At 70.7% G+C, this 56,357-nt stretch carries 49 protein-coding genes and 1 pseudogene; 28 read left to right on the top strand and 22 right to left on the bottom strand.

The window, feature by feature from the left end:
* Window positions 1-100 precede the first annotated feature (100 nt).
* From ACZ561_RS30715 to ACZ561_RS30700, 4 genes and pseudogenes are all read left to right on the top strand, one after another.
* The gene (locus tag ACZ561_RS30715) at window positions 101-1,234 is read left to right on the top strand and encodes a threonine synthase (RefSeq protein ID WP_471001137.1); all 1,134 of its coding nucleotides are present in this window, start codon (window positions 101-103) and stop codon (window positions 1,232-1,234) included.
* A gap of 262 nt (window positions 1,235-1,496) precedes the next feature.
* Window positions 1,497-2,075: pseudogene (locus tag ACZ561_RS30710) on the top strand (NADPH-dependent FMN reductase); the annotation flags it as partial.
* A 74-nt stretch (window positions 2,076-2,149) separates the two neighbouring features.
* On the top strand, window positions 2,150-3,736 hold the full coding sequence (locus ACZ561_RS30705) for an MFS transporter (RefSeq protein ID WP_471001134.1): 1,587 nt from the start codon (window positions 2,150-2,152) through the stop codon (window positions 3,734-3,736).
* A 224-nt stretch (window positions 3,737-3,960) separates the two neighbouring features.
* Complete coding sequence (locus ACZ561_RS30700) at window positions 3,961-7,260, top strand: BTAD domain-containing putative transcriptional regulator (protein WP_471001131.1); 3,300 nt, start codon at window positions 3,961-3,963, stop codon at window positions 7,258-7,260.
* 188 nt (window positions 7,261-7,448) lie between these two features.
* Here the strand turns inward: ACZ561_RS30700 and ACZ561_RS30695 are convergent, their stop codons facing one another.
* From ACZ561_RS30695 to ACZ561_RS30685, 3 genes are all read right to left on the bottom strand, one after another.
* Window positions 7,449-7,703 (bottom strand): Txe/YoeB family addiction module toxin, encoded by a 255-nt coding sequence (locus ACZ561_RS30695; protein WP_168530032.1) that lies wholly within the window; start codon window positions 7,701-7,703, stop codon window positions 7,449-7,451.
* Complete coding sequence (locus ACZ561_RS30690; protein ID WP_385181578.1) at window positions 7,700-7,981, bottom strand: type II toxin-antitoxin system Phd/YefM family antitoxin; 282 nt, start codon at window positions 7,979-7,981, stop codon at window positions 7,700-7,702. Before ACZ561_RS30690 ends, ACZ561_RS30695 begins: the two co-directional genes overlap by 4 nt.
* A gap of 339 nt (window positions 7,982-8,320) precedes the next feature.
* Entirely contained in the window at window positions 8,321-8,614 is a 294-nt protein-coding gene (locus ACZ561_RS30685) for a hypothetical protein (RefSeq protein WP_471001127.1), read from the bottom strand.
* Window positions 8,615-9,420: 806 nt separating this feature from the next.
* Here ACZ561_RS30685 and ACZ561_RS30680 point away from each other — a divergent pair.
* Both ACZ561_RS30680 and ACZ561_RS30675 read left to right on the top strand, forming a co-directional pair.
* Complete coding sequence (locus ACZ561_RS30680) at window positions 9,421-9,690, top strand: type II toxin-antitoxin system Phd/YefM family antitoxin (RefSeq protein WP_019434848.1); 270 nt, start codon at window positions 9,421-9,423, stop codon at window positions 9,688-9,690.
* Window positions 9,683-9,946: a type II toxin-antitoxin system RelE family toxin gene (locus ACZ561_RS30675; RefSeq protein WP_471001124.1), complete on the top strand. Its 264-nt coding sequence runs from the start codon at window positions 9,683-9,685 to the stop codon at window positions 9,944-9,946. The genes ACZ561_RS30680 and ACZ561_RS30675 overlap by 8 nt, the downstream gene beginning before the upstream one ends.
* Window positions 9,947-10,079: 133 nt before the next feature.
* Here the strand turns inward: ACZ561_RS30675 and ychF are convergent, their stop codons facing one another.
* On the bottom strand, window positions 10,080-11,168 hold the full coding sequence (gene ychF, locus ACZ561_RS30670; RefSeq protein ID WP_471001121.1) for a redox-regulated ATPase YchF: 1,089 nt from the start codon (window positions 11,166-11,168) through the stop codon (window positions 10,080-10,082).
* 172 nt (window positions 11,169-11,340) lie between these two features.
* Here ychF and ACZ561_RS30665 point away from each other — a divergent pair, with 172 nt between their 5' ends.
* Window positions 11,341-11,946, top strand: coding sequence for a DUF6542 domain-containing protein (locus ACZ561_RS30665; RefSeq protein WP_471001118.1), 606 nt, complete (start codon window positions 11,341-11,343; stop codon window positions 11,944-11,946).
* A 297-nt stretch (window positions 11,947-12,243) separates the two neighbouring features.
* On the opposite strand, the gene ppgK is transcribed toward ACZ561_RS30665, so the two are convergent.
* Window positions 12,244-12,987: a polyphosphate--glucose phosphotransferase gene (gene ppgK, locus ACZ561_RS30660; RefSeq protein WP_471001115.1), complete on the bottom strand. Its 744-nt coding sequence runs from the start codon at window positions 12,985-12,987 to the stop codon at window positions 12,244-12,246.
* Window positions 12,988-13,050: 63 nt separating this feature from the next.
* Entirely contained in the window at window positions 13,051-14,079 is a 1,029-nt protein-coding gene (locus tag ACZ561_RS30655) for a 4-hydroxy-3-methylbut-2-enyl diphosphate reductase (RefSeq protein ID WP_471001112.1), read from the bottom strand.
* Window positions 14,080-14,160: 81 nt separating this feature from the next.
* On the opposite strand from ACZ561_RS30655, the gene ACZ561_RS30650 reads away from it, so the two are divergent.
* The 4 genes from ACZ561_RS30650 (at window position 14,161) to ACZ561_RS30635 (ending at window position 17,844) form a co-directional block, all read left to right on the top strand.
* Window positions 14,161-15,504, top strand: a complete 1,344-nt coding sequence (locus ACZ561_RS30650) for an APC family permease (RefSeq protein ID WP_471001109.1) — start codon at window positions 14,161-14,163, stop codon at window positions 15,502-15,504.
* A gap of 111 nt (window positions 15,505-15,615) precedes the next feature.
* The gene (gene xseA / locus ACZ561_RS30645; protein WP_471001106.1) at window positions 15,616-16,836 is read left to right on the top strand and encodes an exodeoxyribonuclease VII large subunit; all 1,221 of its coding nucleotides are present in this window, start codon (window positions 15,616-15,618) and stop codon (window positions 16,834-16,836) included.
* Window positions 16,837-16,846: 10 nt separating this feature from the next.
* Window positions 16,847-17,080 carry an exodeoxyribonuclease VII small subunit gene (locus tag ACZ561_RS30640; protein WP_376439613.1) on the top strand — a complete coding sequence of 78 codons (234 nt, stop codon included), beginning with the start codon at window positions 16,847-16,849 and terminating at the stop codon, window positions 17,078-17,080.
* Between the two features lie 173 nt (window positions 17,081-17,253).
* On the top strand, window positions 17,254-17,844 hold the full coding sequence (locus tag ACZ561_RS30635; RefSeq protein WP_471001103.1) for a malonic semialdehyde reductase: 591 nt from the start codon (window positions 17,254-17,256) through the stop codon (window positions 17,842-17,844).
* A 132-nt stretch (window positions 17,845-17,976) separates the two neighbouring features.
* Here the strand turns inward: ACZ561_RS30635 and ACZ561_RS30630 are convergent, their stop codons facing one another.
* Window positions 17,977-18,510 (bottom strand): DUF4245 domain-containing protein, encoded by a 534-nt coding sequence (locus tag ACZ561_RS30630; RefSeq protein ID WP_376439619.1) that lies wholly within the window; start codon window positions 18,508-18,510, stop codon window positions 17,977-17,979.
* 117 nt (window positions 18,511-18,627) lie between these two features.
* On the opposite strand from ACZ561_RS30630, the gene glpX reads away from it, so the two are divergent.
* Window positions 18,628-19,659, top strand: coding sequence for a class II fructose-bisphosphatase (glpX, locus tag ACZ561_RS30625; RefSeq protein ID WP_376439622.1), 1,032 nt, complete (start codon window positions 18,628-18,630; stop codon window positions 19,657-19,659).
* Window positions 19,660-19,752: 93 nt separating this feature from the next.
* Here glpX and ACZ561_RS30620 read toward each other — a convergent pair whose 3' ends face one another.
* Window positions 19,753-20,124, bottom strand: a complete 372-nt coding sequence (locus ACZ561_RS30620) for a WhiB family transcriptional regulator (protein ID WP_376439625.1) — start codon at window positions 20,122-20,124, stop codon at window positions 19,753-19,755.
* Between the two features lie 173 nt (window positions 20,125-20,297).
* On the bottom strand, window positions 20,298-20,996 hold the full coding sequence (locus ACZ561_RS30615; protein WP_471001100.1) for a DUF1707 SHOCT-like domain-containing protein: 699 nt from the start codon (window positions 20,994-20,996) through the stop codon (window positions 20,298-20,300).
* Between the two features lie 91 nt (window positions 20,997-21,087).
* Between ACZ561_RS30615 and ACZ561_RS30610 the strand changes: the two genes are divergently transcribed.
* The 4 genes from ACZ561_RS30610 (at window position 21,088) to ACZ561_RS30595 (ending at window position 25,134) form a co-directional block, all read left to right on the top strand.
* Complete coding sequence (locus ACZ561_RS30610; RefSeq protein WP_471001097.1) at window positions 21,088-21,453, top strand: DUF1304 domain-containing protein; 366 nt, start codon at window positions 21,088-21,090, stop codon at window positions 21,451-21,453.
* The gene (locus ACZ561_RS30605; protein ID WP_471001093.1) at window positions 21,450-22,016 is read left to right on the top strand and encodes a TetR/AcrR family transcriptional regulator; all 567 of its coding nucleotides are present in this window, start codon (window positions 21,450-21,452) and stop codon (window positions 22,014-22,016) included. Before ACZ561_RS30610 ends, ACZ561_RS30605 begins: the two co-directional genes overlap by 4 nt.
* Window positions 22,017-22,159: 143 nt before the next feature.
* Window positions 22,160-23,827: a fumarate hydratase gene (locus tag ACZ561_RS30600; RefSeq protein WP_471001091.1), complete on the top strand. Its 1,668-nt coding sequence runs from the start codon at window positions 22,160-22,162 to the stop codon at window positions 23,825-23,827.
* Between the two features lie 680 nt (window positions 23,828-24,507).
* The gene (locus ACZ561_RS30595) at window positions 24,508-25,134 is read left to right on the top strand and encodes a lipoprotein (protein ID WP_471001088.1); all 627 of its coding nucleotides are present in this window, start codon (window positions 24,508-24,510) and stop codon (window positions 25,132-25,134) included.
* A 212-nt stretch (window positions 25,135-25,346) separates the two neighbouring features.
* Here the strand turns inward: ACZ561_RS30595 and ACZ561_RS30590 are convergent, their stop codons facing one another.
* On the bottom strand, window positions 25,347-26,879 hold the full coding sequence (locus ACZ561_RS30590; protein ID WP_471001085.1) for a ricin-type beta-trefoil lectin domain protein: 1,533 nt from the start codon (window positions 26,877-26,879) through the stop codon (window positions 25,347-25,349).
* Window positions 26,880-26,984: 105 nt separating this feature from the next.
* Between ACZ561_RS30590 and ACZ561_RS30585 the strand changes: the two genes are divergently transcribed.
* The 3 genes from ACZ561_RS30585 (at window position 26,985) to ACZ561_RS30575 (ending at window position 31,818) form a co-directional block, all read left to right on the top strand.
* Window positions 26,985-28,505 (top strand): class II fumarate hydratase, encoded by a 1,521-nt coding sequence (locus ACZ561_RS30585; protein WP_471001082.1) that lies wholly within the window; start codon window positions 26,985-26,987, stop codon window positions 28,503-28,505.
* Window positions 28,506-28,549: 44 nt separating this feature from the next.
* The gene (gene fomD, locus ACZ561_RS30580; RefSeq protein ID WP_471001079.1) at window positions 28,550-29,215 is read left to right on the top strand and encodes a cytidylyl-2-hydroxypropylphosphonate hydrolase; all 666 of its coding nucleotides are present in this window, start codon (window positions 28,550-28,552) and stop codon (window positions 29,213-29,215) included.
* 290 nt (window positions 29,216-29,505) lie between these two features.
* Window positions 29,506-31,818: a SpoIIE family protein phosphatase gene (locus tag ACZ561_RS30575; RefSeq protein ID WP_471001076.1), complete on the top strand. Its 2,313-nt coding sequence runs from the start codon at window positions 29,506-29,508 to the stop codon at window positions 31,816-31,818.
* 214 nt (window positions 31,819-32,032) lie between these two features.
* Here ACZ561_RS30575 and ACZ561_RS30570 read toward each other — a convergent pair whose 3' ends face one another.
* A complete protein-coding gene (locus ACZ561_RS30570) occupies window positions 32,033-34,207 on the bottom strand; it encodes a transglycosylase domain-containing protein (RefSeq protein WP_471001074.1) in 2,175 nt (724 codons plus the stop codon).
* Between the two features lie 275 nt (window positions 34,208-34,482).
* Here ACZ561_RS30570 and ACZ561_RS30565 point away from each other — a divergent pair, with 275 nt between their 5' ends.
* From ACZ561_RS30565 to ACZ561_RS30555, 3 genes are read left to right on the top strand one after another with little or no spacing between them, the layout of a single operon-like run.
* Window positions 34,483-35,007 (top strand): PadR family transcriptional regulator, encoded by a 525-nt coding sequence (locus tag ACZ561_RS30565; protein ID WP_329116555.1) that lies wholly within the window; start codon window positions 34,483-34,485, stop codon window positions 35,005-35,007.
* Window positions 35,004-35,687 (top strand): ABC transporter ATP-binding protein, encoded by a 684-nt coding sequence (locus ACZ561_RS30560; RefSeq protein WP_471001071.1) that lies wholly within the window; start codon window positions 35,004-35,006, stop codon window positions 35,685-35,687. The genes ACZ561_RS30565 and ACZ561_RS30560 overlap by 4 nt, the downstream gene beginning before the upstream one ends.
* Window positions 35,684-38,032, top strand: coding sequence for an FtsX-like permease family protein (locus ACZ561_RS30555; protein ID WP_471001067.1), 2,349 nt, complete (start codon window positions 35,684-35,686; stop codon window positions 38,030-38,032). Before ACZ561_RS30560 ends, ACZ561_RS30555 begins: the two co-directional genes overlap by 4 nt.
* 53 nt (window positions 38,033-38,085) lie before the next feature.
* Here ACZ561_RS30555 and ACZ561_RS30550 read toward each other — a convergent pair whose 3' ends face one another.
* The gene (locus ACZ561_RS30550) at window positions 38,086-39,027 is read right to left on the bottom strand and encodes a hydrogen peroxide-inducible genes activator (RefSeq protein ID WP_471001501.1); all 942 of its coding nucleotides are present in this window, start codon (window positions 39,025-39,027) and stop codon (window positions 38,086-38,088) included.
* Between the two features lie 165 nt (window positions 39,028-39,192).
* Between ACZ561_RS30550 and ACZ561_RS30545 the strand changes: the two genes are divergently transcribed.
* Window positions 39,193-39,747, top strand: coding sequence for a peroxiredoxin (locus ACZ561_RS30545; protein WP_471001064.1), 555 nt, complete (start codon window positions 39,193-39,195; stop codon window positions 39,745-39,747).
* Between the two features lie 6 nt (window positions 39,748-39,753).
* Complete coding sequence (locus ACZ561_RS30540; RefSeq protein ID WP_471001061.1) at window positions 39,754-40,287, top strand: alkyl hydroperoxide reductase; 534 nt, start codon at window positions 39,754-39,756, stop codon at window positions 40,285-40,287.
* Between the two features lie 61 nt (window positions 40,288-40,348).
* Here ACZ561_RS30540 and ACZ561_RS30535 read toward each other — a convergent pair whose 3' ends face one another.
* From ACZ561_RS30535 to ACZ561_RS30515, 5 genes are all read right to left on the bottom strand, one after another.
* The gene (locus ACZ561_RS30535) at window positions 40,349-41,062 is read right to left on the bottom strand and encodes a hypothetical protein (RefSeq protein WP_471001058.1); all 714 of its coding nucleotides are present in this window, start codon (window positions 41,060-41,062) and stop codon (window positions 40,349-40,351) included.
* On the bottom strand, window positions 41,059-42,594 hold the full coding sequence (locus ACZ561_RS30530) for an AI-2E family transporter (protein WP_471001055.1): 1,536 nt from the start codon (window positions 42,592-42,594) through the stop codon (window positions 41,059-41,061). Before ACZ561_RS30530 ends, ACZ561_RS30535 begins: the two co-directional genes overlap by 4 nt.
* A 115-nt stretch (window positions 42,595-42,709) precedes the next feature.
* Window positions 42,710-43,399: an aggregation-promoting factor C-terminal-like domain-containing protein gene (locus ACZ561_RS30525; RefSeq protein WP_471001052.1), complete on the bottom strand. Its 690-nt coding sequence runs from the start codon at window positions 43,397-43,399 to the stop codon at window positions 42,710-42,712.
* 376 nt (window positions 43,400-43,775) lie between these two features.
* On the bottom strand, window positions 43,776-45,098 hold the full coding sequence (locus ACZ561_RS30520; RefSeq protein ID WP_376439674.1) for a PhoH family protein: 1,323 nt from the start codon (window positions 45,096-45,098) through the stop codon (window positions 43,776-43,778).
* Between the two features lie 351 nt (window positions 45,099-45,449).
* Window positions 45,450-46,211 carry an isoprenyl transferase gene (locus ACZ561_RS30515; RefSeq protein ID WP_376439677.1) on the bottom strand — a complete coding sequence of 254 codons (762 nt, stop codon included), beginning with the start codon at window positions 46,209-46,211 and terminating at the stop codon, window positions 45,450-45,452.
* Window positions 46,212-46,321: 110 nt separating this feature from the next.
* Between ACZ561_RS30515 and mgrA the strand changes: the two genes are divergently transcribed.
* Complete coding sequence (gene mgrA / locus ACZ561_RS30510) at window positions 46,322-47,359, top strand: L-glyceraldehyde 3-phosphate reductase (RefSeq protein WP_471001047.1); 1,038 nt, start codon at window positions 46,322-46,324, stop codon at window positions 47,357-47,359.
* A gap of 400 nt (window positions 47,360-47,759) precedes the next feature.
* Here mgrA and ACZ561_RS30505 read toward each other — a convergent pair whose 3' ends face one another.
* The gene (locus ACZ561_RS30505) at window positions 47,760-48,113 is read right to left on the bottom strand and encodes a winged helix-turn-helix transcriptional regulator (protein WP_471001044.1); all 354 of its coding nucleotides are present in this window, start codon (window positions 48,111-48,113) and stop codon (window positions 47,760-47,762) included.
* Between the two features lie 77 nt (window positions 48,114-48,190).
* Here ACZ561_RS30505 and ACZ561_RS30500 point away from each other — a divergent pair, with 77 nt between their 5' ends.
* Entirely contained in the window at window positions 48,191-49,339 is a 1,149-nt protein-coding gene (locus tag ACZ561_RS30500; RefSeq protein WP_471001041.1) for a winged helix DNA-binding domain-containing protein, read from the top strand.
* A gap of 282 nt (window positions 49,340-49,621) precedes the next feature.
* Here the strand turns inward: ACZ561_RS30500 and ACZ561_RS30495 are convergent, their stop codons facing one another.
* Together ACZ561_RS30495 and ACZ561_RS30490 are read right to left on the bottom strand one after the other, a co-directional pair.
* Window positions 49,622-51,166 (bottom strand): DUF2079 domain-containing protein, encoded by a 1,545-nt coding sequence (locus ACZ561_RS30495; protein ID WP_471001039.1) that lies wholly within the window; start codon window positions 51,164-51,166, stop codon window positions 49,622-49,624.
* Between the two features lie 11 nt (window positions 51,167-51,177).
* Window positions 51,178-52,149 (bottom strand): prepilin peptidase, encoded by a 972-nt coding sequence (locus ACZ561_RS30490; RefSeq protein ID WP_471001036.1) that lies wholly within the window; start codon window positions 52,147-52,149, stop codon window positions 51,178-51,180.
* A 40-nt stretch (window positions 52,150-52,189) separates the two neighbouring features.
* Here ACZ561_RS30490 and ACZ561_RS30485 point away from each other — a divergent pair, with 40 nt between their 5' ends.
* The gene (locus ACZ561_RS30485; RefSeq protein ID WP_471001034.1) at window positions 52,190-52,573 is read left to right on the top strand and encodes a DUF192 domain-containing protein; all 384 of its coding nucleotides are present in this window, start codon (window positions 52,190-52,192) and stop codon (window positions 52,571-52,573) included.
* Here ACZ561_RS30485 and ACZ561_RS30480 read toward each other — a convergent pair.
* Window positions 52,545-53,651, bottom strand: coding sequence for a hypothetical protein (locus ACZ561_RS30480; protein ID WP_471001031.1), 1,107 nt, complete (start codon window positions 53,649-53,651; stop codon window positions 52,545-52,547). The genes ACZ561_RS30485 and ACZ561_RS30480 overlap by 29 nt on opposite strands.
* Before the next feature lie 130 nt (window positions 53,652-53,781).
* On the bottom strand, window positions 53,782-54,147 hold the full coding sequence (locus tag ACZ561_RS30475) for a hypothetical protein (protein ID WP_376439699.1): 366 nt from the start codon (window positions 54,145-54,147) through the stop codon (window positions 53,782-53,784).
* A 113-nt stretch (window positions 54,148-54,260) separates the two neighbouring features.
* Here ACZ561_RS30475 and ACZ561_RS30470 point away from each other — a divergent pair, with 113 nt between their 5' ends.
* The gene (locus ACZ561_RS30470; protein ID WP_471001028.1) at window positions 54,261-55,196 is read left to right on the top strand and encodes a hypothetical protein; all 936 of its coding nucleotides are present in this window, start codon (window positions 54,261-54,263) and stop codon (window positions 55,194-55,196) included.
* Window positions 55,197-56,357: the final 1,161 nt, after the last annotated feature.

The raw sequence follows: 56,357 nt of genomic DNA, 5'->3' as shown, positions 1-56,357 counted from the left end.
GCCGTTTCGAATGTCCGGCTGCCGAGCGAAAGATTGACGGATCCATAGGAATCCCACAAGGCCTGCGAGCGCCCCGACACACCCGCGACACACCGCTGCCATGCTGATGACCATGACCTCCTATCTCTGCCCCCGATGCCGCGTCCAGGCCCCCGCTGATGCCCTCACCTGGTGTTGTCCGGAGTGTCGAGGCCCCTGGGACCTGGAGTTCGCCAGTGCACCGGTTTCACTCAAGTCCCTGGCGTCACGCGTGAATTCATTGTGGCGTTACGAAGAGGCGCTGCCGTTGGCGACCGAGATCCCCCATGTGACCCTCGGCGAGGGCCGCACGCCCCTGGTCCCGCTCACGGATTCGGTTTCGGCCAAACTCGACTTCCTCATGCCGACGTTGTCCTTCAAGGACCGGGGCGCGGTCATGCTCGCCGAGCTCGCCCGGCGCCTCGCGCAGGGTGGCGGCCTGCGCCGTGTCCTCGCCGACAGCAGCGGCAACGCGGGCACGGCGATCGCCGCGTACTGCGCGCGGGCGGGCCTCGACTGCGTGGTCTACGTACCGGACGGCACGTCCCCCAAGAAGCTCGAGCAGATCCGGGCGCACGGCGCGCGGCTGACCGTCGTCCCCGGCGACCGCGAGGCCACGGCGCGGGCGGCGCGCGAGGCCGCCGACGAGCCCGGCACGTTCTACGCCTCGCACGTCTACAACCCGCACTTCCTGCACGGCACCAAGACGTACGTGTACGAGCTCTGGGAGGAGCTCGGCGGCGTACTCCCGGACACGATCGTGGTCCCGGTCGGCAACGGCACCCTCCTCCTGGGCGCCGCGCTGGCCGTCGAGGAGTTGTACCGTCACGGGCTCGTCGACACCCGACCGACCCTGGTCGCCGTACAGGCCGAGGCGGTGTCCCCGCTGGCCGCGGCGTTCCACGCGGGGGCGGACGAGCTGACGGAGCCGGCGCCCGTGCGCCCCACGCTCGCCGAAGGAATCGCGATCCCGAACCCGCCCCGCGCCCGGCAGATCCTGCGGGCCGTTCGCGAGACGGGCGGGACGTTCCTCACCGTGACGGAGGACCAGATCCACGCGGCCCAGCTGGACCTGGCGCGCCGCGGCCTCTTCGTGGAGTCGACGGGCGTCGCCTGCTGGGCGGCCGTACGCGCGACGGCCCCGCGCCCGGGTCTGACCGTCGTACCGCTGTGCGGGGCGGGCGCGAAGACGGGCCTCGGTCCGTCCAGGACGTGATGTGATCCGGTACGGCGAGCTGCCCGCTCCGCGGGCACACGGACCGCAGTCGCTCGACCGGCACTGAACCACCACAGGCCCACGCCGGGTCTGCCGCGGGGTGCGGGTGCCCGGGATCGATTCACGATCCCGGGTCACCCGCACCCCGTTTTCGCGTTGCGCCGCCGATACCGAGAGGGGACCGAGAGCGGACCGAGAGAGCACCACGAGCGGCACCGCGCACCGTATGAGGTGCACGAACCGAGCCCGAGGGGGAACCGTGATGCTGGAACGCAGACTGAACGTGGCCGTGATCATCGGCAGTACCCGTTCCGGCCGCTTCGGCCCCGTCCCCGCCAAGTGGATCGCCACCGAGGCGGCCAAGCGCGACGACTTCGACGTCGACGTGATCGACCTGGCCCAGGTGTGGCTGCCCGACGTGCTGCCGGAGAGCCCCGATGGTCCGCTGCCACAGGCGGTGACCGACCTCGCCCCCTGGCTGGCCAGGGCGGACGCGTTCGTGATCGTGACACCGGAGTACAACCACAGCTTCCCCGCCTCGCTGAAGAACGCCATCGACTGGTACGTCGACGAGTGGACGGCGAAGCCGGTCGCCTTCGTCTCCTACGGCGGCATCGCCGGCGGGCTGCGCGCGGTGGCCGATCTGCGCGGGATCTTCCCCGGACTGCACGCCGTCACCGTCCGGGACTCCGTCTGCTTCCCCAACCACCGGGAGAACTTCGACGACGAGGGCCGACCCGAGGACCCCGAGGGCTGTGGGTCCGCGGCGGAGGCCATGTTCGACCAACTCGCGTGGTGGGGCCACGCCCTGCGCGACGCCCGCGCCCGGCAGCCGTATCCCGTCCAGGGCAGTCCCCCGACCGCGCACGCACCCCACCACGTCGGATCACGCACCAGGCTCAAGGAAGGAATTCCATGTCAACGAACGCCCCCGAGGCACCTGCCCGGAAGGCCGGGACCCGGGAATGGGTGGGACTCGCCGTGCTGGCCCTGCCCACCCTGCTGATCTCTCTCGATCAGAGTGTGCTGTACCTGGCACTGCCCCACCTCGCCGAGGCGCTGAAGCCGACTGGCACACAGACGCTGTGGATGATGGACATCTACGGCTTCCTGATCGCCGGCTTCCTCATCACCATGGGCACGCTGGGCGACCGGATGGGCCGCCGCAAACTGCTGATGATCGGCGCGACGGCCGTCGGCGTCACCTCGATTGCGGCCGCCTACTCCACCAGCGCGGAGGCCCTGATCGTCACCCGCGCCCTGCTCGGTGTCGCCGCCGCAACGCTGATGCCGTCCACCCTCGCCCTCATCAGCAACATGTTCGAGGACCCGTACCAGCGCGGTCGCGCCATCGCGGTGTGGGCCGGCTGCTTCATGGGAGGCACCGCTCTCGGCCCGGTCATCGGCGGCGCGATGCTGGAGTCCTTCTGGTGGGGCTCGGTGTTCCTGCTGGGGGTGCCCGTCATGGTGGTGCTGCTGATCGTCGCGCCCATCGTGCTGCCGGAGTACAAGAACCCCCGCGCCGGCAGGATCGACCTGTTCAGCGTCCTGCTGTCGCTGGTGTCGATCCTGTCGATCATCTACGGGCTGAAGGAACTCGCGCGCTACGGATTCGAGTTGGTGCCGGTCGTCGCGATCGTCGTCGGCGTGGCCGTCGGCGCCGTGTTCGTGTCGCGGCAGGGCAAGCTGGCCGATCCCCTGCTGGACCTGAAGCTCTTCAAGGTCGGTGCGTTCACCGCTGCGCTGTTGATCCTGATGGTCTCGATGCTCGGCACCGGCGGCGGCTATCTCTTCATCACCGGGTTCGTCCAGATGGTGGAGGGCTATTCGCCGATGGAGGCGGGACTGTGGATGGTGCCCGCGGCCGTCGCGTCGATCGTCGCCGCGCAGCTGGCGCCGATCTTCGCCGAACGGCACCCGCTCAGCACCGTCATCGGGGTGAGCCTGCTCATCGGCATGACCGGCTACCTGTTGCTCGTCTTCGTCGGCCCGGTCGGGGGGATGCCGTTGCTGCTGGCCGGCTTCGTGATCACTTTCATCGGCGTCGGCACCTTCGGGGCACTCGGCACCAACCTGGTCGTCGGGTCCGTTCCGCCGGAGCGGGGCGGCTCCGCGGCGGCGCTCTCCTCCATCAGCGGTGACCTCGGCACCGCGCTCGGCATCGCCACGCTCGGCAGCCTGGGCACCGCCGTCTACCGAAGCTCGCTCGACGTGCCCGACGGCACCCCGGCGGCCGCCGCCGACTCCGCCGCGGGAAGCATGGAGGGCGCCGTCACTGCCGCCCGGAGCCTCTCCGCCGAGGCCTCCGACGGACTGCTGACCGCCGCCAGGGACGCGTACACCAGCGGGCTGAACTCGATCGGTGTCGCCTGCGCCGTCGTCACCGCGATCAGCGCGACCATCGCGTTCACCTTCCTGCGCAAGAGCCACGGGGCCACGCCGTCCGGCGATGCCCCGAAGCAGCGGGAGGCCGAGGCCGAGGGCTCGTTCTCGACCACCTGACACCCTCCGACCGACACGCTCCGACCGACACCCTCCGACAGGAATGAGCGGCTGGTACGCCGGCTCGGGCCCCGCAGCCCGCGCCGGCGCTCTTCCGGACATCGCAGTTCCTTTCGCGTGCGTGACTCCCTTGACGACGACGCCGTGCACGCACGTGTGATCGGGCCGACCGCCGGGCCGATACCGCCCTGCCATCGCCCGCCGCACTGGGTTAGCGTGATCACATGCGTTTCGGGATTCTCGGTTCGTTGGGGGTGTGGACGGAGGACGGACGACCGGTCCGGGTGCCCGAGCTCAAAGTCCGCGCTCTGCTGGCCGGCCTTCTGGCGCACCAGGGACGACCGGTCTCCGCGGACAGGCTGATCGACGACCTGTGGGGCACGAGGCTGCCCAACAACCCGGTGGGCGTACTGCAGAACAAGGTGTGGCAGCTGCGGCGGGCACTCGAGGACGCCGAGCCGGGTGGTCGGGACCTCGTGGTGTCCCTCTCGCCGGGATACCAACTGCGGCCCGGAGCCCACGCGGTGGACGCTGACCGGTTCCTCGATCTGATGACGCGGTCGCGGGCGACCGACGACTCCCGCGTGCGCGCCGCTCTGCTGGCGGACGCGCTGGCAGTGTGGCGTGGGCCCGCGTTCGCCGACTTCGCCGACGAGGAGTTCACCCGCGCCGCGCGGGACCGGCTGGAGGAGCAGCGGCTGACCGCGCTGGAGGAGCAGGCCGAGACACGGCTGAACCTCGGCGAGCACGCGCTGGTGGCCGACGAACTCGGGGACCTGGTCGCCCTTCACCCCCTCCGGGAACGGCTGCGGGCCGCTCATATGCGCGCGCTCTACCGTGCGGGCCGACAGAGTGCGGCGCTCAGCAGCTACGCCGATCTGCGCGGACGCCTGGCCGAAACCCTGGGTCTGGATCCCAGCCCCGAACTGGCAGCCCTGCACCAGGCGATCCTCACCCAGGACGCGGCGCTCACCGCCGTCCCCTGTCCCGACACCGCCGCGGCCCGCCCACCGACGAACGTGCCCACCTCTCTCACCGGCCTGATCGGCAGGGCGGAGGCGATCGGTGAACTCCGGGAGCTGCTGGGCGCGAACAGACTGGTGACGCTCATCGGCTCGGGCGGGGTCGGCAAGACGCAGCTGGCCCTGGCGACCGCCGCGCAGGTCGGCGCCGAGTTCCCGGGGGGCGTACGACTGGTCGAGTTCGGTGCGCTCGACCCGTCCCCGTCGGACGACACCCGGGGACAGGGCGCCGTGGCTTCGTCGGTCGAGGTGCACGAGGTGCTCGGCGCGGTACTCCGGGTCCGGGACGACACGGCTTCGGGACCAGGATCCGGGGGCGCGCCGCCCTCGCTCACCGACCGGGTCGCCCAGGCGCTGGGCGAGCGGCCGGCCCTGTTGGTGTTCGACAACTGCGAGCATGTGGTCGGCCCGGTCGCCGAGTTGACCGAGCGGCTGCTCAAAGCCGTCCCCGCCCTGAGGATCCTGGCCACCAGTCAGGTCCCGTTGGGCATCACCGGTGAACACCTCCAGGAAGTGCCCCCGCTGCGTCGCCCCGGACCCACGACGGAGCTCAGCCCCGCGTCCGTACACCGCTACAGCGCGGTGGAGCTGTTCGTGACGCGGGCGACCGCGGCGGCACCGAACTTCGTACTCGACGCGACCAACGTCGAGGCGGTCGTCTCGATCTGCCGGCGGCTCGACGGTATTCCGCTCGCCCTGGAGATGGCCGCCACCCGGGTACGGGTGCTGGGGGTACGTGAGTTGGCCGCACGCCTCGACGACCGGTTCCACCTGCTCGCGGCGGGTGCGCGCAGCGCCCCGGCACGGCAGCGCACCCTGAGAGCGGTGATCGACTGGAGCTGGGAGCTGCTCGGCGAGCAGGAGCGGGTGGTGCTCCGGCGGCTGGCCGTGCACGCCGACGGCTGCACTCTCGCCGCCGCCGAGGAGATCTGCGCCGCGGACGGCCTGAACCGTACGGACGTACTCGACGTGGTCGCCCGGCTGGTGGACTGGTCCCTGGTGGTCATGACGGACGGCACGGACGGGCCCCGGTACCACCTGCTCGAATCGGTCACCGCCTACTGCGTCGAACGCCTCCACGAGGCGGGCGAGTTCGACGAACTCCGGCGCAGGCACCGCGACTACTACACCGGTCTGGCCGAGCAGGCCGACCCTCACCTACGGGGTCATGGCCAGCGGCAGTGGCTGCACCGCCTGGACGCCGAAGCCGCGAATCTGCGGACCGCGTTCGATTGCGCGGTGCAGCTCGGTGACGCCGACTGCGCGTTGCGCCTCGCGAATGCGCTCAGCTGGTACTGGTACCTGCGCGGCCGGAGCAACGAGGCCAAGCGGTCCCTGACCGTGGCGCTGTCGCTCGACGGCGCGCCGCCCGCCGCGGCGGCCGAGGCCACGGCCCTGCTGGGCGGCTTCAAGCTGGTACTCGGCGGCATCGCCGACCCGGTGGCGGAGTACCGCACCGCGTTGCAGCCGTACGAAGAGCTGGACGACCCGGGCGGGCGTGCCCGGGCCCAGTGGTTCCTCGGATCCAGCCTCTACGGAATCGGCGACCTGGGGCCGAGCGAGGACCTGGTCCACCGGGCACTGACGACGTTCCGGGCACTCGGCGATCGCTGGGGCATGGCCGCGGCGCTGGGCAGCCGGACCTTCCACGCGCATCAGAGGGGCGATCTCAGCGCGTTGCGGCGGGACGGTGAGCAGAGCCTGGAGCTGTTCCGTGAGCTGGGCGACCAATGGGGGCAGCTCCAGGCCTCGGTGCCGCTCGGGACGCTGGCCGAAACCGTCGGCGACTACGAGCGGGCCGGGCGACTGTACCGGGAAGGACTGCGGATGGCGGAGGACCTGGGGCTGTGGCCCCAGGCCTCCTTCCAGCTCTCGGGACTCGGCCGGGTCGCGCTGCTGACGGGGGACCTTCCACGGGCCGAGGAGTTCCACGAGCGCGCCGCACGGCTCGCCGCCGAGCAGTCGGACCGCTTCGGGGAGCAGTACGCCGAGATCGGCCTCGCGCTGGGGGCGCGCCGGGCGGGCGACCTCGACGCGGCCGAACGGCATCTGGTCCGCGTGCTCGACCTGCACCGTCAGATGGGTTACGAGCCGGCCAGGCCCTCGGTGATCCTGGTCGAGCTGGGGTTCGTCGCGGAGTGCCGGGACGACGCGCCGGCCGCTCTGGCGCTGCAGCTGGAGGCGTACGCGGCGGCCGGCGAGACCGGCAATCCACGGGCGGTCGCGCTGGCTCTGGAGGGCATGGCAGGGGCGCGGTCACTGGCCGGCCACTCGGAGCACGCCGCCCGGTTGCTGGGGGCGGCCACCGCGGCCAGGCAGTCGGTCCATGCACCACTGCGGGGTGGCGAACGCTTCGACGTGGACCGCATCGCCACCCGGCTCAGGGACGCACTGGGCGAGGCCCACTACGACGCGGAGTTCGCGCGGGGCGGCGCACTGACGCCGGAGGAACTCCTGCAGACACTGGAACACGGAAGGCGCCGGACTCGACGGAGCCCTTGAGTAAATGACGCAGCCGCTGCCCATGCGTCGTCGACACGCTCGACAATCATGCAGTCGCTCATTACTCAAACGTTGAAGCGGAATGCCGAGCGCAGAGCTGCGACCTGCGGATACGTCATTCCGGAGGGGTCTCAGCACCATCCCAGCACGGGAGCGACACCCCAGCACCGCCCGCACTGCATGGGCGGTCAGTAGTGGTATCGAGCCGCGAGAATGACGATCTCCTTGTCGGTCACCAGGTAGACGAGGCGGTGCTCGTCGTCGATCCGCCGCGACCACGCCCCGGGCAAGTGGTACTTCAAAGGTTCGGGCTTGCCAATCCCCGAGAAGGGGTCACGCCTGACGTCCTCGATGAGCTTGTTGATCCGGGCGAGCATCTTGCGGTCGTTCTTGAGCCAGGACGTGTAGTCCTCCCAGCCCTGATCCTCAAAGACGAGCCTCACGCGGCACCCGCACCCGCGTCCGCCGAGTCCGGATCGATCAGCTCGCGCTCCGACACGTTGATGTTCGCCAGGGCGTTTTCATACGCCTTGAGCAGCCGGCGGGCGTTCGCCGGGGAGCGCAGCAGGTATGAGCCCTCGCGGAGCGCCGCATAGTCCTCGGCCGAGACGAGCACGGCGTTGCCGTGCTTCGAGACGATCTCGATGGCCTCGTGGTTCTCGTTGACCTTCTTGATCAGCGGAAAGAGTTCCTTGCGGGCTTCGCTCGCGGTTATGGACATGACCTAACCTCTCCCCTCAAGTGGTACCTAATAACGTACCACTCTCAGAGCCACCCGGGAGGGAGAAATGCCTGACGGGCTGCCAGCCATCCCAGCACCATCCCGGCACGGGAAAAGCCAAGGGCCCACCTCCGAGGAGGTGGGCCCTTCTGACCTGCAGGTTTGCCCAGTGAGCGACGTGGTGCCAATTCACACGCTCAGACGGTGAAGCGGAATGAACTGCGGTCTGATCCTGACCTGCGACGGAGCCCCCTAAAGGGCTCTGAACTGGGGTTTCCTGGTTGGCATGCGTTGGCTCTCGACGACCGTTCACGGGTGTCCTGCGGACTGGCTGCGGACTCACTCGACGGAGTCGAGGTGCCTCCGAAGCTCCGTAGCGATCCCCTCTTCGCCGCCCTCGACCGGCAGGGGCCACGGGTCCTGCTCGCCATTGGCCATGGCGAGACTGCTCGCGAACCGGACGAGGTTCGGTGCAGGGGCGAAGGAGTCACGGAGCCATCGGGCGAAGGCGGCGGCTTCACCAACGGTCACGTCGGTCAGGGCGATGTAGGCATAGTCGGGGTCGGTCATCGCCGCGGTGCCGTCGATCCATACGTCGGGGGCCAGCTCGATCTCGAAATCAAGAACGGTCATGCTGTGGATGCCGGAAGTCCGGTGTTCCACGGTGGGCTCGGGGAAGCCCTGCCTCAGAGCCCGCTCCAGGGACTCAAGGGTGGCATCCCACGCTCCGCCGTCGTCTTGGGGCGGGTAGAAGGCGAAGTTGGTTCGTATGTTCCGTTCAGCAGACACAGTCTTCCTCTGTCTCAGGGCACGTATCGCGTCGAGCCAGGCGAGGAGCCGAACCCCAGCTTGCCCAAGGTCGCGGATGCAGCCGACACGTACACCTTGGCAAACGCTCGCCCTGCGCCGTCGCCTCCTGCCATCCCGTGTTGTCGGGCCAGCTCGTGCCCCAAGGCGATGGCGGTGCCCTTGGCCCCACGCATGGACTTCGATCAGGCCCATCGAGCCCCGGATCATCCCCTCCGCGATGAACTTCAGCCGAGGTGCGAGTCCGCTCACTGCCGCCTCCCCATTGCAGACGTGAACGAACACGCTATCCCAGGAGGCCAGTTCACATCAGATGGGTATCCAGCGGCTGCGCCCCAACCACCAACATCGGGCCGCGAGCCCGGAGTTCTACGGACAGCTGCGGACCGCTGCGGACAGCAAGGCGCCCTGACCCGCATACTCGCAGGTCAGGGCGCCTCTGCGTGTTCGATCAGACGTTGAAGCGGAACGTTCAACGCAGAGCTCCGACCTGCGAAAACACGGTTCTGAAAGTGGTTATCCAGCACCCATCCAGCACGGTGCGAGTTCATCCGGCACATCCAGCACCACACGACCCGACCCGACCCGACCGAAGGTTGTGTACACATGACACACTCGGTACGCTTGAGCGCATGACGCAGCCGCTGCCCATAGAGTCCATCCGCGACGTGCGCGCCCACCTGGCGGAAGTCGTGGAGCGTGCGGACCGCGACGACGTACCCACGGTCATCACGCGCCGGGGCAAGGAAGTCGCCGCCGTCGTCTCCATCGAAGTGCTGCGCAAGTACCAGGAGTGGGAAGAGCGCGAGATCAACCGGATCATCGACGAGCGCATGGCCAACCCGGCACCCGGCATCCCGATCGAGGACATCATGAGGGAGACGCTGGCGCGCGGTGAGTGAGTACCGGACCGTCTTCCGACCGGAGGCGCAGGCCGAGCTTCGGAAGATCCCTCGCGACATGGCGCTGCGCATCCTGGCCAAGCTGACCGAGCTGGAGAGCGATCCCCTCGGGTTCAACACCACCGCGCTCGTGTCGCAGCCGGAACGCCGCCGGCTGCGAGTCGGCGACTACCGGGTCGTCTACACGATCGACAACGGAGAGCTCGTGGTGTGGGTCGTACACGTCGGGCATCGCGCCACCGTTTACGACACCTGACGCCGGCTGATCCAGCGTCAGAACGTCCAGCACCCATCCAGCACGGTGACGGCGAAGGGGCCGACCCCTGGAGGAGCCGACCTCTTCTGACCTGCACGCTTGACGGATCTCCTAACGTGCGATAACGGACTGATTACACATTGAAGCGGAACTCCACCACGTCGCCGTCCTGCATCACGTACTCCTTGCCCTCCATGCGGGCCTTGCCTGCCGCGCGGGCGTCGGCGACCGAGCCCGTTTCCACGAGGTCGGCGAAGGAGATGACCTCGGCCTTGATGAAGCCCTTCTGGAAGTCGGTGTGGATCACACCGGCCGCCTCCGGGGCCGTCGCGCCCTTCTTGATCGTCCAGGCGCGCGATTCCTTCGGGCCGGCCGTGAGGTACGTCTGGAGGCCGAGGGTGTCGAAGCCGACGCGGGCCAGGATCGCCAGGCCCGGCTCCTCCGCGCCCACGGACTGGAGGAGCTCCATCGCGTCCTCCTCGTCCAGCTCGGCGAGGTCCTGCTCCAGCTTGGCGTTGAGGAAGATCGCCTCCGCCGGGGCGACCAGCGCGCGCTGCTCGTCCTTGAAGGAGTCGTCGGTCAGCTCGTCCTCGTCGACGTTGAAGACGTACAGGAACGGCTTCGTGGTGAGGAGGTGCAGGTCGTGCAGGAGCTCGGCCTTGTCCGAGCCCTGGAGGATGCCCTGCGAGAAGAGCGTGTCGCCCCGCTCCAGGATCTCCTTCGCCGCCTCGACCGCCGCGACCTTCGGGGCCACGTCCTTCTTGATACGGGCTTCCTTCGCCAGCCGCGGCAGGACCTTCTCGATGGTCTGCAGGTCGGCGAGGATCAGCTCGGTGTTGATCGTCTCGATGTCGTCCTTCGGCGAGACCTTGCCGTCGACGTGCACGACGTTCTCGTCCTTGAAGGCACGGATGACCTGGCAGATCGCGTCCGACTCGCGGATGTTCGCCAGGAACTTGTTGCCCAGACCCTCACCCTCGCTCGCGCCGCGGACGATGCCCGCGATGTCCACGAAGTCGACCGTCGCCGGCAGGATCCGCTGCGAGGTGAAGATCTCCGCCAGCTTCGTCAGACGAGCGTCGGGTACACCGACGACGCCGACGTTCGGCTCGATCGTGGCGAACGGGTAGTTGGCCGCCAGGACGTCGTTCTTGGTCAGGGCGTTGAACAGGGTCGACTTGCCGACATTCGGCAGACCGACGATTCCGATCGTGAGCGACACGGTGGCGACTTCCTGGAGTACGGATGGGGGTGCGGTGGTGGGCCGATCCCCCAGTTTACGGGGGGTCCGAACCGGCCTGCGACGCCGACCTTCGGCCGATCTCGACGGCAACGTCACCCAAAGGGCGTGTCCTGTACCGTCGCTGCGCCCCTTCCCGACCTACGTTGGTGTAGTGGAGCAGCAACGGACAAGTCAGCCTCAAGGCCGCCGACGGCCCCAAACGCCTCTCACGCCGCCCGGCGCGCTGGTGGAGGGCGCCTCCGTCTACCGCGTCGCCGCCCGCCCGGGCCGCCCCGGCAGCGGCCGGGTCGAGCGGGCCGTGCCCGTACGCCGGCCCGCGCCGCCCGTCGTCGTCGCGCTGCGGCGGCTGCCCAACCCTCGGCTGACCGGCCTCGGCGCCGGACTCTTCGCCTCCGCCACCATGCTGGTGCTCGGCCTCCTCGACCAGCTGCTCCTCGACGGCTCCCCACTCGCCTACGGCCTGCTGTTCCTGCCCGTCAGCGCCCTCACCGCGCTCTGGGTCCGCACCGCCGACCTCGTCACCGCACCGATCAGCGTGCCCATCGCCTTCGCGGTCGGTGTCGTGCCGATCGCCGGCGGCACCGGGGGCTTCGGCGGGCAGGCGATGGCCGTCGTCACGGCCCTCGCCGTGCAGGCCGGGTGGCTGTACGGCGGCACCCTCGTCGCCGGTCTGATCACCTGCATCCGGAAGGTACGGCACATGGCCCGCCGCCAGCGCCTCGCGGCCCGCGCGCCCCAGAGGGTCCGCCGCCCGTAGGCCGCGGAGCCCGCAGGGGCCCGGCGATGCCCCACCGCCGCCCGTGGAGTCCCGCACGGCCCGACCACCCACCGCCGCCCGTGGAGTCCCGCACGGCCCGACCACGCGCCGCCACCCGCGGAGTCCCCGCACAGCCCCGACCGCGCACCGCCGCCCGTATACCGGGGAGACCCGCAGGCAGCCGCCGACCCGCCGTCCGTGGAGCCCCCGCCCGCCCCGACCGCGCACCGCCGCCCGTACGCCGACGTGCCCCGCCGGGGCCCGCCGCCGGCCCGCCGCCCTCAGGCGCCGAAGCCTCTACCCCGCCCGCGCCGCCATCGCCGCGCCCACGATCCCCGCGTTGTTCTCCAGCTCCGCCGGCACGATCTCCGCCTTGATGCCCTCGATCAGCGGAAGGAACTTGTCCGCCTTCCGGCTCACGCCCCCGCCGATGATGAACAGCTCCGGCGAGAACAGCATCTCCACATGGGCCAGGTACTTCTTCACCCGCCGCGTCGCCCAGTGCTCCCAGCTGAGGTCCTCGTCCTCCTTGGCCTTCGTCGACGCCCGCTTCTCCGCGTCGTGGCCCTTCAGCTCCAGATGGCCCAGCTCCGTGTTCGGCACGAGCCGGCCGTCCACGAAGAGCGCCGAGCCGATGCCCGTACCGAACGTCAGCAGGATCACCGTGCCTTTGCGGCCCCGGCCCGCGCCGAAGGTCATCTCGGCCACTCCGGCCGCGTCCGCGTCGTTCAGGATCGTCACCGGAAGCCCGCCCAGGCGTTCGCCGAGCAATCTGCCCGCGTCGACGTCGATCCAGGACTTGTCGACGTTCGCGGCGGTACGGATCGTGGAGCCCGTCACGACACCCGGGAAGGTCACCCCGACCGGGCCGGACCAGCCGAAGTTCTCGACGACCTCGACGACACATCCCGCCACACCTTCGGGTGTGGCGGGATGCGGGGTCAGTACCTTGTGGCGGGGTTCGGCGAGCTCTCCTCGCTCCAGGTCCACCGGAGCGCCCTTGATGCCCGAGCCGCCGATGTCCACTCCGAAGACGTTCATGGACCCCACGGTAAGGGCTGTGGCCGGGAGTTACTCCTTGAACGCCACCCTCGGAGGAGTGTCCTACTCCTGTACGAGCTTCGCCGCCTCGGCGCGCAGGTCCTTGTTCCGGAGCTCCTTCGGGAGCGAGAAGGTCAGCGACTCGTCGGCCGTCTTGACGATCTCCACGTCCGCGTAGCCACGCTCGGTGAGCCAGGCCAGGACCTCCTGGACGAGGACGTCCGGGACGGAGGCGCCCGACGACAGGCCGACCGAGGTGACGCCCTCCAGCCAGGCCTCGTCGATCTCGCTCGCGAAGTCGACCAGGTACGCGGCCGGCACGCCGGCCTGCTTGGCGACCTCGACCATGCGGATCGAGTTCGAGGAGTTCTTCGAGCCGACGACGATCACCAGCTCGGCCTGGCCGGCGAGCTCCTTGATGGCCAGCTGCCGGTTCTGCGTGGCGTAGCAGATGTCGTCGGACGGCGGGGAGATCAGCTGCGGGAACTTCTCCTTCAGCGCGTCCACCGTCTCCATCGTCTCGTCGACCGAGAGCGTGGTCTGGGAGAGCCAGACGACCCGCGACGGGTCGCGGACCTCGACCTTGGCCACGTCGCCGGGGCCGTCGACGAGCTGGATGTGGTCGGGGGCCTCGCCGGAGGTGCCGATGACCTCCTCGTGGCCCTCGTGACCGATCAGGAGGATGTCGAAGTCCTCCTTGGCGAACCGGACAGCCTCCTTGTGCACCTTCGTGACCAGCGGGCAGGTCGCGTCGATGGTCTTCAGACGACCCTCGCGGGCCTCCTCGTGCACGGTCGGGGCCACGCCGTGCGCGGAGAACATCACGATGTTGCCCGGCGGCACCTCGGTCGCCTGGTCGACGAAGATCGCGCCCTTCCGCTCCAGGGTCTGGACGACGTACTTGTTGTGGACGATCTCGTGGCGTACGTAGATCGGCGCCCCGTACTGCTCCAGGGCCTTCTCCACGGCGATCACGGCACGGTCCACGCCCGCGCAGTAGCCGCGGGGAGCGGCGAGCAGGACACGCTTCGGGCGGTTCGTCGTGGTCGCGGTCTCGGGCGTCGACGCGGGCGTAGCAGTCATGCGTCCCATCGTAAGGCCGCCTGATACCACGGTCGGCTACGGCCGCGTCGGTACGGCAACTGATCCGGACCGTGGCCGAGACTTGGGCGCATGGCCGAGGAAGCACAGGTGGCGGGGCACACCGGACTGCGGCGGACCCTCGGGTTCCGCGACCTTGTCGTCTACGGGCTGCTCTTCATCGCACCCATGGCTCCTGTCGGCGTCTTCGGCACTCTCGACGCCAAATCACACGGCGCGGTGGCGCTCGTGTACGTCGTCGCCACGGTCGCGATGGCGTTCACCGCTTTCAGCTACGCGCAGATGGTGCGGGTCGCCCCGTTCGCGGGCTCCGTCTTCACGTACGCGCGCAAGGGCCTGGGTGAGGGGCCGGGGTTCATCGCCGGGTGGATGGCGATGCTCGACTACCTGCTGATCCCGGCCGTGGCCTACCTCTTCGCGGGCATCGCGATGGAGGCGCTGGTCCCGGAGGTGGACCGGTGGGTGTGGACCGCGATCGCGGTGGTGGTCACGACGCTGCTCAACCTCTGGGGGGTACGGGCGGCCGCCCGGGTCGGCTTCGCGGTGCTCGCCATGGAGATCGTGGTGCTGCTGATCTTCGTGGTGTCGTCGGTGGTCGTTCTCGTCCAGGACGGGGCGCGGCGCGACTGGTGGTCGCCCCTGGGCGGGGACGGGACGTTCTCGACGGCGGCCGTGGTGGGCGCGGTGTCGGTCGCCGTGCTCTCGTACCTGGGCTTCGACGCGATCGCCTCGTTCGCGGAGGAGGTCACCGGAGGGTCGGAGAAGGTGGCGCGGGCGGTGCTGTTCTGCCTGGCGCTGGCGGGCGTGCTCTTCGTGGCCCAGACGTACCTGGTAGCGCTCCTCGAACCGCTGTCGTCGGCGGAGCTCGCGGCCGATCCGGGGAAGCAGGGGTCCGCCTTCTACGACGCGGTGGACGTGTCCGTGGGTACCTGGCTGCACGACCTGGTGGCGGCGTCGAAGGCGATCGGCGCGGCGTTCGCGGCGCTCGCCGGGCAGGCGGCGGCCGGCCGACTGCTCTTCGCGATGGCCCGGGAGCGACGGCTTCCGCATCTGCTGGCCCGTACCGACTCGGGCGTACCGCGGGTGGCGCTGCTCCTCGCCGCGGCGGTGACGATGGTGGCGGCGGTGTGGGCGGCCCAACGGGACGACGGGCTCGACCACCTGGTCTCCGTCGTCGACGTCGGAGCCCTGACGGCCTTCGTACTGCTGCACGCGAGCGTGGTGGGGTGGTTCGCGGTGCGCCGGATGGAGGGGCCGCCGCACTGGCTGTGGCACGTGGTGATGCCGGTGGTGGGCGCGGCGATCCTGATCGCCGTGATCGTGGAGGCGTCGGTGTCGGCACAGCTGGTGGGCGTGATCTGGCTGGGGGTGGGGATGGTGGTGCTCGCCCTGCAGGGGACGACGCGGGTGCCGTGACCCCCTGGGTCGTGCCCCCCTCCCCCAGACTCCGTCCGGGGGTGCCCCCACCGCCCTTGCGGAACGTATGCCCACAACGGAGTGTCCGCGTCCGCCGCTAGTCTCGGCCGCATGGGTCTCAATACGTCCGCCGAAGCGCCGCTGCCCGTCGGGGAGGTCTCCCGGCTGATCGGGGGGTGGATCGACCGGCTAGGTGCCGTGTGGGTCGAGGGTCAGATCACGCAGTTGTCCCGGCGGCCCGGGGCCGGGGTCGTCTTCCTGACGCTGCGGGATCCCTCGTACGACATCTCCATCGGCGTGACCTGCTACCGCCAGGTCTTCGACGCCGTCGCCGACGTCGTCTCCGAGGGTGCCCGCGTCGTCGTGCACGCGAAGCCCGAGTGGTACGCGCCGCGCGGGCAGCTGTCCCTGCGGGCCGTGGAGATCAAGCCGGTCGGCATCGGGGAGCTGCTGGCCCGACTGGAGCAGCTGAAGCGGAGCCTGGGCGCCGAGGGGCTCTTCGCACTCGACCGCAAGAAGCCTCTGCCGTTCCTCCCCCAGCTCGTCGGCCTCGTCGTCGGCCGCGCCTCCGCCGCCGAGCGGGACGTCCTGGAGAACGCGCGGCGCCGCTGGCCCGCCGTCCGCTTCGAGGTCCGTAACGTCGCCGTGCAGGGCGTGAAGGCCGTGCCCCAGGTCGTCCAGGCCGTGAAGGAGCTGGACGCGCACGACGGGGTCGACGTGATCATCGTGGCGCGGGGCGGCGGCAGCGTGGAGGACCTGCTGCCGTTCTCGGACGAGCAGCTGATCCGGGCGGTCGCCGACTGCCGTACACCGGTGGTCTCCGCGATCGGCCACGAGCCGGACTCGCCGCTGCTCGACCTCGTCGCCGACCTGCGCGCCTCCACGCCGACCGACGCCGCCAAGAAGGTGGTACCGGACGTCGGCGAGGAGCTGGACCGGGTGCAGGGTCTGCGGGACCGGGCGCTGCGGAGCGTACAGGGGCTGCTCGACCGGGAGGAGCGTGGGCTCGCGCACGCGCTGGCGCGGCCCGTCATGGAGCATCCGCAGCGGATGGTGGAGCTGCGCGAGGACGAGCTCGACGCGCTGCTCGCCCGCAGCCGGCGGACGCTCGGGCATCTGCTCGACCGGGCCGACTCGGAGCTGTCGCACACCCGGGCGCGGGTCAGGGCCCTGTCGCCCGCCGCGACGATGGAGCGTGGGTACGCCGTGCTTCAGCGGGCGGACGGATCGGTCGTGCGCTCCCCGGAGGAGGTCGCGGTGGACGAGGAGCTGCGGGCCAGGGTCGCTGCGGGCGAGTTCGCGGTGCGGCGCGTTGTCGGACCGGACGCATAGGGTGGTTTCCATGGCAGCCACCACGGAAGAGGCGCTCGGTTACGAGCAGGCACGCGACGAGCTGATCGAGGTCGTTCGGCGTCTGGAGACGGGCGGAACGACCCTGGAGGAGTCGCTCGCGCTCTGGGAGCGTGGAGAGGAATTGGCCAAGGTCTGTCGGCGTTGGCTGGAAGGCGCTCGGGCACGGCTCGACGCCGCGATGTCCTCTTCCGAGGGCGACGAGGCCGAGGACGCCGCCGAGTAGCGGCTTTCGAGGCAGCGGCTTCGGAAGCCCGCAGCCTCGGAGATCCGGCGGCTACGGACACCACGACGCTGTGAAGCGGATCACTATCCGCATAGATTAGTTGAAAGTTAACCAATCGGCGTCGTACGGTGACGACATCGCCAGACCCCGCAGCAGTTCGGAAGGTACGCAGCATGTCCCTCGCTCTTGACCCCGCCGCCCAGGACCTCCTCTTCCGTGAGGCCCGCACCGCCAACACCTTCACCGACGAGCCGGTGACCGACGAGCAGGTCCAGGCGATCTACGACCTGGTGAAGTACGGCCCCACCGCCTTCAACCAGAGCCCGCTGCGCATCACCCTGGTCCGCTCCCCCGAGGCCCGCGAGCGACTGGTCAAGCACATGGCCGAGGGCAACCAGCCCAAGACCTCCGCCGCCCCGCTGGTCGCGATCCTCTCCGCCGACAACGAGTTCCACGAGGAGCTCCCGGCCCTGCTCCCGCACTTCCCGCAGGCCAAGGACATGTTCTTCGCCGAGCGCCCGGTCCGCGAGAGCGCCGCGCTCCTGAACTCCGCCCTCCAGGCCGCCTACTTCATCATCGGCGTCCGCGCCGCCGGCCTCGCCGCAGGCCCGATGACCGGCCTCGACTTCGCCGGCGTCCAGAAGGAGTTCCTGGACGACGACCACACCCCGCTGATGGTCATCAACATCGGCAAGCCCGGCGAGGACGCCTGGTTCCCCCGCTCCCCTCGCCTGGACTTCGACGAGGTCGTCACCACCGTCTGACCCGTACGGCATACGACGGAACCCCCGGACTCCATGAGTCCGGGGGTTCTCGCGTATCCGGGCCTGGCCGGCCGCCCAGGTCGACGCCATCGAGCGGGCGTCCGCCGCGAGGCTCGTTTCCGAGCCGCGCGCCTACGCCTTCTTCGACTGCAGCGCGCCCGCCATCTCGGCCAGCCGCTCGAAGGAGGCCGTCCCGGTCACCACCGTCGTGGCGCCGCCTTCCGTGCGGACCAGGGCGTCGTACTTCGGCCCCTCCCAGCGCTGCCAGACCTGACCGGCGACCGTCTGGGTCTTTCCGGAGTTCTCGGCCTGCTGGGTGACGTCGGGCACGTACTTCTTCGGCTCCTCCGTCGACTGGTGGATCGCCACGTACTGGGTGTCCGGGGAGAGGAAGCCCAGCTGCCAGGCGTCGTGCTGCTCGCGCTTGTACGAGACCACCGTCGCCTTCCAGTCCTCGCCGAGCCCCTCGGGGGCCAGCACCGGGTACGGCGCCGCCCGCTGTGCCGTCAGGAGCTCGACCCGGTAGTCCTTCGCCTGGACCGGGTTCGCGTCCTCGTCGTGCGGGATGAAGAGATACATCACGCCCGCGGCGACCATGATCACGCCGAGGGACTGGAACATCCCGCGTACCGTCTGCCTGCCTCGCATACCTGCCACGCCCCCCATGGTCGCATCATGGTGTTGTGCTCATACGTGGGCCCCTCTGCTCAATTTGTCGACGTACCGATAGAGTCGCAGCACCCTCTTTATTCCGGCCGTCGCCGTACAGAAAGGTGCGCTCCGATGACCGAGCATTCCCTGCCGTCCGAGCTCGAGGTCTCCCCCGAGGCCCCTGACCGCAACCTCGCCCTGGAGCTCGTCCGGGTGACCGAGGCCGCCGCCATGGCAGCCGGCCGCTGGGTCGGGCGCGGTGACAAGATCGGCGCGGACGGCGCCGCGGTCAATGCGATGCGGACTCTGATCTCGACCGTCTCGATGAACGGCGTCGTCGTCATCGGCGAGGGCGAGAAGGACGAAGCCCCCATGCTGTTCAACGGCGAGCGGGTCGGTGACGGGACCGGCGCCGAGGTGGACATCGCCGTCGACCCGATCGACGGCACCACCCTGAACGCCAAGGGCATGCCGAACGCGATCGCCGTCCTGGCCGCCGCCGACCGCGGCACCATGTTCGACCCGTCCGCGGTCTTCTACATGGACAAGCTGGTCACCGGCCCCGAGGCCGCCGACTTCGTCGACATCAACGCGCCCGTCTCGGTCAACATCCGCCGGGTCGCCAAGGCCAAGAACATGTCCCCCGAGGACGTCACGGTCGTGATCCTTGACCGCCCGCGCCACGAGGGCATCGTCAAGGAGATCCGCGAGACCGGCGCCCGGATCAAGTTCATCACCGACGGCGACGTCGCCGGCTCGATCATGGCCGTCCGCGAAGGCACCGGCGTGGACCTGCTCCTCGGCATCGGCGGCACGCCCGAGGGCATCATCTCGGCCTGCGCCATAAAGTGCCTGGGCGGTGTCATCCAGGGCAAGCTGTGGCCCAAGGACGAGGCCGAGCGCCAGAAGGCGATCGACGCGGGGCACGACCTGGACCGTGTGCTCTCCACGAACGACCTGGTCAGCGGCGAGAACGTGTTCTTCGTCGCCACCGGCATCACGGACGGCGAGCTGCTGCGCGGCGTCCGCTACCGCTCGGAGACCGCGACCACCTCGTCGCTGGTGATGCGGTCCAAGTCCGGCACGATCCGGCAGATCGACTCCACGCACCGGCTGTCGAAGCTGCGCGCGTACAGCAAGATCGACTTCGACCGGGCGAAGTAACCCCGGAGCGAGCGGCAGCGGTACGAAGAGGGGCGCCCCCATGTGCGGTGGGGGCGCCCCTTCCCGTACGGCCGGAGCCGGGACCCTGAGCCGTCAGCCCGCCGCGGCGATCCGGTCCGCCGCCGCCGTCTTCTTGAGCTCCACCTCGCGCCGCCGGCGCCGGGCGAGGACGACACGGCGCTCGGCCGCGGTCAGCCCACCCCAGACTCCGTACGGCTCCGGCTGGAGCAGCGCGTGCTCCCGGCACTCGACCATCACGGGACAGCGGGCACAGACCTGCTTGGCGGCCTCCTCACGCGACAGTCTGGCGGCGGTCGGCTCCTTGGAGGGGGCGAAGAACAGCCCGGCTTCGTCCCGGCGGCACACCGCCTCCGTGTGCCAGGGGCCGGCCTCGTCCTCCCGCGCGGGGGCGCGCTGGGGCGGCACGGCGGCGACCTGGAGGGGCTGATGCGGCAGTTGCAGCACGGTCTACTCCTGACGACGGCTTCGCGAGCGAGAGACGATGCACCAGCCCTACCCGCTGTGCGCACGCCTATGCACTGCGTGCCGCCGAGTTCCGGAGTGCGGAACGTCAGGAGCGAAATCCGGTCAGGGGCACCCGCGGAACCGGTCAGGGGCCGAGGTACTCCCAGATCGGGTCAGTGGCCGAGGTGCTTGCGGAGCCTGCCCTGGAGGTCGGTGATCCACTTGCCGCGCTTGGGCTTCGCCTCGACGTTGCCGAAGACCGAGTAGCCGTTGATCACGACGACCGGCGCCTGCGGGTCGGCGCCCTCCAGGTTCACGACCTCGAAGTTGCCGAAGATCCCGGTGCCGTTGCCGCGCAGGCTGATGTTCTCCGGGACCCGCACCTCGACGTTGCCGAAGATCGACGTGGCGTTGATGGTGGTCAGCCGCTGGGCGAAGAGCGCCTCGGTCAGGTCGATCTCGATGTTGCCGAAGAGCGCGAAGGCGTTGGTCCTGCGACCCACCCGCCAGCGCCCCTTGCGGGTGGTGCTGGAGAAGACGGCGACCAGGTTGTCCGCGGGTCCCGAGTCGTCGTCGGGGCCGTACGAGTAGGACCGCTCGGGCTCCCGACGGGCGCCGGTGCCGGCCGGGAGGTCACGGACGATGGGCTCGAGCTCACCGACGGTCTTGGCGCGGTAGACCGCGTCGATCCGCTCCGAGTGCTCCTCGGGGTCGAGCCGCCCCTCGGCCAGGGCGTCGCGGAGGATGTCCGCGATCCGGTCCCGGTCGGCGTCCGAGGCACGCAGGGAGTCCCCCGGAGCGGCGGGAGCCGGCGGAGCGGGAGCCGGCTCGGCGGGAGCGACCGGCTGCTGGGGCTGCTTTTCGAGGTCCACGACGCCAGCGTAGCGAAACGCGATAGATCGCGACTAGGGGGCACGACGGGGAGTCGCCACTCCTGGACATGTGTCCATGTACTCTGGACACATGTCCAGCATCCTTGCGCACGTCGCCGTCGGCCTGGTCGCCGCCCTGCACGCCTACATCCTGGTCCTGGAGATGTTCCTCTGGGAGCGCCGTCCCGGCCGCGAACTGTCCGGTTTCGACGCCACCATGGCCCGCGCGACCGCGCCCCTTGCCGCCAACCAGGGCCTGTACAACGGCTTCCTCTCCGCCGGTCTGGTGTGGGGTCTGATCGCCGACGACCCCACCGGGTACCGGGTCCAGATCTTCTTCCTCTCCTGCGTCGTGATCGCCGGGGTGTACGGAGGCCTCACCGCCAACCGCCGGATCCTGCTCGCCCAGGCCCTGCCCGGGGCCCTCGCCCTCGCCGCCGTACTGTGGGCGGGGTGACCAGCCCGACCACCGACCCCCGAGCCGCCCGGACCCGCGCCAAGCTGCGCGCCGCCCTCCTGGCGGAGTGCGCCGAACGCCCCCTCGACGAGGTCGGCGTCGCCTCGCTGGTCCGCCGGGCCGGAATCGGCCGGGCCACGTTCTATCTGCACTACACCGACCTCCAGGCCCTCGCCGTCGACGCCTGCGCCGATGTCGTACGGGAAGCGGTCGACGCCCTGCACGCCTGGCGCGGCACGCCCGCCCCGGACTCCCCGCCGGCCGCCCTGCCCGCCTTCTTCGCCGAAGTCGCCCCGCACGCCCCGCTCTACCGGAGCCTGCTGCGACCCGGGGGCGGCGGCCCGCTCGGCGAACTGCTCCACCGGGAGCTCCGCGCCTACAGCCGCCGCGAGCGCGAGCTGGCCGGGGCGCCCGAGCCCGATCTCGTGGCATCGGCGGTGGCCGCGACCTTCGCCGGCCTGCTGGCGGACTGGCTGCACGGCCTGATCGAAGCGACGCCGGAGGAGATCGCGGCCCGCACCTGGCGCCTGCTGATCGCCCTGCACCGCACCCCACTGGGGTGAAGGGCGTACTCCACATCGGCAGGGTCCGCGTTCCAAGTGAGCCTTACCTCACAGGATCGGGCCCCGGCCCGCGCTCTACGCTGGAAGGCGCGCCGCCAATGGAGGTGGCGCTGCTGTCTGCCGAGTGAGGAATGGCTGCCGTCATGCCAGAGTTTGCGTACTCCGATCTGCTCCCGCTGGGAGAGGACACCACGCCCTACCGCCTGGTGACCTCCGAAGGTGTCTCCACCTTCGAGGCCGACGGCCGTACGTTCCTCAAGGTCGACCCGGAGGCGCTGCGCCAGCTGGCCGCCGAGGCGATCCACGACATCCAGCACTACCTGCGCCCGGCCCACCTGGCCCAGCTGCGCCGGATCATCGACGACCCGGAGGCGTCGAGCAACGACAAGTTCGTGGCGCTCGACCTCCTCAAGAACGCGAACATCGCCGCCGCGGGCGTCCTCCCGATGTGCCAGGACACCGGCACCGCGATCGTCATGGGCAAGCGCGGCCAGAACGTGCTCACCCAGGGCGGCGACGAGGAAGCCCTGTCGCGCGGCATCTACGACGCGTACACCAAGCTCAACCTGCGGTACTCGCAGATGGCCCCGCTGACCATGTGGGAGGAGAAGAACACCGGCTCGAACCTGCCCGCGCAGATCGAGCTGTACGCGACGGACGGCGGCGCGTACAAGTTCCTCTTCATGGCCAAGGGCGGCGGCTCCGCCAACAAGTCCTTCCTCTACCAGGAGACGAAGGCCGTGCTCAACGAGGCGAGCATGATGAAGTTCCTGGAGGAGAAGATCCGCTCGCTCGGCACGGCCGCCTGCCCGCCGTACCACCTGGCGATCGTCGTCGGCGGCACGTCGGCCGAGTTCGCGCTGAAGACCGCGAAGTACGCCTCCGCGCACTACCTGGACGAGCTGCCGGCCGAGGGCTCCGAGCTCGGCCACGGCTTCCGGGACAAGGAGCTGGAGGACAAGGTCTTCGAGCTGACGCAGAAGATCGGCATCGGCGCGCAGTTCGGCGGCAAGTACTTCTGCCACGACGTCCGCGTCGTCCGTCTGCCCCGCCACGGCGCCTCGCTGCCCGTCGCCATCGCCGTCTCCTGCTCGGCCGACCGCCAGGCCGTCGCGAAGATCACCTCCGAGGGCGTCTTCCTTGAGCAGCTGGAGACCGACCCGGCCCGCTTCCTGCCGGAGACGACGGACGAGCACCTCGACGAGTCCTCCGACGTCGTCAAGATCGACCTCAACCAGCCGATGGACGAGATCCTCGCCGAGCTCACGAAGTACCCGGTCAAGACCCGCCTCTCGCTGACGGGCCCGCTGGTCGTGGCGCGCGACATCGCGCACGCCAAGATCAAGGAGCGGCTGGACGCCGGCGAGGAGATGCCGCAGTACCTGAAGGACCACCCGGTCTACTACGCCGGCCCGGCGAAGACCCCCGAGGGGTACGCCTCCGGCTCCTTCGGCCCGACGACGGCAGGCCGGATGGACTCGTACGTCGAGCAGTTCCAGGCGGCGGGCGGATCGAAGGTCATGCTGGCCAAGGGCAACCGCTCGAAGCAGGTCACGGACGCGTGCGGCGGCCACGGCGGCTTCTACCTCGGCTCGATCGGCGGCCCGGCCGCGCGTCTCGCGCAGGACTGCATCAAGAAGGTCGAGGTCGTCGAGTACGAGGAGCTCGGCATGGAGGCGGTCTGGAAGATCGAGGTCGAGGACTTCCCGGCGTTCATCGTCGTGGACGACAAGGGCAACGACTTCTTCCAGAACCCGGCTCCGGAGCCGACGTTCACCCACATCCCGGTGCGGGGACCGGGCCTGGGCTAGGCGAATGGGGCCCACGGGTCCCAACCGGCTGTCCGGGCGGCACGACCGTCCGGACAGCCACCCTTTCATCGCCCTGTGGGTCGCCGAAGGAGCGGAAGCCCAGGCAATCGCACGCCCACCGGCCCACGCCTCCGGCCCGCGTACGTACCCGCCCCGTACTGTCGGTAACTTCCCGGATAAGGCCTCTCGGGGCCCGCAGAGGGCGAGTTGTGGAGCCTTAGGGTCACGCACACCGATCAACCCACCGGCAGCGACCAGCGGGGCATGAATCCGAGCCGACCGACGGCCGCAGCACGCTGAGCGCCGCCGGGCCACCCCATTCAACTGCCGCGCAATCCCGCCGATCCCCGCCCAGGACCGAGGGAGTCGTCGCGTGGCCACGCCCCCGGGCCGCCCTCCGAGTGTGAAAAGGCGACCGGAGGCGGTGCGTCAAGGGTGAAGCGAAGCGCAATCGGCGAAGCCGACGCGACCGCAGGGAGCGCCCTTGACGCACCGCCTCCGGTCGCCACACTCGGAACGAGGGCGGCCGAACCAGAAGCCCGCAAGAACGCCCACACCAGGCCCCTCAGAAACCCGAAGCCAGCGCCCCCCAGGGCAACGCGTAAGCCGGATCGGGCGTCGGAGATCATGTCCGCATGTCAGTGATGAATCCCCGAGACGAACAGGCTGGACGGACCCGCGTGAGACCTCCGATACGGGTACGGACCCTGGTCCCCGCCCTCGCCGCGCTCGCGGCCGCCGGGCTGCTGACCGGCTGCCTGGGTACCGAGCCGGCCCCCGACAAGCCGACCGACAAGACGGCCGCCACGCCCGGGGCGAAGGGCGCCGGATCCCTCGGCGCCCCCGGCACCGCCTGCGCGCTGCCCGTGTCCTTCGCGCTCGCCGAGAACTGGAAGCCCAAGGCCGTCACCGTCTCCGACGACGAGATCTCCGCCGCCCTCGGCAAGCAGGGCCCCGCCACGATGGTCTGCGAGGTCGACGCGAAGCCGGCCGGCAACATCGGCTTCCTGCGCGTCTGGAGCGCCGGCAAGGGCCCCGCCCACGCGGCGCTCGAAGGGTTCGTGAAGGCCGAGAAGAACGCCTCCAAGGTCGTCTACAACGAGATCGCGGCCGGCGGGATGCCCGCCACCGAGGTGACGTACACGGTCTACAACAAGATCATGGAGGAGTCCAAGGAGGAGCGCGCCTTCGCCCTCTCCACCCCCAAGGGCACCGTGATCATCCACCTGGGCGGACTCGACACCCAGGAGCACCGGGAGATGCTTCCCGCGTACGAGCTGGCCCGCTCGAGCGTCAAGGCGCTCTGAGAGCAGCGCTCAGGCCCAAACCTCGAACCCGAACCTCGAACCCCGAACCCGCAGGCCCTCAACGCTCAACGCTCAACGCTCAAACCCCAACGCCATGGCCCCCGCCCACACCAGGCAGGCGGGGGCCATAACCGCGCCCCGAAGGCCCGAAGGCCTGAAGGCCCGCGAGGGCACCGGAAGGCCCGAAGGCCCGCGAAGACCCCCGAAGACCGCTAAACGAACCGCTGCCCCGCCGACCCGTCGCAGCTCTGCAGCCGGATCGGCTGGCGCGCCGCCGACTGCGTCAGGCACAGGCCCGTCGCCGCCGCCGGCCTGATCGTCGCCCCGTCACGTACGAACTTCTGGTTCGCCGTACCCGAGCAGTTCCAGACGATCACCCCCGTACCCGCCTGGTACTTGGCGGCCGGCACGTCCAGGCACCGGTCCTGGGTCAGCTCCGTGTGGACGGTCTGGCGTGCGGGGTCGTACCACCAGCCCTGGTTACGGCCGCCGTGGCAGTCCCAGCCGAGCACGGCGGTGCCGTTCTTCGACGTGGCCGCGTCGACGTCCACGCAGTTCCCCGTGGCCTGGTTCTTCAGCGGCTTGTAGGCGTCGTCCCAGGCGTACGGGACGAGGGTCGGGGTTCCCGACGAGTTCACGTCCGCGCAACTGGCCTCCCGCAGCCCCGAGTTGTAGATCTGCGTCAGACAGGACGCAAAGGCCGCGTGGCCGCGCGCGTTGGGATGGAAGGACTGCCGGACGGAGTTCTCGTCCGGGGTTCCGGGCTTGGAGAGGTCGATGTACAGGCCCCGGGCCCAGGGGTCCTCCATGCAGACCTCGTGGCCGTGGAAGAGCCGCGAGTTGTCGAGGTAGGTCGCCCCGGTACTGGCCGCCGCCCTGCGCATCCCGCGCTCGAATGCGGGCACCGCGGTGTTGCGGCCCCAGACGGTGTCGGAGTCGTAGCCGAGGCCGCCGCAGGCGAGCTTGCCGGGGAAGTTCGGGTTGTCGTGGAAGTCCGGGCCTATGGGGCTCGGGTAGCCCATGACGACGAGCTTGTAGTCGCCGTCGGCGTATCCGGCGTCGCGCATCACGGTCTTCAGGTCGCGCACGGTCTGCTCGACCTTGGGGACGAGTCCGTCGACGCGGGCCTGCCAGCCGGGGGCGTACTTGGGCTCGCAGGCGCCCTGCAGGGTCAGGTACCGCGTGACGCAGTCCGTCATCACCGGGCCGAACTGCAGGTCGTCGTTGGCGCCCGCCACCAGCAGCACCATCTTGATGCGGGTGTTGCGGGCCTTGATGGCGAGGTTGTCGCTCTGGACGAGTTCGTCGGCGTACTGCTTCGATCCGCCGATCCTGATGTTGCCGCTGTAGGCGCCGGAGCAGGACACGTTGAACGTGAGGTCCGCGGGGATTCCGGTGCGGTGGACGGCGGCGTCGGGTGAGCGGTGGCACCAGTTGGTCGGCCCGTTGGTCGGCGGCTCGTAGGTGCCGACGCCCTCGCCGGAGATCTCGCTGTCGCCGAGCGAGATCAGGCCGGTCTTGCGCTGGGCGAGCGGTCGTTCCTCGGGGCTGCCGTAGATCTTGGTGGCCTCGGTCGCCCGGATGGCCTCCAGCTCGGGCGAGAGGGGTACGGACGCCGCCGTACGGGTGCCCGTTCCGGTGTCGGCCGCGCCGGCGGGGGCTGCGGCTGCCATGGTGCCGAGGGCCGCGGCGGCCGCGGCCGTGGCCGCGATCGTCCAGCGGAGTCTGTACCTGGTGCGCCTCATTGCGCCTCCTGGAAGTGGGGTTACCCACGGTTTCTACTGGCCGGTACCCGCAATGGGAATAGCCGGAACAAGACAAGTGCTCAACTTTGTATGGAGGTTGACGACATGACCGACACCAGCGGCGGCACGGCCGGCACCACACCCGGCGCCAGGAACAACGACAAGAGCGAGGCCTCACCCGACGCCTCGACCGCGCCCTCGACCGACACCCCACCCGCCCCCTCACCCGACGCGTACCGCATCGAGCACGACTCGATGGGCGAGGTGCGCGTCCCCCGGCACGCCAAGTGGCGGGCGCAGACCCAGCGGGCCGTGGAGAACTTCCCCATCTCGGGGCAGCGGCTCGAACGGGCCCATATCGAGGCTCTCGCCCGAATCAAGGCCGCGGCAGCCAAGGTCAACGCCGGGCTCGGGGTGATCGACCAGGATCTCGCCGCAGCCATCCAGGAGGCGGCCACAGAGGTCGCGGAGGGCCGCTGGGACGAGCACTTCCCGGTCGACGTCTTCCAGACCGGCTCGGGCACCTCGTCCAACATGAACACCAACGAGGTCATCGCCACCCTCGCCACCGAGCGGCTGATCGGGCTCCCCGGGGGCCGGAGCGTCCACCCCAACGACCATGTGAACGCGTCCCAGTCGTCCAACGACGTCTTCCCGTCCTCGATCCACATCGCCGCCACGGCCGCCGTCACCCGCGATCTGATCCCGGCCCTCGATCATCTGGCTGAATCCTTGGAGCGGAAATCAGCCGAATTCGCGGACGTGGTGAAGTCCGGCCGTACGCATCTGATGGACGCCACACCGGTGACACTCGGACAGGAGTTCGGCGGCTACGCGGCCCAGGTCCGGTACGGGATCGAGCGGCTGCGCGCCTCGCTGCCCCGGCTCGCCGAACTCCCCCTCGGCGGTACGGCGGTGGGCACCGGCATCAACACGCCGCCCGGCTTCTCCGCCGCGGTCATCGCCGAGATCGCCGACGCGACCGGTCTGCCGCTCACCGAGGCCCGCGACCACTTCGAGGCGCAGGGCGCCCGGGACGGCCTGGTGGAGACGTCCGGGCAGCTCAGGACCATCGCCGTCGGTCTCACGAAGATCTCCAACGATCTGCGCTGGATGGCGAGCGGCCCGCGCACGGGCCTCGCCGAGATCAACCTCCCCGACCTCCAGCCGGGCTCGTCGATCATGCCGGGCAAGGTGAACCCCGTCGTCCCCGAGGCGGTCCTCATGGTCGCCGCGCAGGTGACCGGGAACGACACCACGGTGGCGGTCGCCGGCGCGGCCGGGAACTTCGAGCTCAACGTGATGCTGCCGGTGATCGCCAAGAACCTCCTGGAGTCCGTACGGCTGCTCGCCAACGCATCCCGTCTCCTCGCGGACCGGACGGTCGACGGCATCACCGCCAACGTCGAGCGGGCCCGGGAGTACGCCGAGTCCTCGCCGTCCGTCGTCACCCCGCTGAACAAGTACATCGGATACGAGGAGGCCGCGAAGGTGGCCAAGAAGTCCCTCGCGGAGCGGAAGACGATCCGGCAGGTGGTGCTCGAGTCCGGCCATGTGGAGAAGGGCGACCTCACCGTCGAACAACTCGACGAGGCGCTCGACGTGCTGCGTATGACTCATCCGTGACCTGTACCGCAGCGACGAACGGGGCCCGCCCCTAAGATCTGCGCATGACAGGATCGGGCGGCCCTCAGCACTGGGCGCCGGGGGAGCACATCCTCTGGCGCTACCGCGGCAACGGCTCCGGCGCGGTGCACATCTGCCGGCCGGTGACCGTCGTCGAGGACACCCCCGAGCTGCTCGCCGTGTGGATGGCCCCGGGCACCGAGTGCGTCAAGCCGGTGCTCGCCGACGGAACCCCCGTACACGAGGAGCCGCTCGCCACCCGGTACACCGCCCCGCGCACCACCGCCCGCGCGCGCTGGTTCGGCACGGGGGTACTGAAACTGGCCAGACCGGGGGAACCCTGGTCGGTCTGGCTGTTCTGGGATCGCGGCTGGCGCTTCCGCAGCTGGTACGTGAACCTCGAGGAGCCGCGCACCCGGTGGTCCGGCGGCATCGACTCCGAGGACCACTTCCTCGACATCTCCGTCTACCCCGACCGCAGCTGGCTGTGGCGGGACGAGGACGAGTTCGCGCAGGCCCAGCGGGCGGGGCTGATGGACGCGGCGCAGGCCGCGCGGGTGCGGACGGCGGGCCGCGCCGCGGTCGAGGTGATCGGGGCGTGGGGCGCGCCGTTCTCCGACGGATGGGAGGACTGGCGGCCCGATCCCCGGTGGACCGTGCCCGAGCTGCCCTCGGACTGGGATCGCACTCCGGCGCACACGGCACCGTGAGACCCTTGATGCGCCCCCGGGGTGCAAACGTAGGATCGTCCTCCGCAAGGCGGTGATCAACCGAACGAGGCGTCAACCACAGAGCACAGCGCAGGACCTGACCGTAAGTCATTCTTGAGGGGGAGAGCAGTGCCGGACGTGTGCCCGGGTGTGCCGACCCCTGTCGTTGCCGCTGCTCGCGGGGCATTCACATCCACCGCGTGCCAGGGGTTTATCCCCGGTGAAGGAGCGGCATCGGCGAGAAGAGCGAGTGCATCGCACCACCGGCCCGGACGGACGGAATCCCACGCGTGACGGAGCATCCCACCTCCCACGAAGGCCGGCAGCCGCTGGCTGCCCGGTCGCACGAGCGCACCCGCCCCCGCCAGGAAGCGGCCGAGGCTCCGGTGCCGGCGCAGCCCGGCGCGGCCGGTCACCGGTCCGGCTCCGCGGACGGTCGCTCCGGCGACGCCGCGGGCCCGGGCCGCGCCGGTACGGGAGCCCCCGTGCCCGCTCAGGTGCCGCCGCCCACGTCGGGCCCCGCCGGAGGCACTTCGGCCGGACATGACGGCGCGTCGGCCGAGCACGGCGGCACGACGCCCGGCCAGGCCGGCGAATCGACGGCGCACGGCGGCGGATCGGCCGGTCATGGAGCCGGTTCCGCCCCGCGCGGAGCCGGGGCCACCGCACACGGAGCCGGACCCGCCCCGCACGGAGCAGGAGCCACCGCACACGATGCCGGGGCCACCGCACAGGGAGCCGGACCCGCCCCGCACGGATCCGGAGCCACCGCACAGGGCCCCGGATCCGCCCCGCAAGGAGCCGGATCCGCCCCACAGGGCCCCGGGTCCGCCGGGCAGTCCGGAGCACCTGCCGCCGCGATGGCCGTGAACGTCGCGCCGGGAGCGGCGGCCCCGCAGGATGTGCTGGCGGCCCGGCGTGAGGGCGACCGGCTGCGGTTCGTGGGCGCGGCGACCCGGCGGATCGCGCGCGGGATAGACCTCGACGAGATCGTGCTCGGTCTCTGCCGGGCGACCGTGCCGACCTTCTCCGACGCGATCCTGGTCTATCTGCGCGATCCGCTTCCGGTGGGCGACGAGCGGCCGGTGGCGCCGTTCGTGCTGCGGCTGCGGCGCACCGACCGGCTCCGTTTAGCGGAGGTGGAGGGCGAGGAACTCGCGCTCGTCCCCGACCCCGACCCGACCCCGGCCGCCGAGCTGTGCGAGGTCCGCTCCGGCGGCGCGCTCGCCGAAGTGCTGCGCGGGGTGCGGCCGGTCTTCGGCGACTCCGCCGCCGCCCGCGCCGCGCTGCCCGAGCTGCTCGGGCCCGAGCACGTGCTGCCCGGTGGGCATCGGGCGATCCTCGCCCCGCTACGGGGCCGGCGCCGCGTCATCGGCGCCGCGGTCTTCCTGCGCAGGCCCGAGCGGCCCGGCTTCGAGCCCAACGATCTCCTGGTCGCGGCCCAGCTGGCGACCCACACCGCGCTCGGCATCGACAAGGCCGTGCTGTACGGCCGCGAGGCGTACATCGCCGACGAGCTCCAGCGCACGATGCTTCCGGACTCGCTGCCGCAGCCGACCGGTGTCCGGCTCGCCTCCCGCTATCTGCCGGCCGCCGAGACCGCCCGCGTCGGCGGCGACTGGTACGACGCGATCCCGCTGCCCGGCAGCCGCGTGGCGCTGGTCGTCGGGGACGTGATGGGTCACTCCATGACGTCTGCGGCGATCATGGGCCAGCTGCGGACCACGGCGCAGACCCTGGCCGGGCTCGACCTGCCGCCGCAGGAGGTGCTGCACCACCTGGACGAGCAGGCCCAGCGGCTCGGCCAGGACCGGATGGCGACCTGCATGTACGCGGTGTACGACCCGGTCTCGCACCGGATCACCATCGCCAACGCCGGTCATCCGCCACCGATACTGCTCCACCTCGGCGGCCGCGCGGAGGTCCTGCGCGTACCGCCGGGGGCGCCGATCGGCGTGGGCGGGGTCGACTTCGAGGCGGTGGAGCTGGACGCCCCGGCGGGCGCCACGCTGCTGCTCTACACGGACGGCCTGGTCGAGTCCCGGCTGCGTGACGTGTGGACCGGGATAGAGCAGCTGCGGGAGCGCCTCGCGGCGACGGCCCAGCTGACGGGTCCGGATCACTCGCCGCCTCTGGAGGCGCTCTGCGACGACGTCCTCGACATGCTCGGCCCGGGCGACCGGGACGACGACATCGCGCTGCTCGCGGCCCGTTTCGACGGGATCGCGCCCAGCGACGTGGCGTACTGGTTCCTGGAACCTGAGGACGCGGCCCCGGGGCGCGCCCGGCGGCTCGCGCGACGGGCGCTCGCCCGCTGGGACCTGGAGGAGCTGTCGGACTCGGTCGAGCTGCTGATCAGCGAGGTCGTGACGAACGCCGTGCGGTACGCGGAGCGGCCTGTGACCCTGCGGCTGCTGAAGACCGATGTCCTGCGCTGCGAGGTCGGCGACGACTCCCCGCAGCTGCCCCGGCAGCGCCGGGCGCGCGACACCGATGAGGGCGGGCGTGGGCTGTTCCTGGTGAACCGGCTGGCCCGGCGGTGGGGAGCGACGCGGCTCTCGGGCGGCAAGGTCGTCTGGTTCGAGCTGCCCACGCGGTTGTAGACCACGGCTCGGGGATGGAGCCACCCACGCGGTTGTAGACCACGGCTCGCGGATGGAGCCACCCACGCGGTTGCAGAACCGCACGGCTCGAGCTTCGCGCCACCCACCCGGTTGCAGAACCGCATGGCTCGAACACGGCGAAGGCCGGACCCCTCGGGGTACCGGCCTCGAACACGGCGAAGGCCGGACCCCTCGGGGTCCGGCCTTCGTCATGTCACCGCTCGGGGCGCTCGTCCCTGCCGAAGTCCGGCGGTTCGATCGTCGGACCGGTCGGGTCCGTCGTCTCGGTCGGCTGGGGCGGCACCGTGATCGTGTCCGTCGGCAGCGGCGGCGTGGTCGCCGTCGAGGTCGGCGGCGGCGTCGGGTCCGGGGAGCCGGTGGTGGGCGGCGGGGTCGACGTCGGGGCCTCGGTGGTCTGGGTCGGGGTCGGGTCCGGCTCCAGGACCGAGGAGTCCTCGGTCTCCAGGTCGAAGCGGGTGTCCGAGCCGCCGCCGAGGGCTGCGGTGGTGTAGTCGCCCCAGATCTGGGCGGGGGTCCTGCCGCCGTTGGCGCGGCCCTTATTGATCGTGTCGGTGAGGGTGACCTGGTTGCCCTTGGGGTCCTCGCCGAAGAGGCCGACGGCGGTGACCAGTTCGGGCGTGTAGCCGACGAACCAGGCGGAGCGGTTGTTCTCCGACGTACCCGTCTTGCCGGCCGCGTCGTAGTCGCCGGCCGCCCGGCTGCCGGAGCCGCTGGTGACGACTCCGGTCATGGCCTTGGTGACGGTGTCGGCGGTCTCGCGGCTGACGACCTGGTCGCCGATCGCCTTCACCGGCTCGACCTTGCGGTCCTTGTGCTCGGCGGACTTCACGATGGTCGGGGTGACCTTCACACCGTGGTTGTCGAGCGTCGCGTAGGCGCCGGCCATGTCCCAGGTGGAGGCGCCCATGGTGCCGAGCGACATCGCGGGGCTCTCACCGAAGTCCGGGCCGTCCTTGAGGCCGAGGTCGAGGGCGGTCCGCTTCACGTGTCCCGGGCCGACGTCCACGATCATCTGGGCGTAGACCGAGTTGATCGAGCTGTTGGTGGCCTTCTGGACGGTGACGGGACCGTAGTTCCTGTCGTCCTCGTTCTCCGGGGCGAAGGGGATGTCGCTGCCCACGACCGGCGTCTGGCTGTCGCCGTTGTAGATGGTGCCGAGGCCGATCTGCCGCTCGTCCTGGGTCTTGGCGTCGTTCTCGAGCGCGGAGGTGAGGACGATCGGCTTGAAGGTCGAGGCGGGCTGGTAGTCGCGGCGGGTGGCGTTCGACGTCCAGTGCTCGGTGGCGCCGATGCCTCCGTAGAGGGCGAGGACCTTGCCGGTCTTCGGGTCGACCGAGGTGGCGCCGGCCTGGACGGTGGCGTCCTTCTTGTCGCCCTTGCGGTCGAGCTTCTCCTCCAGCTGTCGGTCGACCGCCGCGACGAGGGCCTTCTGCTTCTTCTCGTCGATGTTGAGGGTGATCGTCCAGCCGCCGGCCTTGATGTCCTCGGCGCTGACGCCCTGACGCATCAGCTCCTGGTTGGCGGCCTCGACGAGGTAGCCGCGCTGGCCCTCCATGCCGGGAGCGGCCTTCTCCTTCTGCGGGACGGGGAACTTCAGCGTGGCGCGTTCCGTCGGGTCGAGCCACCCCTCCTCGACCATGTTGTCGAGGGTGTAGTTCCAGCGCTCCTCGACGAGCTTGCGGCCGGTCGGGCTGGCGGCGGTCCAGTCGTACTGGTTCGGGGCCTGGAGCAGCGAGGCGAGGTAGGCGCCCTGGGCGACGTTCAGCTTGGAGGCGTCGACGCCGTAGTACGACTGCGCCGCGGCCTGGATGCCGTAGGCGCTGCGACCGTAGAAGCTCGTGTTCATGTACCCGGCGAGGATCTCGGGCTTCCCCATTTGCTGGTCGACCTTGAGCGCGATGACCATTTCCTTGAGCTTGCGCGTCGCGGTCTGGTCCTGGCTCAGGTAGAAGTTCTTGACGTACTGCTGGGTGATGGTCGAGCCACCCTGCTTGCCCTTGCCGGTGATCGTGGACCAGGCGGCGCGGGTGGTGCCCTTGATGTCGACGCCGTTGTCCTTGTAGAAGGACTTGTTCTCAGCGGCGACGAAGGCGTTCTGGACCGGTACGGGGATCTTCTCCAGGCCCACGATCTCTCGGTTGATCTCGCCGGTCCGGGCGAGGATCTTGCCGTTGGCGTACTTGTAGACGTTGCTCTGCATGGTCGCCTGGGCGTTGGCGACCGGCACCGGGACCATCAGATAGACCACGTAGAAGGCGCCCATCACGAGAAGGCAGCCGACGAAGAACGTGCCCAGGATCTTCTTCCAGGTGAAGAGTCGGCGTATCCGCCCGCCCTTCTTCCCCTGGCTTTTGTCCGCTCGGCCCATGTGCTTCGTCGCTCCGCTCGTCGTGGTCGCAGGTCTGGTGCCCGCGCCGAATCAGCTCAGCAAGCTAACACCGCTGATGCTGACAAAGTGCACTCGATCCGGTCTTTTCCGGACGTGAGAATCAGCACCCGTCCCCGCTGGAACCGACGCTCCTGGAACCGGGATGGTTGCGCATCGTCGGCCACATCACCCGTTATCGCTGGTCACATCGCCCGATGTCGCCGAACCCGAGCAGCTATACATCGTGCGTATACACAGGGTGTAGAGTGACGGGCATGTCAATCGGACACACCCTTCTCGGGCTCCTGGAGTCCGGTCCGCGCCATGGCTACGACCTCAAGCGCGCCTTCGACGAGAAGTTCGGCCACGACCGTCCGCTGCACTACGGGCAGGTCTACTCGACGATGTCCCGGCTGCTGAAGAACGGCCTCGTCGAGGTCGACGGCATCGAGGCCGGCGGCGGCCCCGAGCGGAAGCGGTACGCCATCACCGAGGCCGGCGTCACCGATGTCGAGCAGTGGCTGCGGCGCCCCGAGAAGCCGGAGCCGTACCTCCAGTCCACGCTCTACACGAAGGTCGTCCTCGCGCTGCTCACCGGACGCGGGGCGGCCGAGCTGCTCGACGTGCAGCGCGCGGAGCATCTGCGGCTGATGCGGGAGCTGACCCGGCGCAAGAAGGACGGCGACCTCGCCGACCAGCTGATCTGCGACCACGCCCTGTTCCACCTCGAAGCCGATCTGCGCTGGCTGGAACTGACCGCCGCCCGGCTCGACCGGCTCGCCGAGGAGATCCGCCGATGACCACGACCCCCCTGCTCCGGGCGAGCGGCCTGGACAAGGCGTACGGACCGACGCCGGCGCTCTCGGGCGCCGAGTTCGCCATCCGGGCCGGCGAGGTCGTCGCCGTCATGGGCCCCTCGGGCTCCGGGAAGTCCACCCTGCTGCACTGTCTCGCCGGGATCGTGCGGCCCGATGCCGGCACCATCACCTACGACGGGCGTGAGCTGAGCGCGATGTCGGACGGCGAGCGCAGCGCCCTGCGCCGTTCCGACTTCGGCTTCGTCTTCCAGTTCGGACAGCTGGTGCCCGAGCTGACCTGTGTCGAGAACGTCGCCCTTCCGCTGCGTTTGAACGGCGAGCGGCGCAAGAGCGCCGAACAGCGCGCGCGGGACTGGCTCGCGCGTCTGGAGGTCGACGACATCGCCGCCAAGCGGCCCGGTGAGATATCCGGCGGCCAGGGCCAGCGGGTCGCGGTCGCCCGCGCGCTCGTCAGCGCGCCGCGCGTGCTCTTCGCCGACGAGCCGACCGGTGCGCTCGACTCCCTCAACGGCGAGCGCGTCATGGAGCTGCTCACGGACGCGGCCCGGGACACGGGCGCCGCCGTCGTCCTCGTCACCCACGAGGCCCGGGTCGCCGCCTACTCCGACCGCGAGGTCATCGTCCGCGACGGCGCCGTCCGGGACACGGAGTGGGCGGTATGAGGCTCCGTACCTGGGCCCGGGATCTGACGCTCGGCGCGCGGTTCGCGGTCACCGGAGGCCGCTCGGGCCTGCTCCGCACCCTCCTGACCGCGATCGGCGTCGGCTTCGGCGTCACCCTCCTGCTCGCCGCCGCCTCCCTGCCCGGCATGCTCTTCCAGCGGGAAGTGCGGGAGGCGAGCCGCTCCGTCGACGGCAGCGAGCAGGAGACCGGCCCGCGCCCCGACACCTTTCTCCACCTCGGACAGACCACGCTCTACCGGGGCGATGCCGTCACCGGGCTCCTCCTGCGTCCCGAGGGCGCGGAGACCCCCCTCCCGCCCGGCGCGGCGAAGCTGCCCGCGAACGGCGAGATGCTGGTCTCCCCCGCGCTCCGCGAGCTGCTCGACTCCCCCGACGGCGCCCTCCTCAGGGAACGAATCCCCTACAAGGCCGTCGGGACGATCGGCGACGCCGGACTCATCGGCCCGAACGAGCTGCGCTACGTCGCCCAGGTCGACTTCCTCACCACCGACAACTACGACGGGCGCGGATCGCGCTACGGCTGGTCGGTGCCCGCGGAACCGTTCAACGCGTTCCTGATCCTCCTCGTCCTCGTCGCCTCCGTCGTCCTGCTGCTCCCGGTGCTCGTCTTCGTCGCGACCGCCGTCCGCTTCGGCGGCGAACAGCGCGACCGCCGGCTCGCCGCGCTCCGCCTCGTCGGCGCGGACACCGCGACGACCCGGCGGATCGCGGCCGGCGAGTCCCTGGCGGGCGCACTCCTCGGCCTCGCGGTCGGTGTCGGACTCTTCGCGGTGGCCCGCCAGTTCGCCGGTACGGTCACCGTCTGGGACGTCAACGCCTTCCCGTCCGACGTCGTGCCGATGCCCGCCCTCGCCGCGCTCGTCCTCGCCGTCGTACCGGTCGCCTCGGTCGTCGTCACGCTCTTCGCGCTGCGCGGAGTGGCGATCGAGCCGCTCGGCGTCGTCCGGTCCGCCGCACCACGCCGCCGCCGACTGTGGTGGCGGGTGCTGCTCCTGGCGGCCGGCGTGGCCATGCTCGTCCCGCTGTTCGGGACGGTGGAGCTGAACCAGACCGCGATCGACACCGTGGGGATCGGAGCGGGCGTCGCCCTCGCCCTGATCGGCCTCACCACCCTGCTGCCGTGGCTCGTCGAGGCCGGTGTGAAGCGGTTGCACATGGGGCCGGTGTCCTGGCAACTGGCCGTCCGCAGGCTCCAGCTGAGCAGCGGAACGGCGGCCCGCGCCGTCAGCGGCATCGTCGTCGCCGCAGCCGGCGCGATCGCGCTCCAGATGCTCTTCCAGGCGATGGAGAACGACTTCACGCAGGCCACGGGCGAGGACTCCACACGGGCCCAGCTCGTGGCCGAGACCGAGGCGACGACCGGCGACGAGGCCCGGGAGATGATCACCCGCTTCGCGAAGACCCGGGGCGTCAGCGGAGTGTCCGGCACGATCACGTCCTATGCGTGGCGGCCGGGCGCCCTGAAGGAGGGCGAGGAATTCTCCCCGACCACCTCGATCAAGGTCGGCGACTGCGCCTCCCTCCGCGAGTTCGCGAACCTGCCCTCCTGCACGGACGGCGACGTCTTCATCGCCCTCGCGCACGGCGCCCAGGGAGCACCGCCCGACAGCTGGGTCACCGAGACCGCGAAGCCGGGCAGGACGGTCGCCCTGCGGGACCCGGAGGAGCACAAGGGCCCGCTCCCCCAGTGGCGGATCCCCACCACGGCCCGGATCGTGGACTCCCGCCCCGACCCGACGGGCATGTACGAGTTCGGGATCCTCGCCACCCCGTTGTCGGTCGACGCGGCCCGGCTCGACGATCCCGCCGCGCTCGCCATGGTGCGGCTCGACCCGGCCGTGCCGGACGCCGCCGAGTACGTACGGAACACGGCGGTGGCTCTCGACCCGACCTCGTGGGTCCGCACGCTCAAGAACACCGAACGGAACGCACAGTTCAGCAGTGTCCGCACCGGCATCCTCGTCGGCTCCACCCTGACGATGCTCCTGGTGGCGGCCTCGCTCCTGGTGACCACGCTCGAACAGCTCAGGGACCGCAAGCGGCTGCTGTCCTCGCTGGTCGCCTTCGGCACCCGGCGCTCCACGCTGAGCTGGTCGGTGCTGTGGCAGACGGCGGTGCCGATCGTGCTCGGTCTCGTCCTCGCCGTGGCGGGCGGGCTCGGTCTGGGGGTCGTCCTGCTGAAGATGACGGGGCAACAGGTCCTGGACTGGTGGGTCTTCCTGCCCATCACCGGGATCGGGGTCTCGCTGATCGCGGCCGTGACGCTGCTGAGCATGCCGGTGCTGTGGCGGCTGATGCGGGCGGACGGCCTGAGGACGGAGTAACCCGCCGAGCGCGTGTACGACGGATGGGCGCGGGTTCCTGAAGCCGGGGGGTTTCAGGAACCCGCGCCAACGACCCGTACCGGAAGGCGCTTCAGCGCGCCCCGCAGCGCCTCGGCCAGCTCCTCGAACTCGGCCTGCCGGGCGGCGCCCGTCCGCATGGCGAGGGCGACCTGCCTCGAGGGCGCGGGTTCGGCGAACGACCCGGTGAACAGGGCCGTGTTGCGGGCGGTCTCGACCTTGACGGCCGTACGCGGCAGCAGCGTCACGCCGAGGCCGCCCGCCACCAGCTGGACCAGGGTGGAAAGCCCCGCCGCGGTCGTGGTGACCGGCGCCCCCTCGGTACGCCCGGCCTCGCGGCAGATGTCCAGGGCCTGGTCGCGCAGACAGTGCCCCTCGTCCAGGAGCAGCAGGTTGAGCTCCTTGAGCGCCTCGCGCGGTATGTCGTCGCGCCCGGCCAGCGGATGGCCCTCCGGGGCGACGAGCACGAAGTCCTCGTCGAAGAGCGGGAGTTCGCTGACTCCGGGGACCCCGAGCGGCACGGCGAGCAGCAGCAGGTCGAGCCGCCCGGCCGCGAGCCCCTCCAGGAGAGAGGAGGTCTGCTCCTCGTGGACCTGGAGGTCGAGCTCCGGGTAGCGCCGGTGGACCAGGCTCAGGACGGTGGGCAGCAGATACGGGGCGACCGTCGGGATCACACCGAGCCGCAGCACCCCGGTGAACGGGGCCTGCGCCGCCTCCGCCTCCTCCATCAGCTCCGCCACCGCGTCCAGGACGGCCTTCGCCCGCACCGCGAGCCGCTCCCCGGCGGGCGAGAGCAGCACCTTGCGCGTCGTACGCTCGAGGAGCTGGACACCGAGTGCCTCTTCGAGAGCCGAAACCGCGCCCGAGAGCGCCGGCTGGCTCATTCCGATCGCCGCGGCGGCATCACGGAAGTGCAGCTGCTCGGCGACCGCCACGAACGCTCTGAGCTGGGAAAGACTGGGCTGCTTGCCGCGCATCGGGCCGATGTGCGGGCTGTACGGAGAGACCACTGATAACCACCTTCGATCAACACGAGGCAGTCTAGCTATTTCACTGATCAATGCACTCCGTGCCAGGATGATCCCACGTCCAACCCCCTCGGAAGACCCCAAAAGGGACTTCCTCCTGTGCAAGGAGAGCGCGTGCTCACTGTCGGTGACCAGTTCCCCCTCTACGACCTGACCGCCTGCGTGTCGCTGGAGAGCGGCAAGGAGTTCGAGCAGATCGACCACAAGTCCTACGAGGGCAAGTGGCGTGTGGTGTTTTTCTGGCCCAAGGACTTCACTTTCGTCTGCCCGACCGAGATCGCCGCTTTCGGCAAGCTGAACGACGAGTTCGCGGACCGCGACGCCCAGATCCTCGGCGTCTCCGGCGACTCCGAGTTCGTGCACCACGCCTGGCGCAAGGACCACGCCGACCTGCGTGACCTGCCCTTCCCGATGCTCGCCGACTCCAAGCACGAGCTCATGCGCGACTGCGGCGTGGAGGGCGAGGACGGCTTCGCCCAGCGCGCCGTCTTCATCGTGGACCCGAACAACGAGATCCAGTTCACGATGGTGACCGCCGGCTCCGTGGGCCGTAACCCCAAGGAGGTCCTGCGGGTCCTGGACGCCCTGCAGACCGACGAGCTGTGCCCCTGCAACTGGAACAAGGGCGAGGGCACCCTCGACGCCGCCGCGCTCCTGTCGGGCGAGTGATCTGACATGGCCCTCGACGAACTGAAGTCCGCCATACCGGACTTCGCCAAGGACCTGAAGCTGAACCTCGGTTCGGTGATCGGCAACAGCGAGCTGCCGCAGCAGCAGCTCTGGGGCACGGTCCTGGCCTGCGCGATCGCCTCGCGCTCGCCGAAGGTCCTGGCCGAGCTGGAGCCGGAGGCCAAGGCCAACCTCAAGCCCGAGGCGTACACGGCCGCCCAGTCCGCCGCCGCGATCATGGCGATGAACAACGTCTTCTACCGGACCCGGCACCTGCTGTCGGACCCCGAGTACGGGACGCTGCGCGCCGGTCTGCGGATGAACGTCATCGGCAACCCGGGCGTCGAGAAGGTCGACTTCGAGCTGTGGTCGCTGGCCGTCTCCGCGATCAACGGCTGCGGCCAGTGCCTGGACTCGCACGAGCAGGTCCTGCGCAAGGCCGGTGTCGACCGCGAGACGATCCAGGAGGCCGTCAAGATCGCCTCGGTGATCCAGGCGGTCGGCGTGACGCTGGACGCGGAAGCGCTCATCGCCGAGTGAGGCGTGTGACGTGACGAGAAGGGCCCCGGGTTACGAACCCCGGGGCCCTTCTCCGTCGCTGTCACCGCTTGAGCGCGGCCATCAACGCCCGGGCGTCCTCGGCGAGGAAGTCCCCGATCCCCGACAGATCGGCGGAACGTCTCGGCCGCTCGACGGCCACCCCGGTCGCCGAGTCCACCTCGTAGTCCCCGATCGCCATGAGTTCGATCTTCACCTCGGCCTGGCCGTCCAGGACATGGATCCAGGCGCCGGTGGAGGATCCCTTCGGGGGCCTGTCCACCCACATGAACGCCGTCTCACCCAGCCCGTCGACCCGCTCGGCGTCGTCCTCGTAGCCGGAGTCCTCGATCCGGGCCTCGAACTCCGGTCCCGGGTCGGTCTCCTTGTGCAGCGTGTAGGTGACCGCCACGTCGTAGCCGCCGCTCTCGGTGTTGCCCAGCGTCGCGTTGCACCGGGCGATGTCCAGCGCGGGATGATCCGTGGTCAGGCCGTTGGCGTCGGCCGCCCTCTTTCCGAGGGCCGTGGACAGCCCCTTCAGCTCCGCCTGCTCGCAGAGGTTCGAGGTGGTCCCGTATCCGCCCAGGTCCGGTCCCCCGTCCTGGGTCCGCTCGTACGCGTAGAGTCCGCCGGCCCACACCGCCGACGCCACCACCGCGCCGCCCAGCGCCCACAACCAGGGAGGGCGCGGACGCGGCGGGCGCGGTGCCGGCTCGTTCCGTACGGTCTCCGCCACGGGGAACTGCGCACCGTCCGCCAGCTCCGGCTCGGAGATCATGCGTCACCCCGCTCGGGTGAACCGGGCGCCGGGGTCGGCGCCACCTCGAACGCCGTCGCTCCGTGCGGTCCCGGCGAGCTGAGCATGGCCTGTTCCTGACTGTAGGCGCGGAGGTAGCCGACCACGGTGTTGGTGACCGCGACCAGCGGCACCGCCACCACCGCGCCACCGATACCGGCGGTCAGGCCGCCGGCCGCGACCGCGAGGACGACGGCCAGCGGGTGGACCCGGACCGCGCGGCCCAGGATGAACGGCTGGAGCACATGGCCCTCGATCTGCTGCACGGCGAGGACGACGACGAGGACCATGAGGGCGGTGAACACCCCGTTGGTGACAAGGGCGACGACCACCGCGAGGGCTCCGGAGATGACGGCGCCGACCAGCGGGATGAAGGCGAAGAGGAAGATGAACACGGCCAGCGGGACAGCCATCGGGACATCGAGGAAGTAGAGCCCGAGGCCGATGAAGACCGCGTCGATCAGTGCGACGAGCACCGTGCCCCGCACATAGGCGGTCAGCGTCCGCCAGGCCCGGGGCCCCGCGCCGGCGACGCCCGGGCGGGCCTGCGCGGGCACCAGCTTCAGCGTCCACTGCCAGACCTTCTTGCCGTCGTACAGCAGGAAGAGCGTGGAGAACATCGCGAGCAGGATGCCGGTCAGCGCCTCGACGACGACGGTGACGCCCTGGAGTCCGGCGGAGGTGATCTGCTCGGTGTTGGCGCCGACGGTGTCGCTGAGGTTCTTCGCGATGTCGTTGATCTGCTTCTCGGTCACGTGGAACGGACTGTCGAGCAGCCACTGCTTGAGCTCTTCGATGCCGTCCCTGACCCGGTCGGACAGGTTGTCGATGTTGTCCATGACCTGCCAGACCACGAACCAGCCGACCAAGCCCATGATCACGAAGCCGGAGACGGCGGTGACGGCCGTGGCAAGACCGCGCGGCAGCCCGGCATGGCGCAGCCACTTCACCGTGGGCTGGAGCAGGGCGGTGACGAGCAGCGCGGCGACGAAGGCGAGGACGACCAGCTGCACGGAGCTGATCACCTTCATCAGCACCCAGACCGTGCCGGCGAGCACGAGCAGCCGCCAGCCGGCCTCGGCGGCGACCCTCATGCCCCACGGGATCGCGGCGACCGGGTCGGGCCGCGCGGCGACAGCGGGGGCGTAGGCCGGCGGGGCGGGTACGGAAGCGGCGGTACTGCCGGTCCACGGCGCACGCCGCCCGGGCCACCGCGCGGACTCGAACGTGCCCTTGAGGTGCGGGCCTCCGCCGGACTCCTCCTCGACCTCGGCGGCGGGTCGGGTGCCGGGGGCGGTGGCCGCCTCGGTGCCTGGCTCCTGCCCGGGCGTGGGCGCGGACTCGGGCGTACCGCCCGCGCCTTCGGCGGGCGGGGGCGTCGACCCGTTGCCGGGTGTGCCCGATTCGCCCGGTCCGTCCGGCCGTTCCGCGTGCGCCCGGCGCTCGTCCAGCCGGTCACCCATGCGACTCAGGCCCTCGCCCAGCCGGTTCAGCCACCGTGGCAGTCTCGACATGATCTTCCCTCTTCCCCCCGCTCACTCCCCCCGGGAGCCGTGGACCAGAAACCTACACGCATGAAACCCCCCACCGTAGGACGGTGAGGGGCTCCACAAGGTTGAGCTCGCCGGTCTAGTACCAGCGGTTGGCCTGCCAGAAGTTCCACGCGCCGCAGGGGCTGTCGTAGCGGTTGTTCATGTAGTTCAGGCCCCACTTGATCTGGGTGGCCGGGTTCGTCTGCCAGTCGGCACCGGCCGACGACATCTTCGAGCCCGGGAGGGCCTGGACCAGACCGTACGCGCCCGAGGACGGGTTGGTCGCGCGGTAGTTCCAGCCGGACTCGTGGTCCACGATGTTGCTGAAGCACTGGAACTGCGAGGCCGGGATCATCTGCCGGGCGATCGCCTTGACCTCGGCGATGGAGTACGAGCCCTGGGCGGAGAAGCTCGAAGCGTCGCGGACCGAGGAGCGTTCGGCGCGCGCTTCGGCGTCCTTGCGCTCCTTCTCCGCCTTGTCGGCGGCCTTCTTCTTCGCTTCGGCGTCCTTGGCGGCCTGGATACGGGCCGCTTCCTCCGCGGACTTCTTCATGGCCGAGTCGGCCGCAGCGGCCTGGACGTCGGCCTGCTCCGAGAGCGAGGAGACCTGTACCTGGGCCTGCTCGCCCGCGGGGATGTCCGCGAGCAGCGTGGTATCGGCCGCGGTGGCCTCGAAGTTGTCGTCCGAGGGCTGGGTATTGCCCGAGGCAACACCCACGACGGCGCCGACGGTGGTGACCGCAGTGGCCGAAGCCACCGCGAATCCCCGGACCGAGATCCGGCTCACACGGTTTCCTTCCAGCATCGCCCACGCAGGTGACCAAGCGGGCGAAATCGTGCCCCTTGCGCTGGTCTCCGACGTACTGGGTCACAGAAGACACGGGCCCGTGGTGCTGTGGGCGGCATACGGCGAACGGTTGTTGAGTTGTGTGGTGCAGCACCCTTGAGGGTGCACGTGTGCCGTATGCGGGGCCTGACGGAAGCAAGACTCTGCCGGACGGCGACGCCGCAAGGCAATTCTGCGTTGCGTGTGAAAGCTCACACCTCGTAAGTCACAGGGGTTTTGGCGAATTCTGCGGACAGCACGACGCCGCCCGGCTAAGCTCCTGCGCTTTGCCGGGCGGCGCCAACTCCCGTACGGGTACGGGACGGTGCGAAACGGGTCAGATCTGGCCGTCCTCCAGCATCTCGGTCACGAGCGCGGCGATCTGCGAGCGCTCGGAGCGGGTCAGGGTCACGTGGGCGAAGAGCGGATGACCCTTCAGCTTCTCGACCACGGCGACCACTCCGTCGTACCGGCCGACCCGGAGGTTGTCGCGCTGGGCGACATCATGGGTCAGCACCACACGGGAGTTCGCCCCAATACGGGACAGAACGGTCAACAGGACGTTCCGCTCCAGGGACTGGGCCTCGTCCACGATGACGAAGGCGTCATGGAGGGAGCGGCCCCGGATGTGGGTGAGCGGCAGGACCTCCAGCATCCCGCGGCCCAGCACCTCCTCGATGACCTCACGGCTCGCCACCGCCGAGAGCGTGTCGAAGACCGCCTGAGCCCAGGGGCTCATCTTCTCGGCCTCGCTGCCCGGGAGATAGCCGAGCTCCTGGCCGCCGACCGCGTACAGCGGACGGAACACCATCACCTTCTGGTGCTGCCTGCGCTCCAGGACCGCCTCCAGGCCCGCGCAGAGCGCCAGCGCGGACTTGCCCGTGCCGGCCCGGCCGCCCATCGAGATGATGCCGACGTCCGGGTCCAGGAGCAGATCGAGCGCGATCCGCTGCTCGGCGCTGCGGCCGCGGATGCCGAACGCCTCCCGGTCGCCCCGCACGAGCCGGACGTTGCCCTCTGCCGTGATCCGGCCGAGCGCCTTGCCCCGCTCGGACTGCAGGACCAGGCCCGTGTGCACCGGGAGCTCGGCGGCCTCCGGGACGTACAGCGTGTCCTGGTCGTAGAGGATGTCCACCTGGTCGGCGGAGAGGGCAAGTTCGGACATTCCGGTCCAACCGGAGTCCGTGATGGCGAGCTCCGCGCGGTACTCCTCCGCGAGGAGACCGACCGAGGACGCCTTGATGCGCAGCGGCAGGTCCTTGGAGACGACCGTGACGTCGTACCCCTCGGCCTGGAGATTCCGCGCGACCGCCAGAATCCGTGAGTCGTTGTCCCCCAACCGGTAGCCGGCCGGGAGCACGCCGGGGTCGGAATGGTTCAGCTCGACACGCAGGGTGCCTCCCAGATCCCCGATGGGGAGCGGGGAGTCCAGGCGCCCGTACCTGACCCGGAAGTCGTCCAGGAGGCGCAGGGCCGCCCGGGCGAAGTAGCCGAGCTCGGGGTGGTGCCGCTTGGCCTCCAACTCGGTGACCACGACGATCGGGAGCACGACCTCGTGCTCGTCGAAGCGGGACACGGCGTTGGGGTCGGCCAGCAGGACGCTGGTGTCGAGTACGTAGGTGCGCCTGTCGGACAAGCGGCGCTTAGTGCTGGTCACCACGGAAGGACAGACCCCCTTTGACGACCCTTGTGAGGTCGGGGCGCGACGGAAGCGGTGTCGCTGCGGGATGGGACCGGGCTCTGGCCACGACGCGCGGGCCGAGCTCCGGCCCTCCGCTCCGTCCGTACATGTCCTGCACGGTCGTCCTGGTGCAACGGGCCTCCCGGGTGGCGGTCTCCGTGCCGCTCACTCTGGAAGGGGTATTCCCTCGAACACCCGCCGCCATGCCATGGCATATGACGACGTGTTCATACTGTGCCTTCCGGGGGACGACCCCCAGGCCCCCGGCCCCGATGACCCGCCCCGCGGCGGACTCCCGGCCCCCGTCGGGGCCGTGGCGGCCGGCCTCCGTCAGGTGCCGTAGCGGCGGTGCCGGGCCGCGTAGTCGCGCAGCGCGCGCAGGAAGTCGACCTTGCGGAAGGCCGGCCAGTGGACCTCGCAGAAGTAGTACTCCGAGTGGGCGCTCTGCCACAGCATGAACCCGGACAGACGCTGCTCACCACTCGTACGGATCACCAGGTCCGGGTCGGGCTGGCCGCGTGTGTAGAGGTGCTCGGAGATGTGCTCGACGTCGACGATCTCGGCGAGCTCCTCGAAGCTGGTCCCCTTCTCCGCGTGCTCCAGGAGCAGCGAGCGGACCGCGTCCGCGATCTCCTGGCGGCCGCCGTAGCCCACGGCGACGTTGACGAGTATCCCCGTGTTGTCGTGGGTGGACTGCTCGGCCTCCTTCAGTACGGACTGGGTGCGGGCGGGCAGCAGATCCAGCGTGCCCACGTGGTGCACCCGCCAGCGGCCGTCCGAGGCCAGGGCGCGCACCGCGTCCTCGATGATCGCGAGCAGCGGGACGAGCTGCGCCTCGGGCCGGTTCAGGTTGTCCGTGGAGAGCATCCAGAGCGTGACGACCTCGACGTCGGTCTCGGCGCACCAGCCGAGCAGCTCCTGGATCTTGTCCGCGCCGGCCTTGTGGCCCTGCTCGGGGGTTCCACCGGAGGCCTTGGCCCAGCGCCGGTTGCCGTCGAGGATGACACCGATGTGCTTGGGCACCTGGTCATGGTCGAGGCGGCCTTCCACCCGGCGTGCGTAGAGCCCGTACACCAGGTCGCGCAGGTTCACTGTTCTTAACCCCTCCATGCAGCGGCGGTCCCCGAAGCCGACACATTACTGCGCACGGGTCAAAGGCTCCCAGCCCGGGACTGTCACAAGTCCGTGATAAGCAGAGATACGTGACTGATTCCTCCCTGTACCGCGCCTCCGCGGACCGCTACGAGCACATGGAGTACCGCCGCACCGGCCGCAGCGGGCTCAAGCTGCCCGCCGTCTCCCTCGGCCTGTGGCACAACTTCGGCGACGACCGCGCGCTCGACTCCCAGCGCGCGATCCTGCGCCGCGCCTTCGATCTCGGTGTGACCCACTTCGACCTGGCGAACAACTACGGGCCGCCGCCCGGCTCGGCCGAGCTGAACTTCGGCAAGATCTTCGCGCAGGACTTCGCGTCCTACCGGGACGAGCTGATCGTCTCGACGAAGGCCGGCTATCTGATGCACCCCGGCCCGTACGGGGAGTGGGGCTCCCGCAAGTACCTGATGTCCTCGCTCGACGCCTCGCTGAAGCGCATGGGCCTCGACTACGTCGACATCTTCTACTCGCACCGCTTCGACCCGCACACCCCGCTGGAGGAGACGATGGGGGCGCTCGCCTCCGCCGTCCAGCAGGGCAAGGCGCTGTACGTCGGTGTCTCCTCCTACAACAGCGAGCAGACCGCCGAGGCCGCGCGGATCCTCAAGGAGATGGGTGTCCCGGCGCTCATCCACCAGCCGTCGTACTCGATGATCAACCGCTGGACCGAGGAGGACGCCCTCCTCGACACGCTGGAGGCGGCCGGCATGGGCTGCATCTCCTTCGTGCCGCTGGCACAGGGGCTGCTCACCAACAAGTACCTGAAGGGCATCCCGGAGGGTTCGCGGGCCACGCAGGGCAAGTCCCTCGACCCGAACCTGCTCTCCGACGAGGTGCTGCGACGGCTGCACGGCCTGGCCGACATCGCCGAGCGCCGCGGACAGTCGCTCGCGCAGCTCGCGCTGTCGTGGGTGCTGCGCGACGAACGGATGACCTCCGCGCTGATCGGCGCGTCCAGCGTCGGGCAGCTGGAGGAGAACGTGGCCGCGCTCGCCGGGCCGCCGCTGACGGAGGAGGAGCTGAAGGAGATCGACTCCTTCGCCGTGGACACCGAGGGCACCAACATCTGGGCCGGACGGAACTGACTCGTCCGGGTGCTCAGCGCTGGGGCCCTGGCCCCGGCTCGCGGTCCCGCCTGGGTCCTGGTCCCTGGGTCCCGGTCCTGGGAAGGCCTGGGTCCCGGTACTGGGAAGGCCTGGGTCCCGGTCCGAGGAACGAAAAACGGGCCGGTCCGTGGGGGGGATACGGACCGGCCCGAGGGGGGGTTTCCACCATAACCCTTCATCACCGGTGCTGCGTGCCAAGCGGCGCCAATGGTCTGTCCGGGAATTGCCGGAGCCCAGACAGGACAAGGGCCATGGAGCCCGTTGGCGGGTTTGCGCCCCGGCGTGGCGGCGGGTTCCGTACCTCCCAAGAGGGACCCCCGAGGAGAGGCCTCCGGTTGACGACGCGCACCTCCGGCACAGGTCAGCGGCCGGGCACAGGTCAGGCGGCCTGCTCCGCCTTACGGGCGAGGATCTCGGTCATGAAGCGTTCGCCCCACTCCCCCAGCGGCACCAGCGCCGTGTTCAGCGCCTCGCCGAATTCCGTCAGGGAGTACTCCACCCGGGGCGGGACCTCCGGGTAGACCTCCCGGTGGACGACTCCGTCCGCCTCCAGCTCGCGCAGCTGCTGGATCAGCACCTTCTCGCTGACACTGGTGAGCTGCCGCCTGAGCTCCCCCAGGCGCGTCGCGCCGTGCGTGTGCAGCGCCCACAGGATCAGCGGCTTCCACTTGCCGCCGACGACGTCGACGGCCGCGTCGAGCCCGCAGTCGTACCTGGTCTTCCCCTTGGCCATCGCCAACTCCTCTATTCGTCCCGACTGTTCGGTCAAGGCGGACAGACTCCGACCTATTCCGGCCCTACCGTCGAACCATGACCGCTACCCCACCACAGGTCGGCTGGGCCCAGGCCGACGCCCGAAGGATCCACCGGCAGTTCCTGGACGAACCGACCGACGCCCCGCCGCCGGCGGTGGCCGCCGCGATGCTCGGGGCGCACGCCCAGGTCCTCTCGGCCGCCGAGCTGTCCCTGGCGCTGCGTACGGCCGAGGCGACGCGGGCCGAGGTGCGCGCGGCACTGAGGGAGGACCGCACGCTGGTGAAGACGTACGGCCCGCGCGGCACCGTGCACCTGCTGCCGGCCGGCGATCTGCCGCTGTGGACGGGGGCGCTCTCCGCGGTCCCGTGGACGCGCGCGCTGCCCGACGGGCTGCGGCTGACGGAAGCGCAGACCGAGGAGGTCATCGCGGCGATCGGGGACGCGCTCACGGGCACGGAGCTGACCGTGGACGAGCTCACGGACGCGATCGTGGCGCGCACCGGGCCCTGGGCGGGCGAGCGGGTGATGGAGGCCTTCCAGGACAAGTGGCCCCGCTGGCGCCAGGTGACCCATCTGGCCGGCTGGCGCGGGGTCCTCGCCTTCGGGGCGGACCGGGGCCGGAAGGTCACGTACACGAACCCCGGGGCACGCCCCATGGAGGGGACGAAGGCGCTGCGCGCGCTGGTGGAGCGCTATCTGTACGCGTACGGCCCCGCGACTCCGAAGCACTTCGCGCGCTGGCTGGCGGCCCCGGCCGGCTGGGCGGGTGAGCTGTTCGCCGCCGCGGCGGGGGAGGGACGGATCGAGGAGGTCTCCTTCGAGGGTGCGGCGGCGTGGGTCGTCGCCGGGGACACGGAGTTCCCGGACGCGCCCGCGCGGGGGGTGCGGCTGCTGCCGTACTTCGACGCGTTCTCGATCGCCTCGCAGCCGCGCGAACGGCTCTTCCCGGGGAAGACGTACGAGCGGGCGCTGGCGGGCGGGCAGGCGGGGAACTACCCGGTGCTGCTGGTGGACGGGGTCGTCGCCGGGGTGTGGCACCAGCGGCGCTCCGGGAAGCGGATCGCGGTGACGGTGGAGCCGCTGAAGCGGCTGAGCGCGGCGCGCGTGCGCGAGCTGGAGGCGCAGGCCGCCCGGGTCGGGGCGGTCCTGGAGGGCACGGCGGAGCTGACGGTGGGCCGGGTGGAGGTGGGACCACACGCGTGAGGGGCACGCGCGAGTGAGGCGGGGCGCGCTCGTAAAGGGGGGCGGAGGGCACGCGCGCGTGAGGCGGGGCGGCGCGGGGTGATGGTGATGCGGGGCCGGCGGCACGCGCGCGTGAGGCGGGACGGGACCGTACGTGAGGCGGGGCGGGCGGCACGCGCGCGTGAGGCGGGCGGAGGGCGCGCGTGAGGTGGGTGGGCGTGAGGCGGGGGCGGAGGGCAGGCGCGCGTGAGGTGGGTGGGCGGGGTGTGTGCCCCGCCCACCGGAGCCACCCGAGCCGCGCCGTCACATCGTCCGACGGCGCAGGAGCGTCACCCCGTCCCCCTCCGCCACCAGCTCGTACCCGTACACCTGGCGCGCCAGCCTCAGCTCCGCCTCCTGCACGTCGAGCCGGTACGGCCACTGCCCCTGCGAGCCCAGCCAGCCCTCCGGCGCCTCCCGGTCGTGGACGATCCACTCCGCGGTGGGCTGCGGCAGGAAGCTCAGCGGGGACTTCGGCGCCTGCTCCTCCACCGGGTACGTCGGGAAGACCACGACCGAGCAGCGCGAAGTGAGCTGCGGTACCAGCCGGTTGGAGGCGGCCACGGTCGCCCCGTCGGGGATCCGCGCCAACAGCGCGCGGGCGGTCTCGACGTGCGGGTCGGTGCGCCAGGTCGACACCGCAGCCACCTGCGCAAGGGGGAAGGACGGCACCAGGACCACCGTCACCGCCAGGACGGTGAGGAGCGAGGCCCTCACCTCACGGACCCGAAGCGGATAGGGCTCGCTGCGCCACACGGACAGCGCGTCGATGAGAGCAGCGAAGACGACCGGCATCAGGATCGCGCTGTAGTGGAAGGCCGTGCCCCAGTGGGAGCTGCTCTCGGAGAGCATCCGCCAGGCGAGAGTCGGGACGGCGATCAGCGCGAGCGGTGAACGGAGCGCGAGCAGCGCGGACGGGGCGAAGATCAGAACCAGTGTCGCCGCCTTGACTTCGGGCTGCAGCGCGTCGATCGGAAGCATGGCGAGGGTGGCGAGCAGGGAGCCGTCGGTGTCGGGCAGGTTGCCGCCGTAGAAGTACTCCCCGGTGGGGTTCACGGCCGGCAGCAGCACCTTGATCGCGAGGACCGAGCCGAGCAGCCCGCCCACCGCGGTCACGGCGCCGAGCCGACGCGGGCCCTTGACGGCGACGTACACGCCGATGGCGGCCACGGTGAGCCCCAGGTCCTCCTTGACGAACAGCAGCGGTACGGCCCAGGCGACCGCGGCGCCCCACCGCTGACGGCCGAGCGCTTCCAGGGAGAACGCCAGCAGGGGTACGGCGAAGGCGACCTCGTGGAAGTCGAAGACGACGGCGGAGGCGATGCCCCAGCTCAGCCCGTATCCGGCGGCGACCGCGTGAGCCGCCCAGGTGCCGAGCACACGCTGGGCCCAGCGCGCGAGCGGCACGACGGCGAGGGCCAGCAGGGCGGACTGGGCGACGAGCAGGCAGGTCGCGGAGGGCCAGATCCGGTAGAGCGGCGCGAGGACGGCGAGGAGCGGGTGGAAGTGGTCGCCGAGGAGGTTGAAGTCCTCGCCGCGCAACGGGACGACCGGGGCGCGGACTTCGGAGTAGGCGCGCACGGCCTGCTCGAAGATGCCGAGGTCGTAGCCGGTGGTGCGCAGGAGGAAGTGGCGGCGCAGGGCGACGGTCGCGTACAGGAGGCACAGACCGGCGGCCCAGGCCCAGGGCAGGAGGGAGCGCTTGCGGAGCGCGGGGGCGGCGGGCCGCTCGGGGACTGGTGGGGTCTTCACGGTTGGTTCGGACGAATCACCTGGCAGGTCCGGCAGATCACCGGTCTTTGTCCACATATATGCGGATGCTAGGGCGTAGCGACGAACGCTCCCATGAGCACGCCGAACAGCGCGCCGCCGATCATGAACGGCCCGAACGGGATCGCCGACTTACGGCTCCCCCGCCGCGCGAGGACGAGGCCGAGGCCGTACAGCGAGCCGAGGAGGAACCCCGAGAAGGCTCCGACGAAGAGGATCCCCCAGCCATACCAACCGAGGGCGGAGCCGAGCGAGAGCGCGAGCTTGACGTCACCGAGGCCCATGCCGTTCGGGTGGATCAGGAACAGCACGAGATAGCCGCCGCCCAGGGCGAGGCCGCCGAGCAGCGCGTGGAGCCAGGAGCCGGCGTCGTACGGCAGGAGTTCGGCACCGAGGAGGAGCAGGGGCGTGGCGGCGGCGAGCGGGAGCGTGAGCTGGTCGGGCAGCCGGTGGACGCGTACGTCGACGGTCGCGAGGAGCACGGCGAAGGGCGCGTAGAGGAGCCAGACCGCGAGCTCGGGGCGGGGGCCGGTGACGGCGGCGAGGGCGGCACAGGCGAGGGCGGTGAGGAGGGAGGGGGTGACGCGGGAGGGGAGGGACGGCCCGAGGGAGGGGGCGAGGCGGGAGGGGAGGGACGGCCCGAGGGAGGGGGCGAGGCGGGAGGGGAGGGACGGCCCGAGGGAGGGGGGCGCGGGGTGCGGGGGCGCGGGGTGCGGGGGCGCGGGGTGCGGGGGCGCGGGATGGGGGCCGGGGTGCGCGGGCGCGGGATGGGGGCCGGGGTGCGCGGTACTTTCCGCACTCGCCGTACCGACCTCACGGGCGCCGGGCGTGCGGTCCGCGCAGGCGGCGCAGCCCGGACCGCCGAGCCAGCCGCGCGCGGGGCCGACCAGAGCGTGTCCCGCCTCGCAGCTGTCCCGCCACCGCTCTTCCGGATGGACCGACAGCCGGTACGCGGCACGTGGCACGAGCAGTCCGGCTGTTGCACCCCACAGGGCGGCGACGACGATCAGCGTGGCGTACACGCGCGGCACCCTACCCAGCCGGGCCGCTACCGTCTCCCCTATGGGGAGACCGGGGAAATGGCGTGACGGAGCGGGAGGTCTGCTCGTCGGGGAGACGTCCGCCGGGGAGGACCCACTCCCGCTGGAGATCGCGGCGTCCTACCGGGCGCGGCGGCGGGGCCTGCTCGGCCGGGACGGGATCGGGGGCGCCCTGCTCATCACCCCGACGAACAGCGTGCACACCTTCGGAATGCGCTTCGCGATCGACGTGGCCTACCTGGACCGTTCGTTCACCGTCCTGGACGTGGTCACGATGAGGCCGGGGCGGCTCGGGATGATCCGTCTGCGGGGCCGGCACGTGCTGGAGGCGGAGGGCGGCGCGATGGCTGGCTGGGGTCTGCGGCCGGGCGTACGGGTCACGGTGGTCCCGAGCCGAGGAGAGTGAAGGCTCCGTACACGCCCGACGCGAGCGCGAGCCCGGCGAGGACGAGGATCCGGTTGCGTAGCCGGAGCCGTACGAGCGCCACCGCGGCCGGCAGCAGCAATCCGAACGCGGGCATCATCAGCCGCGGCCGGGAGCCGAAGTAGGCGGCTCCGATGAGGGAGACGACCACGACGGCGATCGTGTACACGAGCAGCGGCAGCGGCTGCTTCTGCCGTACGCAGAGGACCACCAGCCATGCGAGCAGACCGAGCGCCGCGCAGAGTCCGAGGGCGGCGAGCGGCGGCAGGCCCCAGATGAAGCGGGCGAGCGCGACCCCACCGTCGATGGAGTTGCCCCAAGCGGCCTGGACGTCGAAGTAGGCAGTGGGACTGCCCTCCCGTACCCCGACGTAGACGATGTACGCGAGCCAGCCCAGGGGGGCGATCAGCACACCGGCCACCATGCGGGCGGGCAGCTTGCGTTCGCGGACGACGGTGACGATCGCGGTGATTCCGATGGCTGCGATGAGGGCGGCGGCGGTCGGCCGGGTGAGCCCGGCGAGCACGCAGAGCGCACCGGCCAGGATCCAGCGGTCGCGCAGCACGGCCAGGATCGACCAGGCGGCGAGGGCGGTGAAGAGCGTCTCCGTGTACGCCATCGACTGCACGAACGCGGTCGGGTACACGCCCCAGAGGACGGCGAGGGCGACTCCGGCCTGCCGGCCCGCCGCATGGCTGCCGACTGCGTAGATCCCCCAGGCCGCGGCGAGCGAGGCGGCCCAGGAGACGAGCAACCCGGCGGTGGCGGCGTCGACGGGGAGGACGGTGGACAGGGCCCGTTCGAGAGCCGGGAAGAGGGGGAAGAAGGCAAGGTCGGAGTGGACGCTCCCGTTGGGGAGGGTGACCTGGTAGCCGTACCCGTTCTCCGCGATGCGGACGTACCAGACGGCGTCCCATCGACCCGTCAGCCGGTGCAGCCCGTCCTTGCCGGCCACGGCAGCGGCGACGGCGAGGACCGCGAGGCCGATGACGCGGGTGGCGGCGTAGCCCCCGAGGGCGGCGGCGAGGGATTCCGGGGGACGGGGTCGATCTGGGGACATGCGCTCGATTATGTCGGGGGCTCGAGCGGGGCCGGTCAGGAGGACGGCGGGAAGGCGGTACGCCTCCCCTCTCTACCCGTCCTCCGCTCTCCCTCTCCCCGTCCTCACCCGCGGTTCTCACCCCCGGTTCTCACCCACCGGGCCGAATCCTCCCGAACCGCGCGGCCATGACGGGACCGAGCTGGAGGACGATGGCGTGGCCGGGCTCGTCGGGGTAGGGCAGGTCGTTGAGGAACGAGGTGACGATGACCTCGTCGATGCCGAGGACACCGCGCCCGCTCTGCTCCTCCAGGAAGTCGAGGGTGCGGCGCCAGTCGGCCGTGCCCGGGGCCTCGCCGAGGAACGAGCGCACCGTGTCCTGGACGACGTCCCAGAAGAACACGTGGGGCAGTACGCCGCCCTGGTTGAAGACGTGGGTGTCGAAGGCGTCCCGGAATTCGGGGATGTGGTTCACGAGGTCGCTGACCAGTTGCACGCTCGGCGTTGTCGTCGTCATCAGCAGTCCACTCCGGAGGAGTCCTGGTGCCCGTTTCGACCAGGATGCGGCATGAGGGCGAGGGATATCCACAGGGGGTGCGAACTGTCGGGTCTCCGTGGATCGTTGGAGCCATGCACGACTTGGCGAGACTGGCGCGTGGCGGGGTGCTCCTGACCGCGTGGGCGTACGCGGCGGGCTGGCCAGGGGGCGGCCGACTGGGGAGGCGACTGCGCCATGAGGGGTGGCAGCGGATCTGTCGGGGCGTGTGGGCGGTCCCGGGGAAGGAGGTGGATTGGAAGGTCAGGGCGAGAGCGGTCCAGCTGCTGCGTCCGGAGCTGGTGTGCAGCCACGGCACGGCGGCGGCGCTGCACCGAGTCGAGGTCCTGGACGCGAAGCGGGAGGTGGGGGAGGTACTGGAATTCACGGCGAGCCGAGGGGGCGGCGGTGGATCCGCCCGGACGGACCTGCGGGTCCACAGGACGGGCGGGCTCACCGAAAGGGACACGTGCGTCCGGGCAGGCCTCCGGGTGACGAGCCCGGCGCGGACGGTCGGCGACCTGATGCGGAGCTGCGGCACGCGCGAGGGGGCGGTGGTCGCGGCGGACTCGGCACTGTCCCGCCGCACGGTCCGGGGCATACGGCGCGAGCCGATCGTCCACCACGAGGCCCTGGCGGCCGAACTGACCGCACGCCGACCGGGCGCGCCCCGGGCCCGCCGCTGGCTCCCTCTGACGAACGCGGCCTCGGGCTCCCCGGCGGAGACGATCGCCCGCCTCCGCATGCACGACGCCGGCCTCCACCCGGAATGCCAACCCCTCCTCCACTCCCGCTCGGGCCGCACCCTCCGCCCGGACTTCCTCTTCCGTGAGGCGGGCCTGGCGATCGAGATCGAGGGCTACGCCTTCCACGGCACCCGCCAGGCCCACGCCCGCGACATCCGCCGCTTCAACGAACTCACGAACTGCCCGGCGATCCACAGAGTCCTCCGCTTCACGGCAACGGACGTCTTCCACCACCCGGACCACATGATCAAAACGATCCGATCGGCGCTGGGGAAGTCGGGGTGAGCGGGCCAGTCGGCATCGAGTGCTACGACACCGAGGGCCACCGGCCCTCGTCGGCTTCTGGCTCACGGAGCCTGGGACGAGCAGGCCCGACCGCTTCGGGGCCACGGCGCCCGGGGCCACCGGCCCTCGCCGGCCTCCGGCTGACGGAGCCTGGGACGAGCCGGACCCATCAGCATCGGGGCCACGGCGCCCGGGGCCACCGGCCCTCGCCGGCCTTCGGCTGACGGAGCCTGGGACGAGCAGGACCCATCAGCATCGGGGCCACGGCGCCCGGGACAAGCCCCCAGCTGGCACGTGCCTGACGGAACCCGAGGCAAGCGGGACCGACCGCGTCCAGGCAACGGCGCCCGGGGCCACCGGCCCTCGTCGGCTTCTGGCTCGGCCGCCCTCGCTCCGAGTGTGGCGCCCTCCGCCGGGCCCTCAAGGGCGCTCCCTGCGGTCGCGTCGCTGCGCGATGGCCTCCGGCCACCCTTGACCGCCCGACTCCGGACGCCCTTTCACACTCGGAGGGCGGCCCGGGGGCGTGGCCACGCGGGCAGGCGGCGATCGCGGCTGGGCTCGGCTCAGCGCCTGCCGCCGATTGGGTGGGACTGCGCGGCAGTTGAATGGGGCGGCCCAGCATCGCTGAGCGTGTGGCGGCCGGTGGGTAGCCGGGACTCATGCCCCGCTGGTCACTCCCGGTGGGTGGAGAGGCGAGTTGATCAGCACGAGCGACCCTAGGCCTCCACAACTCACCCTCGACGGACCCCAATGAGCCCTATCCGGGGAAGTTACCGCGAGTAGTGGAGGCTTAGGGACACCAACCACGACCAGAAGGCCCCACGCTCCCGCGGAACGGCACCAAGTCCGCCCACCCGCGACCGGGACGTGTCTTCGCCGCACCCGCTCTCAACCCCGGCTCCGGCCTGCGGGCTCCTGCCGCACCCCGTCCAGGCCCGACCCGTCTTGCACCCCCCAACGCACTCAGCCTCAGCCCCCAGCACACGCCTTCGGTCTTCCCCTACGACTCCTCGACCCCGTCAGGGTTTCTGGAAGGGGCGGGGTGGGGGAATGTCACCACCCACCGGGGAGTGACCAGCGGGGCATGAATCCCAGCCACTCACCGGCCAGCACACGCTGAGCGCCGCCGGGCCACCCCATTCAACTGCCGCGCAATCCCAC

The sequence above is a fragment of the Streptomyces sp. NPDC039609 genome, from assembly GCF_055596705.1.
This window is presented reverse-complemented; position numbering and strand designations above follow the sequence as displayed.

What these genes read in the sequence shown, in the direction of transcription:
- ACZ561_RS30715 (WP_471001137.1), top strand. Translation starts at nt 101, where the DNA reads ATGCTGATGACCATGACCTCCTATCTCTGCCCCCGATGCCGCGTCCAG.
- ACZ561_RS30705 (WP_471001134.1), top strand. Translation starts at nt 2,150, where the DNA reads ATGTCAACGAACGCCCCCGAGGCACCTGCCCGGAAGGCCGGGACCCGG.
- ACZ561_RS30700 (WP_471001131.1), top strand. Translation starts at nt 3,961, where the DNA reads ATGCGTTTCGGGATTCTCGGTTCGTTGGGGGTGTGGACGGAGGACGGA.
- ACZ561_RS30690 (WP_385181578.1), bottom strand. Translation starts at nt 7,981, where the DNA reads ATGTCCATAACCGCGAGCGAAGCCCGCAAGGAACTCTTTCCGCTGATC.
- ACZ561_RS30685 (WP_471001127.1), bottom strand. Translation starts at nt 8,614, where the DNA reads ATGACCGTTCTTGATTTCGAGATCGAGCTGGCCCCCGACGTATGGATC.
- ACZ561_RS30680 (WP_019434848.1), top strand. Translation starts at nt 9,421, where the DNA reads ATGACGCAGCCGCTGCCCATAGAGTCCATCCGCGACGTGCGCGCCCAC.
- ppgK (WP_471001115.1), bottom strand. Translation starts at nt 12,987, where the DNA reads ATGAACGTCTTCGGAGTGGACATCGGCGGCTCGGGCATCAAGGGCGCT.
- ACZ561_RS30655 (WP_471001112.1), bottom strand. Translation starts at nt 14,079, where the DNA reads ATGGGACGCATGACTGCTACGCCCGCGTCGACGCCCGAGACCGCGACC.
- ACZ561_RS30650 (WP_471001109.1), top strand. Translation starts at nt 14,161, where the DNA reads ATGGCCGAGGAAGCACAGGTGGCGGGGCACACCGGACTGCGGCGGACC.
- xseA (WP_471001106.1), top strand. Translation starts at nt 15,616, where the DNA reads ATGGGTCTCAATACGTCCGCCGAAGCGCCGCTGCCCGTCGGGGAGGTC.
- ACZ561_RS30640 (WP_376439613.1), top strand. Translation starts at nt 16,847, where the DNA reads ATGGCAGCCACCACGGAAGAGGCGCTCGGTTACGAGCAGGCACGCGAC.
- ACZ561_RS30635 (WP_471001103.1), top strand. Translation starts at nt 17,254, where the DNA reads ATGTCCCTCGCTCTTGACCCCGCCGCCCAGGACCTCCTCTTCCGTGAG.
- ACZ561_RS30630 (WP_376439619.1), bottom strand. Translation starts at nt 18,510, where the DNA reads ATGGGGGGCGTGGCAGGTATGCGAGGCAGGCAGACGGTACGCGGGATG.
- glpX (WP_376439622.1), top strand. Translation starts at nt 18,628, where the DNA reads ATGACCGAGCATTCCCTGCCGTCCGAGCTCGAGGTCTCCCCCGAGGCC.
- ACZ561_RS30610 (WP_471001097.1), top strand. Translation starts at nt 21,088, where the DNA reads ATGTCCAGCATCCTTGCGCACGTCGCCGTCGGCCTGGTCGCCGCCCTG.
- ACZ561_RS30600 (WP_471001091.1), top strand. Translation starts at nt 22,160, where the DNA reads ATGCCAGAGTTTGCGTACTCCGATCTGCTCCCGCTGGGAGAGGACACC.
- ACZ561_RS30590 (WP_471001085.1), bottom strand. Translation starts at nt 26,879, where the DNA reads ATGAGGCGCACCAGGTACAGACTCCGCTGGACGATCGCGGCCACGGCC.
- ACZ561_RS30585 (WP_471001082.1), top strand. Translation starts at nt 26,985, where the DNA reads ATGACCGACACCAGCGGCGGCACGGCCGGCACCACACCCGGCGCCAGG.
- fomD (WP_471001079.1), top strand. Translation starts at nt 28,550, where the DNA reads ATGACAGGATCGGGCGGCCCTCAGCACTGGGCGCCGGGGGAGCACATC.
- ACZ561_RS30570 (WP_471001074.1), bottom strand. Translation starts at nt 34,207, where the DNA reads ATGGGCCGAGCGGACAAAAGCCAGGGGAAGAAGGGCGGGCGGATACGC.
- ACZ561_RS30565 (WP_329116555.1), top strand. Translation starts at nt 34,483, where the DNA reads ATGTCAATCGGACACACCCTTCTCGGGCTCCTGGAGTCCGGTCCGCGC.
- ACZ561_RS30560 (WP_471001071.1), top strand. Translation starts at nt 35,004, where the DNA reads ATGACCACGACCCCCCTGCTCCGGGCGAGCGGCCTGGACAAGGCGTAC.
- ACZ561_RS30555 (WP_471001067.1), top strand. Translation starts at nt 35,684, where the DNA reads ATGAGGCTCCGTACCTGGGCCCGGGATCTGACGCTCGGCGCGCGGTTC.
- ACZ561_RS30550 (WP_471001501.1), bottom strand. Translation starts at nt 39,027, where the DNA reads ATGCGCGGCAAGCAGCCCAGTCTTTCCCAGCTCAGAGCGTTCGTGGCG.
- ACZ561_RS30540 (WP_471001061.1), top strand. Translation starts at nt 39,754, where the DNA reads ATGGCCCTCGACGAACTGAAGTCCGCCATACCGGACTTCGCCAAGGAC.
- ACZ561_RS30535 (WP_471001058.1), bottom strand. Translation starts at nt 41,062, where the DNA reads ATGATCTCCGAGCCGGAGCTGGCGGACGGTGCGCAGTTCCCCGTGGCG.
- ACZ561_RS30530 (WP_471001055.1), bottom strand. Translation starts at nt 42,594, where the DNA reads ATGTCGAGACTGCCACGGTGGCTGAACCGGCTGGGCGAGGGCCTGAGT.
- ACZ561_RS30505 (WP_471001044.1), bottom strand. Translation starts at nt 48,113, where the DNA reads ATGGCCAAGGGGAAGACCAGGTACGACTGCGGGCTCGACGCGGCCGTC.
- ACZ561_RS30500 (WP_471001041.1), top strand. Translation starts at nt 48,191, where the DNA reads ATGACCGCTACCCCACCACAGGTCGGCTGGGCCCAGGCCGACGCCCGA.
- ACZ561_RS30495 (WP_471001039.1), bottom strand. Translation starts at nt 51,166, where the DNA reads ATGTGGACAAAGACCGGTGATCTGCCGGACCTGCCAGGTGATTCGTCC.
- ACZ561_RS30485 (WP_471001034.1), top strand. Translation starts at nt 52,190, where the DNA reads ATGGGGAGACCGGGGAAATGGCGTGACGGAGCGGGAGGTCTGCTCGTC.
- ACZ561_RS30480 (WP_471001031.1), bottom strand. Translation starts at nt 53,651, where the DNA reads ATGTCCCCAGATCGACCCCGTCCCCCGGAATCCCTCGCCGCCGCCCTC.
- ACZ561_RS30475 (WP_376439699.1), bottom strand. Translation starts at nt 54,147, where the DNA reads ATGACGACGACAACGCCGAGCGTGCAACTGGTCAGCGACCTCGTGAAC.
- ACZ561_RS30470 (WP_471001028.1), top strand. Translation starts at nt 54,261, where the DNA reads ATGCACGACTTGGCGAGACTGGCGCGTGGCGGGGTGCTCCTGACCGCG.